This is a genomic window from Ensifer sp. ENS03, assembly GCF_014852035.1.
GTDB classification, from domain to species: Bacteria; Pseudomonadota; Alphaproteobacteria; order Rhizobiales; family Rhizobiaceae; genus Ensifer; species Ensifer adhaerens.
Map to the genome: position 1 here is coordinate 225,068 of NZ_JACVAV010000005.1, position 57,671 is coordinate 282,738.

The 57,671-nt window shown below is 63.3% G+C and carries 47 protein-coding genes, 1 tRNA gene and 1 pseudogene (2 of these 49 running past the window's edge); 33 read left to right on the plus strand and 16 right to left on the minus strand.

The features are described 5' to 3' along the window. The 3 genes in view from IB263_RS19545 to IB263_RS19555 are tightly spaced (at most 45 nt apart) and all read left to right on the plus strand, a layout consistent with a single transcriptional unit that may run on beyond the window. On the plus strand, positions 1 to 179 hold the 3' end of the coding sequence (locus tag IB263_RS19545) for a M3 family oligoendopeptidase (RefSeq protein WP_113504313.1). Its footprint begins 1,681 nt before the window's first position; only the last 179 of its 1,860 coding nucleotides appear in the window; its start codon lies off the left edge, out of view; the stop codon is at positions 177 to 179. A 45-nt stretch (positions 180 to 224) separates the two neighbouring features. Then, complete coding sequence (locus IB263_RS19550; RefSeq protein ID WP_113504256.1) at positions 225 to 1,424, plus strand: aminodeoxychorismate synthase component I; 1,200 nt, start codon at positions 225 to 227, stop codon at positions 1,422 to 1,424. Beyond that, positions 1,421 to 2,053 carry an aminotransferase class IV family protein gene (locus IB263_RS19555; RefSeq protein WP_113504255.1) on the plus strand — a complete coding sequence of 211 codons (633 nt, stop codon included), beginning with the start codon at positions 1,421 to 1,423 and terminating at the stop codon, positions 2,051 to 2,053. The genes IB263_RS19550 and IB263_RS19555 overlap by 4 nt, the downstream gene beginning before the upstream one ends. Here the strand turns inward: IB263_RS19555 and IB263_RS19560 are convergent. Continuing rightward, positions 2,018 to 2,968 carry a sensor domain-containing diguanylate cyclase gene (locus tag IB263_RS19560; protein ID WP_034806098.1) on the minus strand — a complete coding sequence of 317 codons (951 nt, stop codon included), beginning with the start codon at positions 2,966 to 2,968 and terminating at the stop codon, positions 2,018 to 2,020. The two genes, IB263_RS19555 and IB263_RS19560, sit on opposite strands and share 36 nt — an antisense overlap. Before the next feature lie 148 nt (positions 2,969 to 3,116). On the opposite strand from IB263_RS19560, the gene IB263_RS19565 reads away from it, so the two are divergent. The 8 genes from IB263_RS19565 to IB263_RS19600 all read left to right on the plus strand — a co-directional run bounded on the left by IB263_RS19565 (position 3,117) and on the right by IB263_RS19600 (position 12,673). After that, complete coding sequence (locus tag IB263_RS19565; protein ID WP_034806095.1) at positions 3,117 to 3,995, plus strand: DUF3445 domain-containing protein; 879 nt, start codon at positions 3,117 to 3,119, stop codon at positions 3,993 to 3,995. A gap of 191 nt (positions 3,996 to 4,186) precedes the next feature. Further along, positions 4,187 to 5,638 (plus strand): homospermidine synthase, encoded by a 1,452-nt coding sequence (locus IB263_RS19570; RefSeq protein ID WP_034806092.1) that lies wholly within the window; start codon positions 4,187 to 4,189, stop codon positions 5,636 to 5,638. 173 nt (positions 5,639 to 5,811) lie between these two features. Further along, positions 5,812 to 6,183, plus strand: coding sequence for an outer membrane lipoprotein Omp10 (gene omp10, locus IB263_RS19575; RefSeq protein WP_034806089.1), 372 nt, complete (start codon positions 5,812 to 5,814; stop codon positions 6,181 to 6,183). 230 nt (positions 6,184 to 6,413) lie between these two features. Further along, on the plus strand, positions 6,414 to 8,288 hold the full coding sequence (locus tag IB263_RS19580) for a bifunctional UDP-sugar hydrolase/5'-nucleotidase (protein ID WP_034806086.1): 1,875 nt from the start codon (positions 6,414 to 6,416) through the stop codon (positions 8,286 to 8,288). Between the two features lie 122 nt (positions 8,289 to 8,410). Next, positions 8,411 to 9,448: a ferrochelatase gene (gene hemH / locus IB263_RS19585; protein ID WP_192438887.1), complete on the plus strand. Its 1,038-nt coding sequence runs from the start codon at positions 8,411 to 8,413 to the stop codon at positions 9,446 to 9,448. A gap of 194 nt (positions 9,449 to 9,642) precedes the next feature. Beyond that, positions 9,643 to 10,641: an SPFH domain-containing protein gene (locus tag IB263_RS19590; protein WP_089044972.1), complete on the plus strand. Its 999-nt coding sequence runs from the start codon at positions 9,643 to 9,645 to the stop codon at positions 10,639 to 10,641. Between the two features lie 3 nt (positions 10,642 to 10,644). Beyond that, a complete protein-coding gene (locus IB263_RS19595) occupies positions 10,645 to 11,115 on the plus strand; it encodes an NfeD family protein (protein WP_060581306.1) in 471 nt (156 codons plus the stop codon). Between the two features lie 94 nt (positions 11,116 to 11,209). Beyond that, complete coding sequence (locus IB263_RS19600; protein WP_060581305.1) at positions 11,210 to 12,673, plus strand: outer membrane beta-barrel protein; 1,464 nt, start codon at positions 11,210 to 11,212, stop codon at positions 12,671 to 12,673. Between the two features lie 78 nt (positions 12,674 to 12,751). On the opposite strand, the gene galU is transcribed toward IB263_RS19600, so the two are convergent. Next, on the minus strand, positions 12,752 to 13,639 hold the full coding sequence (gene galU, locus IB263_RS19605) for a UTP--glucose-1-phosphate uridylyltransferase GalU (RefSeq protein WP_034786782.1): 888 nt from the start codon (positions 13,637 to 13,639) through the stop codon (positions 12,752 to 12,754). Between the two features lie 398 nt (positions 13,640 to 14,037). On the opposite strand from galU, the gene IB263_RS19610 reads away from it, so the two are divergent. Together IB263_RS19610 and IB263_RS19615 are read left to right on the plus strand one after the other, a co-directional pair. Further along, positions 14,038 to 15,258, plus strand: a complete 1,221-nt coding sequence (locus IB263_RS19610; protein ID WP_113553330.1) for a lytic murein transglycosylase — start codon at positions 14,038 to 14,040, stop codon at positions 15,256 to 15,258. Between the two features lie 137 nt (positions 15,259 to 15,395). Next, a complete protein-coding gene (locus tag IB263_RS19615) occupies positions 15,396 to 16,646 on the plus strand; it encodes a DUF459 domain-containing protein (RefSeq protein ID WP_089044969.1) in 1,251 nt (416 codons plus the stop codon). 88 nt (positions 16,647 to 16,734) lie between these two features. Here IB263_RS19615 and IB263_RS19620 read toward each other — a convergent pair whose 3' ends face one another. Together IB263_RS19620 and gltB are read right to left on the minus strand one after the other, a co-directional pair. Then, positions 16,735 to 18,192, minus strand: a complete 1,458-nt coding sequence (locus IB263_RS19620; protein ID WP_034786787.1) for a glutamate synthase subunit beta — start codon at positions 18,190 to 18,192, stop codon at positions 16,735 to 16,737. 108 nt (positions 18,193 to 18,300) lie between these two features. Beyond that, complete coding sequence (gene gltB, locus IB263_RS19625; protein WP_060581302.1) at positions 18,301 to 23,025, minus strand: glutamate synthase large subunit; 4,725 nt, start codon at positions 23,023 to 23,025, stop codon at positions 18,301 to 18,303. 554 nt (positions 23,026 to 23,579) lie between these two features. On the opposite strand from gltB, the gene IB263_RS19630 reads away from it, so the two are divergent. After that, entirely contained in the window at positions 23,580 to 24,626 is a 1,047-nt protein-coding gene (locus IB263_RS19630; protein ID WP_192438888.1) for a low specificity L-threonine aldolase, read from the plus strand. A gap of 24 nt (positions 24,627 to 24,650) precedes the next feature. Here IB263_RS19630 and IB263_RS19635 read toward each other — a convergent pair whose 3' ends face one another. Further along, complete coding sequence (locus IB263_RS19635) at positions 24,651 to 25,508, minus strand: LysR family transcriptional regulator (protein WP_034786796.1); 858 nt, start codon at positions 25,506 to 25,508, stop codon at positions 24,651 to 24,653. 95 nt (positions 25,509 to 25,603) lie between these two features. Between IB263_RS19635 and IB263_RS19640 the strand changes: the two genes are divergently transcribed. Beyond that, complete coding sequence (locus IB263_RS19640) at positions 25,604 to 26,596, plus strand: bile acid:sodium symporter family protein (protein ID WP_192438889.1); 993 nt, start codon at positions 25,604 to 25,606, stop codon at positions 26,594 to 26,596. Between the two features lie 84 nt (positions 26,597 to 26,680). On the opposite strand, the gene IB263_RS19645 is transcribed toward IB263_RS19640, so the two are convergent. Further along, positions 26,681 to 27,142 carry an Hsp20 family protein gene (locus IB263_RS19645; protein ID WP_034786801.1) on the minus strand — a complete coding sequence of 154 codons (462 nt, stop codon included), beginning with the start codon at positions 27,140 to 27,142 and terminating at the stop codon, positions 26,681 to 26,683. A gap of 389 nt (positions 27,143 to 27,531) precedes the next feature. Between IB263_RS19645 and IB263_RS19650 the strand changes: the two genes are divergently transcribed. Then, positions 27,532 to 28,497 (plus strand): alpha/beta fold hydrolase, encoded by a 966-nt coding sequence (locus IB263_RS19650; protein ID WP_060604764.1) that lies wholly within the window; start codon positions 27,532 to 27,534, stop codon positions 28,495 to 28,497. 113 nt (positions 28,498 to 28,610) lie between these two features. Here the strand turns inward: IB263_RS19650 and hisN are convergent, their stop codons facing one another. Together hisN and IB263_RS19660 are read right to left on the minus strand one after the other, a co-directional pair. Beyond that, entirely contained in the window at positions 28,611 to 29,384 is a 774-nt protein-coding gene (hisN, locus tag IB263_RS19655) for a histidinol-phosphatase (RefSeq protein ID WP_060604796.1), read from the minus strand. A gap of 439 nt (positions 29,385 to 29,823) precedes the next feature. After that, on the minus strand, positions 29,824 to 30,705 hold the full coding sequence (locus tag IB263_RS19660) for an N-formylglutamate amidohydrolase (protein WP_192438890.1): 882 nt from the start codon (positions 30,703 to 30,705) through the stop codon (positions 29,824 to 29,826). A 200-nt stretch (positions 30,706 to 30,905) separates the two neighbouring features. Here IB263_RS19660 and cpdR1 point away from each other — a divergent pair, with 200 nt between their 5' ends. The 3 genes from cpdR1 (at position 30,906) to IB263_RS19675 (ending at position 32,875) form a co-directional block, all read left to right on the plus strand. Beyond that, entirely contained in the window at positions 30,906 to 31,271 is a 366-nt protein-coding gene (gene cpdR1, locus IB263_RS19665; protein WP_034786813.1) for a response regulator CpdR1, read from the plus strand. Between the two features lie 260 nt (positions 31,272 to 31,531). Next, positions 31,532 to 31,606, plus strand: a tRNA-Val gene (locus IB263_RS19670). A 576-nt stretch (positions 31,607 to 32,182) separates the two neighbouring features. Then, the gene (locus tag IB263_RS19675; protein WP_060604758.1) at positions 32,183 to 32,875 is read left to right on the plus strand and encodes an alpha/beta fold hydrolase; all 693 of its coding nucleotides are present in this window, start codon (positions 32,183 to 32,185) and stop codon (positions 32,873 to 32,875) included. 90 nt (positions 32,876 to 32,965) lie between these two features. On the opposite strand, the gene IB263_RS19680 is transcribed toward IB263_RS19675, so the two are convergent. The 4 genes from IB263_RS19680 to IB263_RS19695 form a co-directional block, all read right to left on the minus strand. After that, complete coding sequence (locus IB263_RS19680; RefSeq protein WP_051659088.1) at positions 32,966 to 33,241, minus strand: hypothetical protein; 276 nt, start codon at positions 33,239 to 33,241, stop codon at positions 32,966 to 32,968. A 33-nt stretch (positions 33,242 to 33,274) separates the two neighbouring features. Continuing rightward, positions 33,275 to 33,466, minus strand: coding sequence for a hypothetical protein (locus IB263_RS19685; protein WP_060530585.1), 192 nt, complete (start codon positions 33,464 to 33,466; stop codon positions 33,275 to 33,277). Between the two features lie 85 nt (positions 33,467 to 33,551). Beyond that, entirely contained in the window at positions 33,552 to 34,490 is a 939-nt protein-coding gene (gene dapA, locus IB263_RS19690) for a 4-hydroxy-tetrahydrodipicolinate synthase (protein ID WP_089044965.1), read from the minus strand. An 11-nt stretch (positions 34,491 to 34,501) separates the two neighbouring features. Beyond that, a complete protein-coding gene (locus IB263_RS19695; protein WP_060604752.1) occupies positions 34,502 to 34,993 on the minus strand; it encodes a hypothetical protein in 492 nt (163 codons plus the stop codon). Positions 34,994 to 35,294: 301 nt separating this feature from the next. On the opposite strand from IB263_RS19695, the gene ilvD reads away from it, so the two are divergent. Together ilvD and IB263_RS19705 are read left to right on the plus strand one after the other, a co-directional pair. Further along, positions 35,295 to 37,133 (plus strand): dihydroxy-acid dehydratase, encoded by a 1,839-nt coding sequence (gene ilvD, locus IB263_RS19700; protein WP_034786822.1) that lies wholly within the window; start codon positions 35,295 to 35,297, stop codon positions 37,131 to 37,133. A 159-nt stretch (positions 37,134 to 37,292) separates the two neighbouring features. Next, on the plus strand, positions 37,293 to 37,721 hold the full coding sequence (locus tag IB263_RS19705) for a lipocalin-like domain-containing protein (RefSeq protein WP_034786824.1): 429 nt from the start codon (positions 37,293 to 37,295) through the stop codon (positions 37,719 to 37,721). Positions 37,722 to 37,739: 18 nt separating this feature from the next. Here the strand turns inward: IB263_RS19705 and IB263_RS19710 are convergent. Beyond that, positions 37,740 to 38,145 (minus strand): annotated as a pseudogene (locus IB263_RS19710) (GFA family protein). 141 nt (positions 38,146 to 38,286) lie between these two features. Continuing rightward, positions 38,287 to 38,694, minus strand: coding sequence for a GFA family protein (locus IB263_RS19715; RefSeq protein WP_113187331.1), 408 nt, complete (start codon positions 38,692 to 38,694; stop codon positions 38,287 to 38,289). Positions 38,695 to 38,789: 95 nt separating this feature from the next. Between IB263_RS19715 and IB263_RS19720 the strand changes: the two genes are divergently transcribed. Further along, the gene (locus tag IB263_RS19720; protein ID WP_112771929.1) at positions 38,790 to 39,263 is read left to right on the plus strand and encodes a MarR family winged helix-turn-helix transcriptional regulator; all 474 of its coding nucleotides are present in this window, start codon (positions 38,790 to 38,792) and stop codon (positions 39,261 to 39,263) included. A gap of 11 nt (positions 39,264 to 39,274) precedes the next feature. Here the strand turns inward: IB263_RS19720 and IB263_RS19725 are convergent, their stop codons facing one another. Next, positions 39,275 to 39,721, minus strand: coding sequence for a MarR family winged helix-turn-helix transcriptional regulator (locus IB263_RS19725; RefSeq protein WP_060517600.1), 447 nt, complete (start codon positions 39,719 to 39,721; stop codon positions 39,275 to 39,277). Positions 39,722 to 39,782: 61 nt separating this feature from the next. Between IB263_RS19725 and IB263_RS19730 the strand changes: the two genes are divergently transcribed. From IB263_RS19730 to IB263_RS19745, 4 genes are all read left to right on the plus strand, one after another. Beyond that, complete coding sequence (locus IB263_RS19730; RefSeq protein WP_034786831.1) at positions 39,783 to 40,511, plus strand: thioredoxin family protein; 729 nt, start codon at positions 39,783 to 39,785, stop codon at positions 40,509 to 40,511. A 100-nt stretch (positions 40,512 to 40,611) separates the two neighbouring features. Then, positions 40,612 to 41,088, plus strand: coding sequence for a DUF1579 domain-containing protein (locus IB263_RS19735; protein ID WP_192438891.1), 477 nt, complete (start codon positions 40,612 to 40,614; stop codon positions 41,086 to 41,088). A gap of 128 nt (positions 41,089 to 41,216) precedes the next feature. Then, on the plus strand, positions 41,217 to 41,984 hold the full coding sequence (locus tag IB263_RS19740; RefSeq protein ID WP_034786835.1) for a VOC family protein: 768 nt from the start codon (positions 41,217 to 41,219) through the stop codon (positions 41,982 to 41,984). Positions 41,985 to 42,437: 453 nt separating this feature from the next. Next, entirely contained in the window at positions 42,438 to 44,255 is a 1,818-nt protein-coding gene (locus tag IB263_RS19745) for a GGDEF domain-containing protein (RefSeq protein ID WP_192438892.1), read from the plus strand. Here the strand turns inward: IB263_RS19745 and IB263_RS19750 are convergent. Beyond that, positions 44,227 to 45,138, minus strand: a complete 912-nt coding sequence (locus IB263_RS19750; protein ID WP_192438893.1) for a LysR family transcriptional regulator — start codon at positions 45,136 to 45,138, stop codon at positions 44,227 to 44,229. The two genes, IB263_RS19745 and IB263_RS19750, sit on opposite strands and share 29 nt — an antisense overlap. Positions 45,139 to 45,267: 129 nt before the next feature. Here IB263_RS19750 and IB263_RS19755 point away from each other — a divergent pair, with 129 nt between their 5' ends. From IB263_RS19755 to glgB, 7 genes are all read left to right on the plus strand, one after another. Then, the gene (locus IB263_RS19755; RefSeq protein WP_034786838.1) at positions 45,268 to 46,302 is read left to right on the plus strand and encodes an aldo/keto reductase; all 1,035 of its coding nucleotides are present in this window, start codon (positions 45,268 to 45,270) and stop codon (positions 46,300 to 46,302) included. 162 nt (positions 46,303 to 46,464) lie between these two features. Next, a complete protein-coding gene (locus tag IB263_RS19760) occupies positions 46,465 to 49,791 on the plus strand; it encodes a DUF2126 domain-containing protein (protein WP_192438894.1) in 3,327 nt (1,108 codons plus the stop codon). Then, entirely contained in the window at positions 49,792 to 52,200 is a 2,409-nt protein-coding gene (locus IB263_RS19765) for a circularly permuted type 2 ATP-grasp protein (RefSeq protein ID WP_060517588.1), read from the plus strand. 2 nt (positions 52,201 to 52,202) lie between these two features. Continuing rightward, positions 52,203 to 53,081 carry a transglutaminase family protein gene (locus IB263_RS19770; protein WP_113135917.1) on the plus strand — a complete coding sequence of 293 codons (879 nt, stop codon included), beginning with the start codon at positions 52,203 to 52,205 and terminating at the stop codon, positions 53,079 to 53,081. Positions 53,082 to 53,259: 178 nt separating this feature from the next. Next, the gene (locus IB263_RS19775; RefSeq protein ID WP_060581285.1) at positions 53,260 to 54,582 is read left to right on the plus strand and encodes a pilus assembly protein TadG-related protein; all 1,323 of its coding nucleotides are present in this window, start codon (positions 53,260 to 53,262) and stop codon (positions 54,580 to 54,582) included. Positions 54,583 to 54,789: 207 nt separating this feature from the next. Further along, positions 54,790 to 57,252 (plus strand): glycogen/starch/alpha-glucan phosphorylase, encoded by a 2,463-nt coding sequence (locus IB263_RS19780; RefSeq protein WP_034787265.1) that lies wholly within the window; start codon positions 54,790 to 54,792, stop codon positions 57,250 to 57,252. Next, a protein-coding gene (glgB, locus tag IB263_RS19785) for a 1,4-alpha-glucan branching protein GlgB (RefSeq protein WP_192438895.1) crosses the window boundary here: on the plus strand, positions 57,249 to 57,671 show its 5' end (the start). Its footprint extends 1,788 nt past the window's final position; only the first 423 of its 2,211 coding nucleotides appear in the window; its start codon is at positions 57,249 to 57,251; its stop codon lies off the right edge, out of view. The genes IB263_RS19780 and glgB overlap by 4 nt, the downstream gene beginning before the upstream one ends.

Here is a 57,671-nt window from a genome sequence, read left to right on the forward strand (position 1 = left end):
ACGCCGAACAGGGCTTCCAGGACAAGTACTTCGAGCTTCTGAAGGCCGGCGGCACCAAGCACCATTCCGAACTGCTCGCCCCCTTCGGCCTCGATGCCACCGATCCGTCGTTCTGGGCACAGGGACTGTCGATGATCGAAGGGCTCATCGACGAACTCGAAGCGCTTGATAAGGCCTGATCCGGACAAGGGTCCGGATCGCGGCGCGATCGACAAGACGACTTTATGAGCGACACTGCACCCTATGTGCTGTTCCGGGACGACAGCGAAAGCCGCACCACGGTTTTCGCATCGCCTTCGCGCGTCATTACGGCCCGCACGAAGGCCGAATTTGTCCGCGGCCTTGCCGCGCTTGAACGCGCGCACAAATCAGGCAAATGGATTGCCGGCTTCATGTCCTATGAGGCCGGCCATCTCTTCGAGGAGAAGCTCGAAGGCTTTGCCGAGGAAAATCGCAAGACGCCGCTGATGTCATTCGGCATCTTCGATGCGCCGAGCGAGGATCATCCCCTCGCCGAGCCGCAGCGGCGAACCGAGAACGAACCCTTCTTGAGCGAACCGCGCGCCGGCTGGGATTTCGATACCTACCGCGAACGTTTCGACCGCCTGCACCTGCATCTGCGAAAGGGCGATTGTTACCAGGCAAACCTGACGATGCCGATCCATGCCCGCTGGTCCGGCGACCCGCGCGCAGCCTTCTGGTCGCTGATCGACCGACAGCCGGTCAAATACGGCGCGCTCGTCGCGCTCGACGGGCCAGTGCTCCTGTCGCGCTCGCCGGAGCTTTTCTTCCGTGTCGATGCGGACGGCTGGATCGAGACCCACCCGATGAAGGGCACGGCCAAGCGCGGCGCGTCGGCCGCGGAAGACGCCGTGATCATCGCCGCCATGCGCACCGACGAAAAGACCCAGGCCGAAAACCGAATGATCGTCGATCTCCTGCGCAATGACATCTCGCGCATCACCGAGGTCGGCACGCTTGATGTCCCCAAGCTCTTCGACATCGAGACCTACCCGACCGTGCACCAGATGGTGAGCCACGTCCGAGCAAAGCTCCTGCCCGAGATCAGCCTCAAGGATATTTTCACGGCGCTCTTCCCCTGCGGCTCGATCACCGGGGCGCCGAAGATGCGCGCCATGGAAATCCTGCACGACCTGGAAGACGGTCCCCGCGACGCCTATTGCGGCGCCATCGGTTTCATCGCCCCGAACGGCGTGATGCGGTTCAGCGTCGCGATCCGGACGATATCGCTCTTCGAAAATGGCGATGCCGTCTTTAATGTCGGCGGCGGTATCGTCTTCGACAGCACCGCCCAGTCCGAATACGAAGAGTGCCTCCTGAAGGCCCGCTTTGCCGTTGGCGACGACAGGATCGCGCTCGGCGAAGGCGATGTCGCGCCCGCCGATGACGCGGTCGTCCGATGACGGATTTCTCGTTGATCGAAACCCTGCGCTACGAGCCCGAAGCCGGTTTCATCCGCCTGCGTCTGCACCTCGCCCGGCTGGTCCGATCCGCCCGCCGTCTCGGCATTTCGGGCGCCGATGGCGCGCAGGCCGCGCTGCTTGCAGCGGTCAAGGCCGGCGATGGCGGCGCCGCGCTTCGCGTTCGCCTCGAGCTCTTCCCGGACGGCCATATCGAGGTGAAGACCGCCCCCTTCGCGCCGCTCCCCCAAGATACGGTCTGGCGGGTACGGGTTGCCAGCACCCGGCTCAAGTCGGGCGATCCGCTGCTGCGCTACAAGACCAGTCGCCGCGCCGCCTATGAGGCAGCCCGCGGCGAGTTCGGCCCGAGCGAGGCCGACGAAGTTCTGCTTCTGAACGAGAAGGATGAGGTCTGCGAAGGCACGATCACCTCCGTCTTCCTCGACGACGGCAGCCGCATCCTCAAGACGCCGCCGATCGCCTGCGGCCTGCTTGCCGGCGTGCTGCGTACCGAGCTCATCTGCCAGCGCCGCGCGCGAGTTGCGCGGCTTTCGCTTAACGACCTCGCCCGCGGCGACCTTTATCTCGGCAACTCGCTACGGGGCCTGATCCGGGTGAACCTCCTGGTCTGAGCCGGGAAGCGTGTGGCGCCTGACCTGGTCCCGTCCATCGCGCTTGGCGAGATAGAGCGCCTGATCGGCGCGTGCATAGAGGTCGCTGACCGTGTCCCCGTCGCGATACTCCGCAACCCCGACCGAACAGGTGTAGAAGAACTCCGGGATGTTCTCGAGCGGGCGGGAATTGCGCACCCGTTCGAGCAGACGATCGAGAATGCGGTGGCCCTCGCTGATGGTGGTATCAGGCAGGATGAGCATGAATTCCTCGCCGCCAATCCGGCCGAAGCAGTCCGAACGGCGCACGAACTCCTGCATCTGGCGCGCAAAGTCGAGTAAAACCTCGTCGCCGCGCTGGTGGCCGTGGCGGTCATTGATCGCCTTGAAGTAATCGATATCGATGATCGCGACACAGCCCCACATATGCGGGTTCTCGGCGCAGTTGGCGATGAACTCGGTGAGACGCCCCATCGTGTAGCGGCGGTTGGGCACGCTCGTCAGCTCGTCGACCTGGGCGGCCCGAAGCGCAAAGTCGCGGTCCTGGCGCAGTTCCCGTTCTTCGGCATGGATCGTCGTGACGTCGACGGCGATGCACAGCATGCAGCCATCCGCATCCACCGTCTCCGTCATCCACAGCCAGCGACCGTCGTGCAGGTCTGTTTCCATGGCGCGGAACGGCACCTTGCCGCGCCGGTGCAATGTCGAGGCGATCCAGGCATCGATGTCTTCCGACTTCAGGATGGTGCCCTGTCCGGCGGCATGGTTCCGACGCATGATCTCTTCCCAGGTCGGGCTCTCGTCCGGACCGACATGGTAGGCCGCGCGAAACGCCGGATTGGCGAAGCGCAGTCGATCGTGCTGATCATAAAGTGCGATCAGCACGGGTGTTTTACTCTGTAGGGCCGCAAGAGCCTTGAGATGACTACCGGTCACGGTCTGTCACGCCTCCGGGAACTAATCAATTATGGCGCGAAGCGGATGCTTCTACCGTAGCTATAGCACGAACCGCTTGTGACAAGCGTTTCACCGTGCGAAACGATAGGGAATATGGTTAAATCGCAACCTAGACCGGTCGCTCCGCATGAAGCATACGCCTTACGACGGTTCTTCAAAACCTTTCACCATCGGCCTTGCCCAGCTCGACCCCGATCGCTGGATTGAGCCGGACGACCAGCTGCAGCACTATCTCTCCGAAAAGAAGCTGCTGCTTGCGCAAGCGCGCGGTACCGTGTTTGCCGCAGCCGACGGTACGCAGGACGCCCAGCGCGAACTGCTCGGCATTCTGGTCGACTACCTGCCGGCCGCCTACCCAGAGATCTACCGCCGCGACGGCGACAGCATGATCGTCGGCGGCGAGCCCGTGCCACTCGACGGCGATGATCCACTGGCCGTTTCGGGATCGCTTGTCCAGGACGATCTCGCCATCATGCAAAAGACCGACGACGGCTGGCGTCTCAACGCTGCCTATGTCGCCTTTCCCTCGTCCTGGTCGCTCGCCGAAAAATACGGCCGCACCATGAACGAGATCCATGGCCCCGTCCCGGGTTTCGAGCATGGCACCCGCAATGCCGAACTGATTGCCCGCATGTTCGACAACCTGCCGCCGGGTCGCTTCGTCGAGCGCTTCAACTGGGCGGTCAATGTCGACGGCGCGCTGCACCTGCCGAAATCGAAATCCGAAGGCATCGCCGCCGGTGCGATCGAGATGACCGAGGAGCGGACCTTCATCCGCATCGAACGGCAGACGCTGCGCAAGCTGCCTGAGACCGGTGCGCTCGTCTTCACTATCCGCATCTATTCGGACCCGCTGACGATGCTGCGCAAGCGGCCGGATGCCGCAGCCCTGGCCGCGTCCTTCGTCGAGCAGCTGCGCGCCCTGACCTTGCCGCAGGCCGCCTACAAGGGGCTTGTCAGCAAGCGGGACGGGCTGATTGAAGCACTTCTCACGATCGCCGGTTAAGCACAGACGCAAATAGCGGTTGACCCGCCGGCTCTTTATTGTGACAGCAATCTATGCTCTACAGCGCCGCGTGCCCCACGGGCATCGCGGCCGTCGGCACATTCATACGAGCCAGAACAGCGGCCACAGCCGCTTCCTCATGCTTAGTCACCCACCGCCACAGGGAAAGTTTTCTCAGGAGTAAGACAAAAATGGCAGATACCACCTATCCGGTTTATGGCGAGATCACCGGTCCGATCGTGATGATCGGTTTCGGTTCGATCGGTCGCGGCACCTTGCCGCTGATCGAGCGCCACTTCAAATACGACAAGAACCGGTTGATCGTGGTCGAGCCCCGTGAGGATGCTGCCGACAACGAGATCTTCGAACGCCATGGCGTTCGTCACGTTCGCGCGCATGTGACCAAGGACAACTACAAGGAACTGCTGAAGCCGCTTCTGACCGAAGGCGAAGGCCAGGGCTTCTGCGTCAACCTGTCGGTCGACACCGGCTCGCTCGACCTGATGAAGATGTGCCGCAAGCTCGACGTGCTCTACGTCGACACGGTCGTCGAGCCGTGGCTCGGCTTCTACTTCGACGCCGAAATGGACAATTCCGAGCGCACCAACTATGCGCTGCGTGAAACCGTGCGCAAGGAAAAGGAAAAGAACCCGGGCGGCACGACCGCGGTTTCCACCTGCGGCGCCAACCCCGGCATGGTCTCCTGGTTCGTCAAGCAGGGCCTCCTCAACCTCGCCAACGACCTTGGCGTGAAGTTCGAAGAGCCGCATCAGGACGACCGCGAAGGCTGGGCCAAGCTGATGAAGAAGGTCGGCGTCAAGGGCGTGCACATCGCCGAGCGCGACACCCAGCGCACCAAGAACCCGAAGCCCTTCAACACCTTCTGGAACACCTGGTCGGTCGAAGGCTTCATCTCGGAAGGCCTGCAGCCGGCCGAACTCGGCTGGGGCACCCATGAAAACTGGATGCCGAAGAACGCCAAGAAGCACAAGAAGGGTTGCAAGGCAGCGATCTATCTGGAGCAGCCGGGCGCCAACACCCGCGTGCGCAGCTGGTGCCCGACCCCCGGCCCGCAGTATGGCTTCCTCGTGACCCACAACGAGGCGATCTCGATCGCCGACTTCTTCACGGTTCGCGACAAGGAAGGCGAAGTCACCTATCGCCCGACCTGCCACTACGCCTACCATCCGGCCAACGACGCCGTTCTGTCGCTGCACGAAATGTTCGGCAACGGCGGCAACGCCCAGCCGGTGCACCACGTCCTTGACGAAAAGGAACTGGTCGACGGCGTCGACGAACTCGGCGTGCTGCTCTACGGCCACGACAAGAACGCCTACTGGTTCGGCTCGCGCCTGTCGCTCGAAGAAACCCGCCGCATCGCGCCTTACCAGAACGCGACCGGTCTGCAGGTCACTTCGGCCGTTCTCGCCGGCATGGTCTGGGCTCTCGAGAACCCGAAGGCCGGCATCGTCGAAGCCGACGAGATGGACTACAAGCGTTGCCTCGAAGTCCAGCTGCCCTACCTCGGCCCGGTCGAAGGTCACTACACCGACTGGACCCCCCTCGACGGTCGCCCGGGCCTGTTCCCGGAAGACATCGACACCAAGGATCCGTGGCAGTTCAAGAACATCCTCGTTCGCTAAGCTGCTGAGACGTAAGCGCATCCGGCCCGGGACACGAACGTGCCCCGGGCCTTTTCATCTCTGGCGGAAAAGCCCGAGGCCGCGACCTGCCGCTCTTGCTTTCAACTCATGATCGCGGCATGGTCTGCCGGAATGAAACAATCCGCTCGACCCAAACGCGGGGGAAATCGCCTATGAAGCCATTCGCCGTTCTGACCCTAATCGCAACCGCGGCCGCGCTTGCCTCCTGCCAGTCGTCGCCACGGATCATCGATGAGGGTGGGCAGCCGGCACGCCAGGCTTCGGGCGTCGAGGGCTCCTGGGTAGACCCGAACGGTATCGTCTCGACATTTGCCGGCGGTACCTTCTCCACGCGCACGACCGACACCAACCAGTTGCTCGCCTCGGGCAACTACGTCAAGACGAGCCCGACGCTTGTCGAGATCAATATGACCTCGCTGGTGCGCAACACCCAGTCGAAGGTCGCTTGCGCTCTGGTCACGCAGAACCAGCTCAACTGCACCACCGACGCCGGGGCACAGTTCTCGCTCGCGCGTCGCGGCTAAAACAGAAAACACGAAATTGCAAAAGCCTCCGTCCGGAGGCTTTTTTCGTTTGCGGGCCACGACTTAACCTTAACGGTAAACCCGACAACCGGGGCATGGTTTTAGCGCTTGAAGTCGCCTTCAAGTGATGAAAACATCCGGCCCGGCAAAGCCACCCCGACCGTGGGGACCGGATCCGTTTCGGCGGACCGGATGCGGTCGGGCGACAACCGGCAAAACAGGAGAACATCATGATCAGACACGTGCGGACCGGCCTGATGACCGCGTCCATTCTTGCCCTCTCCTCGGGCGCAGCCTTCGCCGATTATGAATTGAACATCCTGCATATCAACGACCTCCATTCCCGCATCGAATCGATCAACAAGTTCGATTCCACCTGCTCGGCGGAAGAGGAGGGCAAGAACGAGTGCTTCGGCGGCGTCGCGCGCCTCAAGGCCTTGATCGACCAGAAGCGCCAGGACCTCTCCGGCAAGAACGTGCTGCTGCTCAACGCCGGCGACAACTTCCAGGGTTCGCTGTTCTTCACCACCTACAAGGGTCTCGCGGAAGCCGAATTCCTCAACCTGATGAAGTTCGACGCGATGACCGTCGGCAACCATGAGTTCGACGAGAGCGAGGACGGCCTTGCCGGCTTCCTCGACAAGATCGCCTTCCCGGTCGTCACCGCCAACGTGCTGCCGAGCCAGAAGTCGAAGATCGGCGACCGCATCAAGCCGTCGATCGTGCTCGACGTCGGTGGCCAGAAGGTCGGCATCGTCGGCGCGGTTGCCAACGACACGCCGGAACTCTCTTCCCCCGGCCCGGACATCCTGATCGGCGACGACGTCGCCACCACCACGGCAGCCGTCGAGGAGCTGAAGAAGCAGGGCGTCGACAAGATCATAGCGCTCACCCATGTCGGCTATCCGCGCGACCTCGCGGCCATCGCCAAGATCCCGGATGTCGACGTCGTCGTCGGCGGCCACTCGCACAGCCTGCTCTCCAACACCGATGCAAAAGCCGAGGGTCCTTACCCGACGATGGTCGACAACCCAGGCGGCTACAAGGTTCCGGTCGTCCAGGCCGGCTCCTACACCAAATATCTCGGCGATCTCGTCGTTACCTTCGACGACAAGGGCGTGGTCAAGGCCGCCAAGGGCGACCCGATCCTCGTCGACAGCTCGGTCAAGCCGGATGAGGCCGTGCTCGCCCGCGTCGCCGAACTCGGCAAGCCGATCGAAGAGCTGCGCTCGAAGATCATCGCCAAGACCGAGGCGCCGATCGACGGCTCGCGCGAGAATTGCCGCACCAAAGAGTGCGAAATGGGCAGCCTGCTCACCGACGCCATGCTCGACCGCGTCAAGGGCCAGGGTGTGACCATCGCCATCACCAACGGCGGCGGTCTGCGCGCCTCCATCGATGCCGGCGACGTTTCGATGGGCGAAGCCATTACGGTCCTTCCGTTCCAGAACACGGTTGCGACCTTCCAGATGAAGGGCGACGGCATTCGTGAAGCCCTGGAAAACGGTCTCAGCAAGCTTGAGGAAGGCGGCGGCCGTTTCCCGCAGGTGGCCGGCATGAAGTTCTCCTTCGACAAGTCGAAGCCGGTCGGCAGCCGCGTCGTCTCGGTCGAGGTGAAGGAAGGCGAGGCCTACGTCCCGCTCGATCCGGCCAAGACCTATTCGCTCGTCACCAACAACTACATGCGCAATGGCGGCGACGGCTACGACGTCTTCAAGGAGAAGGGTGAAAACGCCTACGACTACGGTCCGGGCCTCGAAACCGTGCTTGCCGACTACCTTGCCGCCCACCAGCCGTTCAAGCCCTATACCGACGGCCGCATCACCGAGGTCGCTTCGGCGGCCGGTGCGGCAACGGCCGAGCCGGCGGCGGACGCAAAGCCTGCTGCCGACGCCACGGCAGCCCAGCCGGCGGCAACGGCCGGCGGCACGGCGGCAGCGAGCGGCCCGCAGAAGCACGTGATCACCAAGGGCGACACGCTCTGGGATCTCGCCAAGGCCTTCTACGGCGAAGGCGCGCTCTGGAAGAAGATCTCCGACGCCAACGGCAAGCCGGCGCCGCGCCACCTGCATGTCGGCAAGGAACTGGAGATTCCCGCAAAGTAAGACAATTTGCCTCTACTTTCAGAGCCGGCGCGGCTTCCCCGCGCCGGCTTTTCTTTTTAGAAGGACTGGAAACCGAAGGAACGAAAGCGGCGTCCCGATACGGGGACCCGACGAGGATGAAGATGACCGATCAGCTTGCCGTGACCACCCCTGCCAGCCACCCGTCCGTCAAATCCGGAAAGGTCGGTATCCTGCTGGTCAATCTCGGCACGCCTGATGGCACCGACTACACCTCGATGCGCCGCTACCTGAAGGAGTTTCTGACCGACCGCCGGGTGATCGAGTGGTCGCGACTGTTCTGGTACCCGATCCTGTTCGGCATCGTGCTCAACACCCGCCCCGGCAAGGTCGGCAAGGCCTATGAGACGATCTGGAACAAGGACTTGAACGAAAGCTACCTCCGGACCTACACCCGCAACCAGTCCGAACTGATGGCGAAGTCCTTCGCCGACCAGCCTAACGTCATCGTCGACTGGGGCATGCGCTACGGCCAGCCGTCGATCGCCTCGCGCATGGACGCACTGCAGAAGGCCGGCTGTGAACGCATTCTCGTCTTCCCGCTCTATCCGCAATATGCCGCCGCCACCACCGCCACCGTTAATGACAAGGCCTTCGAGGCGCTTCTGAAGATGCGCTGGCAGCCGGCACTGCGCACCGTTCCGCCCTACCACGACGATCCCGTCTACATCGACGCTCTGGCAACCTCGATCGAGCGTCACCTGGCGACGCTCGACTGGGAGCCGGAGGTGGTTCTGACCTCCTTCCACGGCATTCCGAAGAGCTATTTCGACAAGGGCGATCCCTACTACTGCCAGTGCCAGAAGACCGCGCGGCTTTTGCGCGAAAAGCTCGGCTGGTCGAAGGAGAAGCTGCAGGTCACCTTTCAGTCGCGCTTCGGGCCTGAGGAATGGCTGCAGCCCTATACCGACAAGACGGTCGAAAAACTTGCGCAGGACGGTGTCAAGCGCATTGCCGTCCTCAACCCGGGCTTCGTCTCCGACTGTCTGGAAACGTTGGAAGAGATCGCAGAGCAGGCGGCCGAAAGCTTCCATCACAATGGCGGCGAGAAGTTCACCCACATCCCCTGTCTAAACGACAGCGCCGAAGGCATGGCCGTGCTCGAACACGTCGTGCGCCGGGAGCTTGCCGGCTGGCTTTAAGCGTCCCATCACCCCACTTGAACGGCGCGCTGGCCGCCAACTCAGGATGAAGGAGCCGCGCTCTTGCCCACCGGCGAGCGCGGCAATCTAACATTTTGAATTTACGCGCAATCCGCGGAAAACCGATTCCGAAGGGAAACGGAATACGCTAGACTGCAGCCACAGGTCGAGATTGCAATTTAAGGGGGTAAGTCTTGGGCGGAATGGATATCGTCGTCATTGGCTTCGTGGTGCTCATCATCCTGGTCCTCTTCATGGGGATCAAGACGGTGCCGCAGGGCTACCGCTATACGATCGAGCGCTTCGGTCGCTACACCAAAACGCTGGAGCCGGGCCTCAATCTGATCGTGCCGTTCATCGACCGCATCGGCGCCAAGATGAACGTGATGGAACAGGTGCTCGACGTTCCGACCCAGGAAGTCATCACCAAGGACAATGCCAGCGTTTCGGCCGATGCCGTCGCCTTCTATCAGATCCTGAATGCGGCGCAGGCCGCCTACCAGGTCGCGCATCTGGAAAACGCCATCCTCAACCTGACGATGACCAACATCCGCTCGGTCATGGGTTCGATGGACCTCGACGAACTGCTCTCCAACCGTGATACGATCAACGACAGGCTGCTGCACGTCGTCGACGAAGCTGCCAGCCCCTGGGGCATCAAGATCACCCGCATCGAGATCAAGGATATCGCCCCGCCGAAGGATCTCGTCGATGCCATGGCGCGCCAGATGAAGGCCGAGCGCGAGAAACGCGCGCAGGTGCTCGAAGCCGAAGGCGCCAGAAACGCCCAGATCCTGCGCGCCGAAGGCGCCAAGCAGTCGGCGATCCTGCAGGCCGAGGGCCAGCGCGAAGCGGCGTTTCGTGACGCCGAAGCGCGCGAGCGCCTGGCCGAGGCAGAGGCGAAGGCAACCAAGATGGTCTCCGAGGCCATTGCGGCCGGCGACGTGCAGGCGATCAACTACTTCGTCGCCCAGAAGTACACCGAAGCACTCGCCTCGATCGGCACCGCCAACAACCAGAAGATCGTGCTGATGCCGATGGAAGCTTCCGCGCTGATCGGTTCGCTCGGTGGCATCGGCGCCATCGCCAAGGAAGTCTTTGGCGACAGCCAGACGGCGCCAGCGACCCGCCCGCGCCAGTCGACGCCGCGGACCACGCCGGCTTTCCCGACCGATCCCGCGCAAGGGAAGTAGACGATGATCGAACGCGCCATTCAAGAACTCGGGCCCTGGAGCTGGTGGGTTCTGGGCTTCGTGCTTCTCGCCGCCGAGCTCGTCGCCCCCGGCGTGTTCCTGATCTGGATCGGTGTCGCCGCCTTGGCAGTCGGCATCCTCTCCCTCATGCTTTGGGAGGTCGGCTTCTGGACGTGGCAGGTCCAGCTCGTGCTGTTCGCGCTGCTCTCGGTGGCGGCCGTTCTCCTTGGCCGCCGCTTCGTTCTCTCCACATCCGAGACCACCGACGAGCCGCTTTTGAACCAGCGCGCCGAAAGCCTCGTCGGCCGCACCGCGGTGCTGGAAAAACCGATCGCCGAAGGCCGAGGGCGCATCCGGCTCGACGACACGTTCTGGGTCGTTGAGGGACCGGACCTGCCGGCCGGTACAAGGGTGCGCGTCGTTTCCACCCACGGCCGCAACCTGACCGTCGAAAGTGTAACCGCAAGCGGCTGATGCCACGACGTTTTTTCCGTTTGGAAACGATTGATTAACCACGTCGCTTTACGGTTGCGAAAGGATTGCAATCAGGCTCGTGGACAAACGGCATATGGTGCCAGGCTCATCTCGCTCGATCAAAGGAGGCGCGCGGCGTTCGACGTCGCTGGCGTTGCTGCTGGCCGGCACGGCGATGCTTGCCCCCGCATCCTTGAACGCCCAGACCGCCACGACCGCACCCGCCACCGCTCCGACGACGACCACCTATGGCGCGGGCACAGCGCCTTCAGCCGTTCCGGCCGCGACGCCCGCAATCACCGATCCGCAGACCACCGGCGCCGTCAGCGCTGACGACCTGACCCCGGCCTCTAACGAGGATTACCTTCGCCTGAACCAGCGCGAGCCGACGATCGACGGTCTGCGGTTGCGGACCGATAACCCCGAATACGATCGCGCCCCGGGCATCCGAATCGGCACCTTCACGCTGCGCCCCAGCGTCAGCGAGACCATCAACCACGAATGGCGCAAGGACGGCGACACCAAGACCAACCGCGGCTATCTCGAAACCGGAATCCGCGGCACCTTGACCTCGGACTGGTCGCGGCATCAGCTGACCGTCACCGGCGAAGGCGTGTTGCAGAACAACATCTCCGGCGAGGGCGAGGAAGAGCCCCGCGCCAATGTCGATGCGGAACTGCGGCTCGATCTCTGGGACGAAACGATCGCCCGTCTGCGCGCCGGCTACAGTTTCGAGCGCGAGGACGCCGACGACCCGAACGCGATCTCCAACGCCAAAAACCAGTCCGCGGTCAACACCTACCGCCTCGGCGCGGCCGTTGAGCGTGATTTCGGTCTGATCCGCGGCTCGGTCGGCATCGATTTCGACCGGCGCACCTATGGTGATGTCGAACTCGAAAACGGCACGAACCTTTCGGTCAAGTATCGAAACCGCAACACCGGTGTGCTCACGGCCCGCGTCGGCTACGAACTGTCGCCGGCATTGATCCCGTTCCTCGAAGCCTCCGTCGGCAAGTCGCTCTACGATCTGCGCGAAGATCCGCTCGGCTTCGAACGCTCCTATCAGACCTATGCCGCACGCGGCGGTATCGAGCTCGACCTCGGCGAGAAGCTCTATGGCGAGCTCGGCCTCGGCTACGAAACCTACAATTTCGAGGATGACCGGCTTGGCGAACTCCGCGGCCTGTCGGTCGATGGCCGCCTCAACTGGTCGCCGCAACGCGGCACCGACGTGCTCTTCGCCGTGTCGACCGACCTCAACCCGTCGACGACGCCCGGCGACGCTGGTTCGATCGATTACAACCTCACCAACATCATCACCCACCAGATGCGCTCGGATCTGGTCGCGCGGCTGACGAACAGCCTGACGCTGCGCAACTACCCCTCGAACGCCCGCTCGTCGGACGAGACCACCTGGCGCACCGGCGCCGGCCTCACCTACGACATCAACCGCTACCTGGCGCTGACGGGCGACGTCAGCTACGAGCGCACCACCCGCGATCAGGGCGACACCACCGACATCACCCGCGTCGGCGTCGGGTTGACGCTGCGCCGCTGAGGCAATCCCATCATCCAGATTAAAAAAGGCCGCGCCCGATGGACGCGGCCTTTCTTGCCTTCGAGAAGAGAAGGCCGATTACTTCAGGCTGCCGAGCAGGCTCTTCAGCGGGCCTTCGACGGTCGGACGGATATCGCCACGCTCGAGCGCGAAGGCGACGTTGGCCAGGATGAAGCCGTCCTTGGCGCCACAGTCGTAGGTATCGCCACGGAAGTGGTAAGCGGCGAACTGCTGGTTGTCGGAAAGCTTGAGCATGCCGTCGGTCAGCTGGATCTCGTTGCCGGCGCCGCGCTCCTGCTTTTCGAGAATCGGGAAGATCTCCGGCTGCAGGATGTAGCGGCCGTTGATGAAGAAGTTGGAGGGGGCAGTGCCCGGTGCTGGCTTCTCGACCATCTTGGTGATCTTGAAACCTTCGCCGACCTTGTCGCCGACGCCGACGATGCCGTATTTGTGCGCCTGGTCCGGCGCGCATTCCTCAACCGCGATGACGTTGCCGCCGCTCTGCTCATAGAGCTCCACCATGCCCTTCAGGCAGCCCTTCTCACCCTTCATGATCATGTCGGGCAGGAGCAGCGCGAAGGGCTCGTTGCCGACGAGTTCACGGGCGCACCAGACCGCGTGGCCAAGGCCGAGCGGCGCCTGCTGGCGGGTGAAGCTGGTGGTGCCAGCCTTCGGCAGGATGCCGTCGAGCAGCGCGATCTCGGCCTTCTTGTTGCGCTCGCGCAGCGTCTGGTCGAGCTCGACCTGAATGTCGAAATAGTCCTCGATGACAGCCTTGCTGCGGCCGGTCACGAAGATCAGATGCTCGATACCGGCTTCCAGCGCTTCGTCGACCACATATTGAATGACCGGCTTGTCCACCACCGTCAGCATTTCCTTCGGCACGGCCTTGGTCGCCGGCAGGAAACGGGTGCCCAGTCCTGCGACCGGGAACACGGCTTTGCGGACTTTACGCTTGTCGGTCATCGATACCTCCTTGAAAGGATTTCACTCATAACTCTTGCCGAATGGTCCTGGACGTCAATCCGTCCCGAACCATACAGCGCTCCGTAATGGAGCCGCAATCTCTATGCCGTCAGCTGAACACAGCATGAACCGACGAAACAAATGCATATGCGAACTCCACGACCAACGCTTGACATTTTCTGTGGCCGAAGACGCCACCACATTTTCATGGTAAAGGGTTTGTTGACCACGTTTCTGTAGATTCGTTGCAATCCGGCAATGCAACAAGCGCGGCCGGATCCGAAACAGGAGCCGCCGACGACTGCCCCCACCGTCCAGGCTGGCCCCAGACTGCCACCTTGCGGAGTGATTCGGGCCATGACGGCCGAAGCTCCGCAGAGAAACGGAACCGACAGCTGATGATCAGAAACCGCAGGACGTTTTTCCGTCATATCGCAGCCGCCCTCGTCCTATCCGCCGCCACGCTCGGCACCTCCCCCGCGCGCGCCGATACCGGGTTCCAGAACTGGATCAACGAGTTTTACGCGACCGCCGCCCAGGCCGGCATTACCAAGTCAACCTATCGGCAGGCCTTTGCCGGCGTGAAGTCGCCCGACCAGACGGTGATCGACAAGGCCAACTACCAGCCGGAGTTCAAGCACAAGATCTGGGAATATATCGATTCCCGCGTGAACCCCTACACCAAGCGCGTCGGCCAGGAGATGGCCACCAAGCACGCCCGCACGCTGAACGCGCTGGAGAAACACTTCGGCGTCGACAAGACCATCCTGCTGGCCATCTGGTCGATGGAGTCCAACTACGGCGCCGTGCTGGAGAAGGACGACCGCCTGCACTACGTGCCGCGCGCGCTCGCAACCCTTGCCTACGCGGATCCGAAGCGGTCGAACTATGCCAAGAAGCAACTGATCGCCGCGCTGAAAATCCTGCAGAAGGGCGATATCACCCCACGTGAGCTGACCGGCTCCTGGGCGGGCGCCATGGGCCACACCCAGTTCATCCCCACGAGCTACCTGCTCTATGCGGTCGACGCAGACGGAAACGGTCACCGCGACATCTGGAACTCGGTGCCAGACGCGCTGGCGACCGCCGCCAACCTTCTGAAGAAAAATGGCTGGCAGCCGGGCGAGACCTGGGGCTACGAAGTCGCCCCGCCGGCCAACGCCGCGAAGTATTCGGGCCAGACGAAGACGCTCAAGGAATGGGCGTCGCTCGGTTTTGCCCGGCCGAACGGCAAGGGCTTCCGCAACGGCAGCACGCGCGCCGAGCTCAAGCTGCCGAGCGGTGGCAACGGCCCCGGCTTCCTGATGACCAAGAACTTCTTCGTCATCAAGCGCTACAACGCTTCGGACAGCTACGCGCTCGGCGTCGGCCTGCTTGCCGACCAGATCGCCGGCTACCAGGGCATGCAGCAGCGCTGGCCGCGTCCGGACGGTTCACTTGACATCAGCGAGAAGTTCGAGCTGCAGAACCGGCTGAAGGAGCTTGGCTACTACAGTGGCGAAGTCGACGGCAACTTCGGCTCCGGCTCCAAGGCCGCGATCCAGGCGTTCCAGTCGAAGAACGGACTGGCGCCGGATGGTGAGCCCACGCAGATGCTGCTGCGGGCGCTCCGCAACTAAGCAGGTTCGAAACGGTTTCACGATCTGAGTATCCGTGAGATACAATAGGGCAAGCGCGCTGCACCCCCCCGTGCGGCGCGCTGAAACTTTGGCGCGGCAAGGCCGCCCGAATACGCGATGAACGGGGCAGAAAGCAGATGATCAGCAGGCGCCGCAGGCACGATAGCCGTACGCCGTTCGGGATTGCGACGATCTGTATTGCCCTTGTGGCGATGCTCACCGTCAGCCTTTTTGCAAGCTTTGCCGAGGCGCAGGAGCGCGTTCAACGCCGCACCTTGTTTCAGATGCTCTTCGGCGGCTTGACCCGCGAACGGCCGACCTACCAGGATCGCGACTATTATCCCGAACAGCCGCGCCCGAAGCGCCAGCGCCAGCCGCAGCAGCGGCAGAAGGGCCAGGGGCAGCAGAAGCAGAAGCCAAAGGTTGCCGACACCCCTGCCCCGGCGCCGGTAGTGGTGGAGAAGGCGCCGGATGCCAAGAAGGTGCTCGTCGTCGGCGACTTCATGGCCGGCAGCCTCGGCGACGGCCTGAAGACCGCCTTCGAGATGACGCCCGGCATCACCATCGAGACGCGGGCGAACGGTTCGTCCGGTCTCGTGCGCGAAGACTATTTCAATTGGCCGGGCACGCTGCCGGGCTATGTCGGCGACGTGAAGCCGTCGGTCATCATCATCAGCCTCGGCGCCAACGATCGCCAGCAGATGCAGATCGGCAGCACCAAGGAGAAGTTCCGCTCCGACCTCTGGACGGAAGAATATCGCAAGCGTGTCAACGCGCTGGCAGCCCTTGCGCGCAAGGAAAAGCTGCCGGTTCTCTGGGTCGGCATGCCGCCGTTCCAGTCGGCCGCGATGACCGCCGACATGGTCACCTTCAACGGCATCTATCGCGAGGAGATCGAGAAGGTCGGCGGACAGTTCGTCGACATCTGGGACGGCTTCGTCGATGAGGGCGGCAAGTTCGTTCTGACCGGCTCCGATATCAACGGCCAGCAGGTGCGCCTGCGCGGCGCCGACGGCGTCAACCTCACCAAGGCCGGCAAGCGCAAGCTTGCCTTCTACGTCGAAAAGGACATCCGGCGGCTGCTCGGCGATGCCGCCGCCACCGACAAGAACGTGCCGGGCGCCGACGAGCTCAAGGACCTGGTGGTGACCGCACCGCTCGGCAACGAGGATATCGTCAAGACCCAGCCGATCGGGCTGACCGATCCGGCGCTGGATGGCGCCGCGTCCCTGCTCGGCAGCGCCGCACCGGACAAGGGCAACGGCAAGAGCCCACGCGACCTGCTGGTTGGCAAGGGTGACGTCGCCGCCGCTCCGGCCGGCCGCGTCGATGACTTCCGCCTCTCGAAGCCAAACACGGTCATCAGCAACCCGGTGATCCGCAACTAGGCCGACGATCCCCATTCAGCCTTCTGGCCCTGCCACAAAAAAAGCCCCGCATCGCTGCGGGGCTTTTTTCATGCTTGGGAGTAATGCCTTAGCGCGGCAGCGTGGTCGAACCCATCAGCGCTTCGTCGATCGCACGTGCCGCCTGGCGGCCTTCGCGGATCGCCCAGACGACGAGCGACTGGCCGCGGCGCACGTCGCCGGCCGTCCAGAGCTTGTCGACCGAGGTCTTGTAGTCGCGCTCGTTGGCGACGACGTTGGTCGAGCCGCGGCGGTCGGTGTTGAGCGTCAGCTTGTCGCCGAGGTCCTTGATCACGCTGTTGGTGAAGGGACCGCTGAAACCGATGGCGATGAAGGCAAGATCCGCCTTGATGATGAACTCCGTGCCGGCGACCGGCTTGCGGCGATCATCCACCTGGCAGCACTTCACGCCGGTCAGGTTGCCGTCCTCGTCGCCGATGAACTCAAGGGTCGCCACCTGGAACTCGCGGATGGCGCCTTCGGCCTGGCTGGAAGAGGTGCGCATCTTCGTCGCCCAGAACGGCCAGACGGCGAGCTTGTCTTCCTTTTCCGGCGGCTGCGGGCGGATGTCGAGTTGGGTCACCTTGACGGCGCCTTGGCGGAAAGCGGTGCCGACACAGTCGGACGCGGTATCACCACCACCGACGACGACGATATGCTTGCCGCCGGCAAGGATCGGCTGCGACGGCCAGCCGACGCTGTCGATGTTCTCGCGGCCGACGCGGCGGTTCTGCTGGACGAGATAGGGCATCGCGTCATGCACGCCGGCGAACTGGACGCCGGGGATGCCCGCGTCGCGCGGGGTCTCGGAGCCACCGCAGTAGAGCACGGCGTCATGCTCGTCGAGCAGGCGCTGCATCGGAACGTCGACGCCGACATTGATGCCGCAGTGGAAAGTGACGCCTTCGCCGCGCATCTGGTCGACGCGGCGATCGATGAAGTTCTTCTCCATCTTGAAGTCCGGAATGCCGTAGCGCAGCAGGCCGCCGGGCTTGGTTTCGCGCTCGTAGACGTGCACCTCGTGGCCGGCGCGGGCAAGCTGCTGGGCCGCGGCCATGCCGGCAGGTCCCGAGCCGATGATCGCGACCTTCTTGCCGGTCTTGGTGACGGCCGGCTGCGGCACGATATAGCCCATTTCATAGGCCTTGTCGGCGATCGCCTGTTCGACGGTCTTGATCGCGACCGGGGTGTCTTCGAGGTTCAGCGTGCAGGCTTCCTCGCACGGCGCCGGGCAGACGCGGCCGGTGAATTCCGGGAAGTTGTTGGTCGAATGCAGGTTGCGGATCGCCTCGTCCCAGTTGCCGTTGTAGACGAGATCGTTCCAGTCCGGGATCTGGTTGTGCACCGGGCAGCCGGTCGGGCCGTGGCAATAGGGGATGCCACAGTCCATGCAGCGAGCAGCCTGCTTCTGCACTTCCGGTTCTGACATCGGAATGGTGAATTCGCGAAAATGGCGGATGCGGTCGGACGCCGGCTGGTACTTTGCCACTTGCCGGTCGATCTCGAGAAATCCAGTTACCTTACCCATCGTTTCATCCTGAAAGCTGTGCGTCTGAACAGGCGCTTTTTGCGAGCGCGCGTGAGGGGCCCCCGAACCGATCTGTGATGAACCGGGAGCCTTGGTCACCGGGGCCTCCTATTCGGCCGCCTCTGCCATTTTCATGCGTTCCATATCCTCGAGCGCACGGCGGTACTCGACCGGCATGACCTTGCGGAATTTCGGCCGATAATCCGTCCAGTGATCGAGGATCTCCTTCGCCCGGGGCGAACCCGTGTGGTGAAGGTGGTTGGAGATGAGCTGATAAAGCCGCTCCTCGTCGTGGCGCGTCATGTCGCCCGACACGTCGACCATGCCCTTGTGCATGATGTCGCCGCCGTGGTGGTGCAGCTTCTCCAGCATGTCGTCCTCTTCCGGAACCGGTTGCAGCTCGACCATCGCCATGTTGCAGCGACGGGCGAAATCGCCTTCCTCGTCGAGCACATAGGCGACACCGCCCGACATGCCGGCCGCAAAGTTGCGGCCCGTTCCGCCGAGCACGACGACGACGCCGCCGGTCATGTATTCGCAGCCGTGGTCACCCACGCCCTCGACGACCGCGACCGCGCCGGAGTTGCGCACGGCGAAACGTTCGCCGGCAACGCCGTTGAAGTAGCACTCGCCCGAGATCGCGCCGTAAAGCACGGTGTTGCCGACGATGATCGATTCTTGCGGAACGATCGTCGCATTTTCCGGCGGCCGGACGATGATGCGACCGCCCGAAAGACCCTTGCCGACATAGTCGTTACCGTCACCCACGAGATCGAAGGTGATGCCGCGTGCGAGGAACGCGCCGAAGGACTGGCCAGCCGTGCCCTTGAGGGTCACGTGGATGGTGTCGTCCTTCAGGCCCTTGTGGCCCCAGCGCTTGGCAAGAGCACCGGCAAGCATCGCGCCGGCCGAACGGTCGACGTTCTTGATCTCGGCTTCGATCTTGACCGGAGCCTTGGTTTCGAGCGCGACCGCCGCTTCCTTGATCAGCTTGCGATCGAGAACATCGTCGATCGGGTGCTGCTGGCGCGTGGTCCAGTAGGTCTCTTCCTTCTTGGCTTCCACCTTGTGGAAGATCTTCGAGAAGTCGAGGCCGTTGGCCTTCCAGTGCGCGAGCGCACCGTCCTTTTCGAGCAGTTCCGAAGCGCCGACGATGTCGTTGAGCTTCCTGACGCCGAGCGACGCCAGGATCTCGCGCACTTCTTCGGCCACGAAGAAGAAGTAGTTGATGACGTGCTCGGCCGTGCCCTTGAAGCGCTTGCGCAGCACCGGATCCTGGGTCGCAACGCCGACGGGACAGGTGTTGAGGTGGCACTTGCGCATCATGATGCAGCCGGCGGCGATCAGCGGTGCGGTGGCGAAGCCGAATTCGTCGGCACCGAGCAGCGCGCCGATGATGACGTCGCGGCCGGTCTTCAGACCACCATCGACCTGAAGGGCGACGCGCGAACGCAGGCCGTTCAGCACCAGCGTCTGCTGGGTCTCGGCCAGACCGATTTCCCAGGGGCTGCCGGCGTGCTTCAGCGAGGTGAGTGGCGAAGCGCCGGTACCGCCGTCGAAGCCGGCGACAGTGATATGGTCGGCACGCGCCTTGGCAACGCCGGCGGCAACCGTGCCGACGCCGACTTCCGAGACGAGTTTGACCGAAACGTCGGCTTCCGGATTGACGTTCTTCAGATCGTAGATCAGCTGCGCCAGGTCTTCGATCGAGTAGATGTCATGGTGCGGCGGCGGCGAAATCAGGCCGACGCCCGGGGTCGAATGCCTGGTCTTGGCAACCGTCGCATCGACCTTGTGGCCGGGCAGCTGCCCGCCTTCACCAGGCTTGGCCCCTTGCGCCACCTTGATCTGCAGCATGTCGGCATTGACCAGATACTCGGTGGTCACGCCGAAGCGGCCGGACGCGATCTGCTTGATCGCCGAACGTTCCGGGTTCATCGAACCATCGGGCAGCGGCAGGTAGCGGTCGCTTTCCTCGCCCCCTTCGCCGGTGTTCGACTTGCCGCCGATCCGGTTCATGGCAATCGCCAGCGTCGTATGTGCCTCGCGGCTGATCGAGCCGAAGGACATGGCCCCGGTCGAGAAGCGCTTGACGATATCGACGGCCGGTTCGACCTCGTCGACCGAGATCGGCTTGCGGCCAAGGGCCTCGGCGCTCTTGATCGTGAACAGGCCACGGATGGTGTTCATGCGCAGCGCCGAGTTGTTCACCATCTCGGCGAACTCGCGGTAGCGGTCCTCTGCGTTGCCACGAACTGCGTGCTGCAGCGAGGCGATTGCGTCGGGCGTCCAGGCATGGCTTTCGCCGCGCATGCGGAAGGCATATTCGCCACCGATATCGAGCGAGTTGGCGAGAACCGGGTCGGCGCCGAAGGCCGCCTTGTGGCGGGCGACGGTTTCGGCGGCGATCTCTTCGAGGCCGATGCCTTCGATCGTCGTCGCCGTGCCGAAGAAGAACTGGTCGACAAGCTTCGACGACAGGCCGACGGCGTCGAAGATCTGCGCGCCACAATAGGACTGGTAGGTCGAGATGCCCATCTTGGACATGACCTTGAGGATGCCCTTACCGACGGCCTTGATGTAGCGGTAGACCACTTCGCTGCCGTCGACTTCCTTGGGGAACTCGCCACGCTTGTGCATGTCGGTGAGCGTATCGAAGGCGAGATAGGGGTTGATCGCCTCGGCGCCGTAGCCGGCGAGCAGGCAGAACTGATGCACTTCGCGCGGTTCGCCGGATTCAAGCACGATGCCGACCGACGTGCGCAGACCTTTGCGGATCAGGTGGTGGTGCACGGCGGCGGTCGCGAGCAGCGCCGGGATCGCCACGCGGTCCGGTCCGACCTGGCGGTCGGAGAGCACGATGATGTTGTAGCCGCCCTTCACCGCCGCCTCGGCACGCTCGCAGAGCCGGTCGAGCATTTCCGGCATGCCTTCGGCGCCGCGCGAAATGTCATAGGTAAAGTCGAGCGTCTTGGTGTCGAAACGATCCTCGGTGTGACCGATCGAGCGGATCTTTTCGAGATCGCCGTTGGTCAGGATCGGCTGGCGCACCTCGAGCCGCTTGGCATGCGCCATGCCCTCGTGGTCGAGGATGTTCGGACGCGGACCGATGAAAGAGACGAGGCTCATCACCAGCTCCTCGCGGATCGGGTCGATCGGCGGGTTGGTGACCTGCGCAAAGTTCTGCTTGAAATAGGTGTAAAGCAGCTTGCGCTTGTCCGACATCGCCGAGATCGGCGTGTCGGTGCCCATCGAGCCGATCGCTTCCTGGCCGGTCGTCGCCATCGGCGACATCAGGATCTTGGTGTCTTCGAGCGTGTAGCCAAAGGCCTGCTGGCGATCGATCAGGGAAACGTCACGGCGGAGCGCACGCGGCTCCACCGGCTTCAGCTCCTCGAGGATCAGCTGGGTGTCTTCGAGCCACTTGCTGTAGGGGTGCTTTTGCGCGAGCGAGGACTTCACCTCCTCGTCGGAGATGATGCGGCCCTGTTCCATATCGATGAGCAGCATCTTGCCCGGCTGCAGGCGCCACTTCTTGACGATCTTGTCTTCGTCGACCGGCAGCACGCCGGCTTCCGACGCGAGGATGACGCGGTCGTCCGAGGTGACGATGTAGCGGGCCGGACGCAAACCGTTGCGGTCGAGCGTCGCACCGACCTGGCGACCGTCGGTAAAGGCGACAGCTGCCGGACCGTCCCACGGCTCCATCAGCGCTGCGTGGTATTCGTAGAACGCCTTTCGCTCAGGCGACATCAACTGGTTGCCGGCCCACGCCTCGGGGATCAGCATCATGACGGCGTGCGACAGCGAATAGCCCCCCTGCACCAGGAACTCGAGTGCGTTGTCGAAGCAGGCGGTGTCCGACTGGCCTTCATAGGAGATCGGCCAGAGCTTGGAGATGTCGTCGCCGAAGAGCGGCGAGGAAACCGACGCCTGGCGCGCCGCCATCCAGTTGACGTTGCCGCGTAGCGTGTTGATTTCGCCGTTGTGGGCGACCATGCGGTAGGGATGCGCGAGCTTCCACGACGGGAAGGTGTTGGTCGAGAAGCGCTGGTGAACGAGCGCCACCGCACTTTCGAACCGCGGGTCGGACAGATCCTTGTAATAGGCGCCGACCTGGTAAGCGAGGAACATGCCCTTGTAGACGATCGTCGAGGACGACAGCGACACGGGGTAGAAGTTGCTCTCCTCGCCCTTGTATTCGTCATAGATGCGGTTGGAGATCACCTTGCGCAGCGTGAAGAGACGGCGCTCGAACTCCGGGTTCGTAGCGGCGTCACGGCCGGCACCGATGAAGATCTGGACATGGCGCGGCTCGGTCGCGGCGATTTCCGGCGCCTTCGACAGCGACGCGTTGTCGACGGGCACGTCGCGGTAGCCGATGAGCACCTGGCCCTCTTCGGTGACGACGTCCTTGATCACCTGCTTGAAGTGTTCGACGAGCGCATCGTCCTGCGGCATGAAGATGTGACCGACGGCATATTCGCCCGCCTTCGGCAGGGTGATGCCCTGCTTGGCCATCTCCTCGCGGAAGAAACGGTCGGGAATTTGCACGAGGATGCCCGCGCCATCTCCCATCAGCGGGTCGGCGCCGACGGCACCACGGTGCGTCAGGTTTTCAAGCATGAAGAGACCGTCGCGCACGATCTGGTGCGACTTCTGACCCTTCATATGGGCGACGAAGCCGACACCGCAGGCGTCATGTTCGTTGCGCGGATCGTAGAGCCCCTGTTTTCGCGGCAGGCCAGTCGGGAATGCGGGCGTTTTTTCAGCCGTCGCAACGCTGTGTGCGAGGTTGAGCCCAGATTGCTGTGATGGCGAATGATCCGTCATCGTTTTCCCTCCTGTTGAACCCGGCACCGCCGGGCATGGCACCGCCCGCGCATGACTCTTCGTTGCGTGCAAAGACACGCCGAAAAGCCGGGGCACTCATCGTCTCATGATCCTGATCAGGTCGCAAATAAGCACGGCATCATCAGGCACTGATGTCTGCGACCATCCTGACGGCAGGCGATAACAACCGGATGAAATCCGGCCAATCCTCCCGCTTCCCACGCCGGATGCCACTTTTTTAGGCACTCACGGCGATTGTTCCGGTCCCTAGACCGAAATAGGACAGCAAACCTGTCCTATTTCATGTGCTCTATGCCAGAAACGACCCCCCTCTGCAAGAGGCATATCAGCAAATAATGGAGAAGATTTTGCCGAACATTGCCGGAAATTTCCGGCTTTTATAATTTAATTACGGCATATCGTCGTTTTCTTCATTTTGGTTTCAAACTGGTCTCCTGTTGGCCTTTCGGCCGCTGACCGTGATTGATCCGGCTTTAAACTCGGCTAAGGTCGGCAAAAGCCGTCGAATTGACGGTGAAACAGGGTGAGAAGTGATGATTTTTTCGTCTGATAACTGGGCTGGCGCCCATCCCGCGATTGCCGAAAGCCTGATGGCCCATGCCGGCGGCTACGCGTCGGCCTATGGCACCAGCGAGCTTGACCGGAAGGTGGAGAAGAAGTTCGCGGACATCTTCGAAAGGGACGTCGCCGTCTTCTTCGTCGGCACCGGAACAGCCGCCAATTCGCTGGCACTGGCAACAGCCAACCGCGCCGGCGGCGTCGCCTTCTGCCATCGCGAGGCCCATGTCATCGCCGACGAATGCGGCGCGCCCGAATTCTTTTCGCATGGCGCCCGACTGAAACCCGTCGACGGACCGCGGGGCAAGATGGAGGCCTCCCGCCTTGAAGCCGAGATCCGGCGCTTCCCGCTCGATAACGTCCATGGCGGCCAGCCGAGTGCGGTATCGCTGACGCAGGCGACGGAAAGCGGCACGGTCTATTCGCTCGCCGAAATCGAAGCGATCTCGGCCGTCGCCAAGGGACACAAGCTGCCGCTGCACATGGATGGTGCGCGCTTCGCCAACGCGCTGGTCAGCCTCGACGTAACGCCCGCCGAAATGACCTGGAAGCGCGGCGTCGACCTCGTCTCCTTCGGCGGCACCAAGAACGGCTGCTGGTGCGCCGAGGCGCTGGTGCTGTTCGACCTCTCCAGGGCCCACGAGATGCACTTCCTGCGCAAGCGCTCCGCCCAGCTTTTCTCCAAGTCGCGTTTCGTCTCGGCGCAGTTCGACGCCTATTTCGCCGGCGATCTCTGGCTGAATCTCGCCCGTCACGCCAACGCCATGGCCACACGCCTGGCCGAGGGCATTGCCGCCGCAAAGACGAGCCGGCTTGCCTGGCAGGCCGGTGCCAACGAGGTCTTCGCCATCATCAGCAAGGATGTGGCGGCGAAGCTCAGGCAGGATGGCGCCGTCTTCTACGACTGGCCAGTGCCGCACGACCTCGAGGGCAAGCTTGCTAAGAACGAGGGCCTCTATCGCCTCGTCACCAGCTTTGCGACCAAGGCCGAGGACGTCGACCGCTTCGTCGCCGGCTGCTGAGCGGTATCGGTATCAGCCCTGCCTTCAAGACTGCCCTTGCAGGGTCCTCAGATTGGCGAGGATTTCGACCGAGAGCGCCGCACTCAGCTTTCGGTCGACGCCCTTGCTCGGCACCAGCACGAATTCCACGTCTTCGAGCGGCGGCAGGAGCCCGGCCGGGATTTCCTTCAGCCCCGAGGGCACCATGCTGCGCGGCTGCACGAGCACGCCCATGCCGGCACGGGCCGCCGCCGTCAGGCCGCTGAGGCTGCCACAGGTGCATACGATCCGCCACGGCAGGCGGTGGCGGTCGAGCACTTCGAGCGCAACGCTGCGGGTGATGCTCGGCGGCGGAAAGGCGATCAGCGGCAGCACCTTGTCGCGCTTGATCCTCTCGGGATCGCGCGCGAGCCAAACCAGTGGTTCGCGATAGACGAGCTCGCCTCTGAGGTCGCCGAGCCTGCGCTTGGCAAGCACCAGATCGATCTCGCCATTGTCCTGCATCTGGTAGAGCACGCCGCTCAAGGCCACCGTGAGTTCCAGATCGACCGACGGATGGGCGCGGACGAAGTCTTCCAGCACCGCCGGCAGCCGGCTCATGACGAAGTCCTCGGAGACCCCGAGGCGGAGACGGCCGCGCAAACTGCTTTCGGCAAACAGCGCCCGGACCTCGCCGTCGATCGCCAGCATCGAGCGCGCGTGGGCAAGCAGCGCCTGCCCGTCTGCCGTCAGCGAAACGCGGTGCGTATCGCGGTCGACGAGCGTGCGTCCGAGCGAGGCTTCGAGCCGCTGGATATGCTGGCTGACCGTCGATTGCCCGAGCGATAGTTTTTCCGCTGCAAGCGTGAAGCTGCCCATCTGTTCGAGGGCGACGAAACTGCGCAACTGCACGAGATCCAACATAGCTCATCTCATTTCGTGATAACTGTTATTCCTTGCATCCTGCTTCACAATGAGCGATCCCCGCAAGACGTTCGATAACGAGCAAGTGAGCTGATATGCGCCGCTACCTTCCCGATACCTTCACGATCCTGCTTCTGGCGACGGTGCTGCTTGCATCCGTCCTGCCGATCCATGGCGAGGCAACCGAATGGTTCGGATTGGCGACGAAGGTGGCTGTCGGAATGGTCTTCTTCCTGCACGGGGCGCGCCTGTCGCGCGACGTGGTGATCGCCGGCATCCTGCATTGGCGCCTGCACCTGACCATCCTTGCCTCGACCTTCGTGCTCTTCCCGCTCATCGGCCTTGCGGTCGGCTTCGTGCCGGATTCGATCCTGCCGCAATCGCTCTATACCGGCATCCTCTTCCTCTGCGTGCTGCCCTCGACGGTGCAGTCGTCGATCGCATTCACCTCCATGGCCGGTGGCAATGTGCCGGCCGCGATCTGCTCCGCGTCGGCCTCCAACATTTTCGGCATGTTCCTGACGCCGCTGCTCGTCGGGTTGCTGTTTTCCGCCGGCGGCCATGGCACCGTCACGCTCGATGCGGTCAAGCAGATCCTGCTGCAGCTGCTTGCCCCCTTCGTCGTCGGCCAGATGCTGCAGCCCGTGATCGGCAACTGGATCCGCTCCCGCAAGGGACTGTTGGCGCCGGTCGATCGCGGCTCGATCCTGATGGTCGTCTACCTCGCCTTCAGCCAGGCGGTCACCTCCGGCCTGTGGCAGACGTTTTCTCTGACCGATCTCGGCGTGCTCGTCGTCATCGAGATCGTCATGCTGGCGCTCGTGCTTGCCGTCACCATGTACGGCAGCCGCCTGCTCGGTTTCGACAAGGCCGACGAGATCGCCATCACCTTCTGCGGCTCGAAGAAGAGCCTTGCGAGCGGCGTCCCCATGGCAAGCGCCATCTTCGCCGGCCAGAACATCGGCGCAATCGTACTGCCCGTCATGCTGTTTCACCAGATCCAGCTGATGGCCTGCGCGGTGATTGCACAGCGCTATGCAGCAAGGAAAGCGGCGGCTTCCGCCATGCCGGTACCGGCCCAGCCCTGATTGATCCGACAACAAAAAACGGCGCCCGTAGAGGACGCCGTTCTTTGTGGGAGGTCTGTTTCATGCCCTGTTCGGGCGTGATGTTTAGAGGGTCTGAGCCTCGATCTGCTTCGGCTGCGATGCGACCGACGCGATTTCGATCCGGCGGGGCTTGGCGGCTTCCGGGATCTCGCGGGTAAGATCGATGTGCAGCAAGCCATTCTTCAGCGAAGCGGACTTGATCTCCACGTGATCGGCGAGCTGGAAGCGGCGTTCGAAGGCGCGCTTGGCAATGCCGCGATGGAGAAACTGGCTTTCTTCGCCCTTGTCCTCGGCCTTTTCGCCCTTGACCGTCAGCGTGTGTTCACGCGCCTCGATCGAAAGCTCGCTCTCGTCGAAACCGGCAACGGCCATGGTGATGCGGTAGGCGTTTTCGCCGGTGCGCTCGATGTTGTAGGGCGGATAGGTCTGGGCTTCACCCGGCTGGCCGAGGCTGTCGAGCATGGTGAACAGGCGGTCGAATCCGACGGTGGAGCGGTAAAGGGGAGAGAAATCGAAGTGACGCATGGTGTCCTCCTTGGAGCAACTTTTTGCGATGTCTGGTCGGCCACCCCATTCTGGCAGTGGCAGGACCGGTGAACGGACCCGTCTTCGGCGCCCGTGACCCTGATTTGGGGAGGCGATTTGACGACTTCAAGACGCCCCCGCCGACGATTTTTCCGTGAACCCGACATGAACGCCGGCTTCGGCTTCCGTTCAGCCCGACGGGACTAAAACAAAATCCTGGGCCGCAACGCCCAGGCTGAAGTGACATGTCCCTTCCCCTTCAGCGGCCGGAAACGGTGATCGTCCGGATTTCACCCACCGTTTCCGGCTTTTTTCTTTGACGGCGAAGACCCTGCCGCCTATCCCTTGATGCTACCGATCAACACGCTTTCACCTCCGGCCACGACCCCATGACCTCGATCCTCCACGCGACACCGGACAATCCGATCCCGGACAATCATGTCGCTGGCTTTTTCGATGGCATCGGCGGCCGCAAGATCCGCTATGCGATCTTCAAGACGAAGCAGCCGGTGGCGCGCGGCACGGTCGTTCTGCTGCAGGGCCGCAACGAATCGATCGAGAAGTACTTCGAGACGATTGCCGATCTGACTGCGGCCGGCCTCTGGGTCGCCACCTTCGACTGGCGCGGCCAGGCCGGCTCCGAGCGGCTGCTGGCGCACCCCGGACGCGGTTATGTCGACCACTTTTCCGACTATGAGCGCGACCTCAGCACCTTCCTCGAACAGATCGTGCTGCCCGATACCCGCCTGCCCTTCTCGATCGTCGCCCATTCCATGGGCGCTCTCGTTGCCCTCTCCCTCGCCCCGATGCTGGCAAGCCGCATCGATCGGCTGGTGGTGCTCGCACCCTTCGTCGGCCTTGGCGGCCAGGCGCTCGGCGAAAAGAGCATCGCGACGGTTGCGACCTTCATGCGGCTGGTCGGCCTCGGCGCCCTGCCGGCACACCCCGACAAGGGCAACCGCCCCTTCGAAAACAACGTGCTGACGGCCGATCGCCGCCGCTACGCCCGCAACATCGCGCTAACCGATGCGCATCCGGAACTGCGGCTCGGCCCCCCGACGGCGCGCTGGCTGAGCGAGGCTTTCCACGCCATGCGCCGGGTCATCCGCCGCGAGCATCTGACCCGCATCACCCTGCCGACGATCATCCTGGCACCGACGGCCGATCGGCTGGTACCCCATATCGCGGTCGAATGGCTGGCGCGCAATTTCCGCGCCGCCCAGATGATCCCGATCGACGGCGCCCGACACGAGCTGCTGCACGAGGCGGACCGCTACCGCGCCCAGGCGATGGCGGCGATCCTCGCCTTCGTCATCCCCGAAGAAGGCGACGCGCGCGAAACCACCGCCGCCTGAAGCAAGCGGTCGCTCGCGCTACACAGCGCCGCACGTCCTATCAGACGCGCAAAGGTCACTGTAACACGTTGATTTTACGGATGTCTGGACCGCCGCGCGAGGCGCACGGCGCATCAGCCCTTCAGGATTTCCAGCGCCTGCGCGTGCAGTTCGGCATTGCCGGCAGCAATAACTTCGCCGCCCATTTCCGCCGGACCGCCCTGCCAGTTGGTGACGATGCCGCCGGCCTGCTCGATCAGAGGGATGAGCCCGCCGACATCATAGGGCTTCAGCCCGCATTCGATTACCAGATCGACATGGCCGGCGGCCAGAAGTGCGAATGCGTAGCAATCGCAGCCGTAGCGGAACAGACGCACCTTGCTTTGCACCGTCTCATAGCGGGTCTTGAGATCGCCGGAATAGAGATGCGGCGAGGTGGTGAAAAGCACCGCGTCGTCAAGCGATCTGCAGGCGCGGGTCGAAAGCACCTGCTCGCCACCCGGCCCGCGGTAGACCGATTTCGTGCCGTCGGCGAAATAGCGCTCGCCGGTGAAAGGCTGGTCCATCAGGCCCATGACCGCATCGCCATTGCGATAGAGGCCGACCAGCGTGCCCCAGACCGGCAAGCCGGAAATGAAGGCGCGCGTGCCGTCGATCGGGTCGATGACCCAGACATACTCGCGGTCGAGGCCAATATTGCCGTGCTCTTCGCCAAGAATGCCATGGTCCGGGAAATGCGCCTCGATCAGCGCGCGGATCGCCGCTTCCGCCGATTGGTCCGCTTCCGTTACCGGATCGAAGCCGCTCTCCAGCTTGTTGACCACGCTGGTCCCGATCCGAAAGCGCGGCAGGGTTTCCGCCTTGGCGGCATCTGCAAGGCGATCGAAGAAGGCGCGGTCAGGCAACATGGCGATCTCTCTGAAAAACATGGAGGAAGGTACGTCCTGCATAGACGAAATTTGTCGAAAGGCAAACGACCGAGCACGCCCACCTGCGGGCGTCGTCGGCGTCAGGGCCGGAGCATTTCGCACTGCACCACGACCGCTTCGCACTTCAAACGCGACTTTGGCGAATTCAATCGGTTGATTCGCCATTTCCGGCTGAAAAACTTTTGACGCGACGCAAAAGTTTTCACCAGCAAACTTGACATTTGTGCAGTGCAATATTATGGTTTTCCTACAGTCACCTGTGACTGTAAATACCCTCCTTGGGTGTTTCCTCCCTAGACTTGACCGCGCCGTTGGCGCGGTTTTTTTTGAACCTCCCCGACAGCAAAATACCAAGCGTCGCCAGTACCTTGCTGGACGCCATCCCGCTTTGCCGGTTGTTCCTGATTTTTGGGAAAGGCTACTCGGCCGCCAGCGGCAGGTAAGCGCCGTAGTCCTCGACGTGGCGGGCAAGCGAGCCGATGAAGGTCGTGAGATCGGCAACCAGCGCACCGAAGCCAGGTTTGCGCACCAGCGTCGCCTCGTCGACATAGAGCGCCCGGTTGATCTCGATCTGCAGCGCATGCAGCCCGCGCGTCGGCCGGCCGTAGTGCTCGGTGATGAAGCCGCCGGCATAGGGCTTGTTGCGCACGACGCTGTAGCCGAGCTGCTGCAGCAGATCGACCGCAGCGCGCGAAAGCTCACCGGCAGCACTGGTACCGTAACGATCGCCGATGATGAAGTCGGGCCGCTGGGCGCTGCCCGGCAAATGCACGTTGCCCGGCATCGAATGGCAGTCGATCAGCACCGAGAGGCCGAACTGCACATGGGTGCGGGCGATCAGCTTGCGCAAGGTGGCGTGATAGGGCTTGTAGATCGTCTCGATCCGCGTCAGCGCGTCCTCGACCGGGAACCGTCCGCGATAGATTTCCATGTTCTCGGCCACCAGCCGCGGGATCGTTCCGAGCCCGCCTGCGACGCGCATCGAGCTGATGTTGGCATGCGGCGGTAGCGGCCCGTCGAACATGCGCGGATCGAGTTCGTATGGCTCGCGGTTGACGTCGAGGAAGGCGCGCGGGAAATGCGCAAGCAGCATCGGCGCGGCGAGGAACGTCGCGTTCTGGAACAGCTCATCGACATAGTGGTCTTCCGACCGGCGAATCGAAAGCGCGTCGAGCCTGGACTGGTCGAGAAAACTCTGGGGATAGGAGCGGCCGCTGTGCGGCGAATTGAACACAAAGGGAATGCGCTGGATTGGAGGTTCAAGGACCTCGAACAGTTCCCTCTCCGCAATTTCCCCCATCTGAACCCTTTTTTACCATATGCGGTACTTGCAATTGTCATCATGTTGCCAGTTGGCCCGCTCTGTGTCCATAGTGGCCAATCACAGCATCCCGGGGAATTGACGTCCCGCGTTCACGAGATATTTACCGCGTTGCGGTTTGGATAAAACGCCGCAATCTACGCGCAATGAACTGAATAAAGAGAAGCACGGCCCAATTCATGACTGCGAAAATCCTTCTTGCCGAAGACGACAACGACATGCGCCGGTTCCTGGTGAAGGCGCTGGAAAAGGCCGGCTACAAGGTCATGTCCTATGACAACGGCGCCAGCGCTTACGACCGGCTTCGCGAAGAACCGTTCTCGCTCCTTTTGACCGACATCGTCATGCCTGAGATGGACGGCATCGAACTGGCGCGGCGCGCGACGGAACTCGACCCGGACCTCAAGGTCATGTTCATCACCGGCTTTGCCGCCGTTGCGCTCAACCCCGACAGCAAGGCGCCGAAGGATGCCAAGGTGCTGTCCAAGCCCTTCCACCTGCGTGACCTCGTCGACGAGGTCAACAAGATGCTGGCTGCTGCCTGATCAAGGCAGTTTTCCACAGGCGCGACGTCCCGCGACTGTAAAGAATGCGACTTAGAACCGACCGCCGCGATCCACAGGGATCTCCGGCGGTCTTTTCGTTTCAATACCTTAGCAGAAACCCAGCAAATCCGGCGTCTTGCCGGTGTCTCATCGACGCCGCCCCCATGGGGAAAATCACCGCCTCTAAATTTCTGTCAAAAAACCTTCGAAAACCCTATTGACGCGACAACGGCTTTTGTGGTCTATGCGCCACATCGGATGGGCGTGTAGCTCAGCGGGAGAGCACTACGTTGACATCGTAGGGGTCACAAGTTCGATCCTTGTCACGCCCACCATTCGAATTCAAAGGCCTTTCGAGAAATCGAAAGGCCTTTTTCGTTTCCCTCGATTTCTTTCTGGCAGCAACAGACGAACGGCCCGCTCGCCGCGGCCTTGATCAAAACGCTGTGCGCCAAGTTGCCCACAGCCAACGCTCAGACTTTGGTCCGACGAGGGCCGGCAAAGGTCCGGGGCGCATTGTCGAATCGGCTTCGCAGTGACTTGATGCCGATGCGCCCGGAAGCACAGCCCGCCTCCTGGGCGCAACCGGTCCCAGAGCGATGCCCCGTAGCCCCAATACGCCGCTCTGGGACCCCGTCTTCTCCTCATCCTGTCGCCATCGGCCTGCCATCGCGGCCACCGCCTGCGGGGACGCGCAGGGTTGGTCTTCCGTCACGAAAATTTGTGGTTTGCGTCATGGAACGCACGCCTTCCCGCCCTAATTTACGTCTGCAATCTCAACGCCTTGCCACGCGCCAGGCGCAAAGCAAGGGAACCCACCAAAACCGACGACGGGCAGTATGCCTCGCCTCACCACGAGCGGGTGTGATGCCGAACCGAGCACCTCTCCATTCGAGCGAAAGGAACTGATCATGCCGGCAGTCAAGAACATCGTGCTTGTGCACGGCGCCTGGGGCGATGCCTCCCATTGGCGCCACGTCATTCCGCCGCTCCACGCCAAGGGCTACAGAATTGCCGCGGTTCAGAACCCGCTGACCTCGCTTGCCGACGACGTCGAGCGCACCCGCAAGCTGGTCGAATCGCTCGAGGGTCCGACCCTGCTCGTCGGCCACTCCTATGGTGGTGCTGTTATCAGCGGCGCCGGTCATGCGGCCAACGTCGTCGGGCTCGTCTATGTCGCGGCCTTCGCGCCGGATGAAGGCGACAGCCTCGGCAGCATCTTTGCAAGGCGCGAGCCGCCATCCGGCGCCGCCAGCATCCGTCCCGACAAGGACGGCTTCCTCTGGCTGGCGCAGGATACGTTCCGTGAGAGTTTCGGCCAGGACCTGAGCGAGACCGAAGCACTGGTCATGGCGGTCGCACAGAAACCGATCGCCGGGCGTTGCTTCGAGGACAAGGCCGGGGCTCCCGCCTGGAAGACGAAGCCCAGTTGGTACCAGGTCTCGCGCCACGACCACATGATCCCGCCGGAAACCGAACAATGGATGGCCGAGCGTATCAAGGCGAAGAAGATCATCACGCTCGATGCCAGCCACGCCTCCCTTGCCTCGCACGCCAAGGAGATCGTGGCGCTGATCGACGAGGCGATCGCTTCGCTCGGCTGAGCGTCCGCCAGCGCAGCACCCCGACAAGAGAAAACCCGCCAGCGCCGAGCTGGTGGGGTTTCTTCCTTACGCCTGCATCAGGATGCGGCGTCAGGCATAGGCGCCGCGCCGGCGCTGTCGCATGGCCCTCGGCCGGCGCGAAAACGTATCAAGATCGATGGCCGCCCCTTCCGGCGCGCGGCACACCTCCTCCGGATGCCGGTCGCTCGCTTCGACGGCGAAATGGATTGCGGCGCTCTCATTGGTAAAGAGGCCGCCGACGAGACCCTTGCGGTCGGATACGACCCACCAGCCGTGCCGGTCGCGGCCGACGACGAAACGCGCGCGCGCCAGGAAACCACGACGGATCTGCTGCATACTGCCCATGATCGAACAATCCTTGTTGACGAAAGCGAAGCCTTAGCCGGCAATCCACGGAAGTGCGGCCTGGATGCCGTAGGCAAGGCCGAGGACGACGGCGAGCCTGATGCCGATGCCGAGAAAGGCATCGCGAACGGCGCTGTCCCTGGGCGGAAGGCGCTCAGCGCGCTCGCTGCTTTCGACGCGCCGGCGCTCAGCGGCGCGCGCGGCAAGATGGGGGAAACGGGACATGGTCTTTCCTTTCGGGTGAGATGGATGCGGACGGCGGGAGCCGCCGCGGCAATCGGGCACGACAGATCCGTGCGAGGACGAACCGTCAGCCAGCAAGCGCGATGCGCACCCCGCGGCCGATCTGGGTGGACGCTGGAAGCTCGGTCAGCGGTTCGAGCGCCGCGCGGATCTCGGCCGCCGTCTCCGGCGCCACCTGCGTCAACGGCAGACGCACCTCCGGGCTGAGCGCCCGCACCAGGTGCAATGCGTATTTCACCGGCCCCGGATTGGTCTCGCGCTCGAGCGCCGTGAGCAGCGGGCGGAGCCGCTCATGAAGGGCGAGCGCCGCTGCGACATTTCCGGTCGTGACAGCCTGGTGCATGGCGACCACCAGCCGCGGCACGACATTGGACGCCACCGAGATAGTGCCGTGACCGCCGCAGAGATTGAACGGCAGCGCCGTCTGGTCGTGACCCGAGAGCTGCATGAGTCTGGCCTTGAGGGCTGGCGACGAAGACTGGAAGCGACCGACGTCGCCGGTGGCATCCTTGATGCCGACGACATTTTGAAGCTCCGCCAGCCGCTCGATCGTCCGCGCGGCGAGATCGACCCCGGTGCGCGAGGGCACATTGTAGATGATGATGGGAAGATCCACCGCCCGGGCGACCGCCTCGAAGTGGCGATAGAGCCCCTCCTGCGAAGGCTTGCTGTAATAGGGCGCAACGACGAGCGCCGCGTCGGCGCCGAGCGTCCTGGCTTCCGCCGTCAGTTCGATCGTCGTCGCAGTACTGTTGGTGCCGGTTCCGGCGATAACCGGGATCTTGCGTTCCGCCACCTCGACGCAGCGTTCGATCACCATGGCCCGTTCCGCCCGCGAGAGCGTCGGCGCCTCGCCGGTGGTGCCGCAGGCGACGATGCCGGAAATGCCGTGTCGGATCTGCCATTCCACGAGCGACATCAGGCCGACGACATCAACCTTGCCGTCCCGGAACGGTGTGACGAGCGCCGTGATCGCGCCTTCGAGGCGCAGCGAATGTATGTTCATGGAAATATCCTTCAGGTGGGAAGTTGGCCACGGCCGGCAGCAGCCGCAAGCTGATGGCCGCGGCAGGAGCGCAGGAAGGCGCCAAGGATCGCCGCGGCAAGGTCGGCATGCCGTGCCTTGAAGGTGATGCGGCCGGCTCCGGGTGGCTGATAGCGCAGCGCGCAGGTCCACAGCCCGAACTCGTGACTGAGCGTTCGAAGGCACAGTTTCGCTTCGGTCGCCGACGTCAGGTGAATGACGGCATCGACCAGTGCATCGGCGGCCATCAGTTCACGGTACCGACGCGACGGCCATTCTCCAGCCGCCAGATCCGGCAGGTCCGCGATCACCCGCACCGCCTCCCAGACATGGTGCTCGCGCAGGCGGCGAACGGCGGTGAGCCGCAGCATGAGCGCATCGAGCGCCTCCGGAGCCCTTTCGCCACCGGTGAGCTCAGGGCCCGCATCGACCTCGCGTAGAGCCCCGGGCAAATGACGGTGGATGTTGAAATCCTGGAGAGACATGGCACGCATCCCTATTCGATGCGGCAAGGCTAGACCCGTCAGGCGTCCAGTTTCGATTGCGACTTCAGGCGCTCGACATAAGATTTCCGTAAAGCGCTTCGGCGGGTGTTGTCCAAGGCGCCGGCCGCGGTCTAGATTTGATTTCCGAAGCGGCGAAAGCCTGGCGCGACAGCGCGCGCAGCGTCGAAATAATCTGACGCAAAAGATGACGCGCGCGCAATTTTGCGCTAGGTAGCCCCTTCGGTGGCGATCAGGGATCGCCATTCCCGAGCAATACCCCTTGTCCGTGAAGGAACATGCCATGCCTGCCTATCGCTCACGTACCACCACCCACGGCCGCAACATGGCCGGTGCCCGCGGCCTCTGGCGCGCGACGGGCATGAAGGACAGCGATTTTGGCAAGCCGATTATTGCGGTGGTGAACTCGTTCACCCAGTTCGTGCCCGGCCACGTGCACCTTAAGGATCTTGGCCAGCTCGTCGCCCGCGAGATCGAGGCTGCCGGCGGCGTCGCCAAGGAATTCAACACCATCGCCGTCGACGACGGCATCGCCATGGGTCACGACGGCATGCTCTATTCGTTGCCGTCGCGCGAAATCATCGCCGATAGCGTCGAGTACATGGTCAACGCCCACTGCGCCGACGCCATGGTCTGCATCTCCAACTGCGACAAGATCACGCCCGGCATGCTGATGGCGGCGCTGCGCCTCAACATCCCCGCCGTCTTCGTTTCCGGCGGCCCGATGGAAGCCGGCAAGGTCGTGCTGCACGGCAAGACGCATGCACTCGACCTGGTCGACGCCATGGTCGCCGCAGCCGACGACAACGTCTCGGACGAGGACGTCAAGGTCATCGAACGCTCGGCCTGCCCGACCTGCGGCTCTTGCTCCGGCATGTTCACCGCCAACTCGATGAACTGTCTGACCGAAGCGCTCGGCCTGTCGCTGCCCGGCAACGGCTCGACGCTCGCCACCCACGCCGACCGCAAGCGCCTCTTCGTCGAGGCCGGCCACCTGGTCGTCGATCTCGCCCGCCGCTATTACGAGCAGGAAGACGAGAACGTGCTGCCGCGCAAGGTCGCCTCGAAGAAGGCGTTTGAAAACGCCATGGCGCTCGATATCGCCATGGGCGGTTCGACCAACACCGTGCTGCACATTCTCGCCGCCGCCCATGAGGGCGAGGTCGATTTCACCATGGCGGATATCGACCGCCTGTCGCGCAAGGTTCCCTGCCTGTCGAAGGTCGCTCCGGCGAAAAGCGACGTGCACATGGAAGACGTGCACCGTGCCGGCGGCATCATGTCGATCCTCGGCGAACTCGAGAAGGGCGGCCTCATCAACCGCGATTGCCCGACGGTCCACAGCGCCACGCTCGGCGACGCCATCGACCGCTGGGACATCACCCGCACGACCAGCGAAACCGTTCGCAACTTCTTCCGCGCGGCACCGGGCGGCATCCCGACCCAGGTGGCCTTCAGCCAGGAAGCGCGCTGGGACGAGCTCGACACCGACCGCGAAAAGGGCGTCATCCGCTCGGTCGAACATCCCTTCTCCAAGGATGGCGGCCTCGCCGTCTTGAAGGGCAACATCGCGATCGACGGCTGCATCGTGAAGACCGCGGGCGTCGACGAGAGCATCCTGAAGTTCTCCGGCCCGGCCCGCGTCTTCGAAAGCCAGGATGCGTCGGTCAAGGCGATCCTCGGCAACGAGATCAAGGCCGGCGACGTCGTCGTCATCCGCTATGAAGGCCCCAAGGGCGGCCCGGGCATGCAGGAAATGCTCTATCCGACGAGCTACCTGAAATCGAAGGGCCTCGGCAAAGCCTGCGCGCTGATCACCGACGGCCGCTTCTCCGGTGGCACCTCGGGCCTGTCGATCGGCCACGTTTCGCCGGAAGCGGCCAATGGCGGCACGATCGGCCTGGTGCGCGAAGGCGACATGATCGACATCGACATCCCGAACCGCACGATCAGCCTGCGCGTCGACGAGGCGGAACTTAGCCGTCGCCGCACTGAGCAGGACGCCCAGGGCTGGAAGCCGACCGAACAGCGCAAGCGCAAGGTGACGACGGCGCTCAAGGCCTATGCCGCCTTTGCCACCTCCGCCGACCGCGGTGCTGTGCGCGACCTCGGCGAACACTGACAGCTACGTTCTGGCAGCGCCCGAGCGGCGCAAGGAACGACGAAGGGCTCCTGCGCGTCGGGGGCCCTTTTCTTTGATCTCATCCTAGGGATCGGCCCGACTTTGCCGGACAGGAAGCATCTGCTATTTTAGTTTACCCTAAAATCAAACAGGTGGGTCATGGCGGACGAGTCTGGATTGCTCGGCACCTGGAAGATGCTTTCCTGGACGCGCGAGGTCGTCGCCACTGGCGAAGTCACCGATGCCATGGGCCCCGATCCTATCGGCTATCTCTCGTACTTTCCCGATGGCCGGATGACCGCCGTTGTGGTGAAACGCGATCGACCGCAGCTCAAAGGACTCGTGCCGTCTCACGACGAAAAAGCGGCACTGTTTGACTCCATGCTCGCCTATTCCGGCTCCTATTCGCTCAAGGACGGCCGGATCATCCATCATGTCGAGGCAAGCTGGAACCCGGCCTGGGGCGTCTCCGACCTGATCCGCCCCTTTGTCCTGCAAGGGGATAAGCTGGTGATCTACGGCGCGCCGGGCGTGGACCCGGCAACCGGCGAGGAGGTCATCTACCACCTCGAATTTCGCAAGATGTAACCAGCTTCGCTGTGGGCTTTAGAGGTGACGGGTCTCGGCTGGCGCGTGGAACCAGTTGTTGTTGCGCCCGTCCATGTACTGCACCGGTGCTTCGGCCAGCACCGCCGGATCGAGGTCGTCGAGGCAGGCGAGGTTGACGGAGTAATAGGCGCCGCCAATCTCCTCGATATAGCCGTGGCCGAAGGCGGCAACGCTGCAGGTCCTGCAGAAGCGGTGATGCACGCTGTCGCTGCCGAACTGGTAGTCGGCGATATTGGCTTCGTCGCACTGCAGCCGGAAGGCGTCGGGCTTCACGACCGCCCCCCCAGTAGCGCCGCTTCCAGCAAATCGAGCAGTTGCATTTGCCGGTGCCGGCATCGAGGTCGATGTCGGCCTCATAGCGGATGTTTCCGCAATGGCAGCTTCCCTTATAGGTCAGTTTCATACCCGTCGCTCCTGCGTGGCGGGCCAGGCAGGCCCCCTATTGCCGCCCACCCGGCAGGCGATATGCTGCCAGGTGAAACTCATGCAGTCCATATGCCATATTGACAACATATTGTCAAATAGGAGCGAGATCTCGCACGCGTCAGAGATGACGGAATTCGGCAGGCGTTTCATCCCAGCGGTCATTCCGGCCATCCAGATATTGCACCGACACCTTAGCCAGGACCGTCGGATCAACATCGTCCAGCGTTGCGACATTGATGCTGCAATAGGCGCCGCCGAGTTCCTCGACATAACCATGGCTATAGGAGGCGATGCCGCAGGCAGGGCAGAAGCGGTGGTTGCCAACCTTGGCGCCAAACTGATAGAGCCCAACCTGATCTTCCGGTGACAGGAGGCGAAAATCCTCCGGCTGGACCTGTGCACCCCAGTAGCGGGCCTTGCCACAGAACGAGCAATTGCATCGCGTCGTCCCCGCATCGAGATCGAGAGTCGCTTCGTATCTGACCTTGCCGCAATGGCAACCGCCGCTGTAAGTCCTTCTCGCCATGCTCTCATCTCCCTTGCTAAATTGACTTGCTGAAACGACCGCATCATGACAACATGATGTCATACAAACATTCACACGACGGTGGTGCTGTCAACATGAAAGATCCCGATCGGACACCCGCCGGAGACGCCTTTGCGGAGTTCGCCATATCGGTACTGCGGCTAGCCGGCCCGTTGACGCAGGCCGGCGACGCACTCGCCAAACCTTCCGGACAGACGAGCGCCCGCTGGCAGGTGCTGGCCGCGGCAAACCATGCGCCGATGTCGGTTGCCGATGCGGCACGCGCGCTCGGCCTTGCGCGTCAGGGGGTGCAGCGCATCGCCGATCTCTTGGAGGCCGAAGGGCTGATCGCCTACAGGGACAACCCGACCCACCAGAGGGCAAAGCTCATGGTTCTGACTGCGGCGGGAGAAACGGCACTGGACGACATCAAGGAGCGGCAGGCGGCCTGGGCGGACGGCCTGGGCGGCGCACTCGGCGAACGACGGCTGCGGCAGGCCTCTGCCTTGATCGCCGAGGTGATCGAGGTGCTCAAGGAGCGCCCCGCGCCAGAGCCGTCCGAGGACTGACCGGCCGTCCGTCAAGCCAGCCTTAAGAGATCGGCACGCAGGCGGTCCGAACCGCCGTCATCGAGCACCGGATCGAGCGCCTCATGCAGGTTCCGCCAGATCGGCACGGCGCGCGCCAGCAGCGCCTGCCCTTCGGTCGTCAGCCGCAATCGCCGCGACCGCCGGTCGTCGGCATCCGGGAAGCTTTCGACCAGGCCGCGCCGTTCCAGCGGCTTCAACGCCGCGGTCAAGGTCGTCCGGTCCATGGCGAGAAGCGATGCCACCGAGCCCATATTGGGCGGCGCCGGGCGGTTGAGCGACATCAGGAGAGAGAACTGTCCGTTGGTGATATCGAGCGGGCGCAGCGCCTCGTCGAACCGACGGGCAATGGCGCGCGCGGCGCGTTGCACATGCAGGCAGAGGCAGGTGTCCTTCACATGCAGGGTAGTGTCGAACGAAACAAGTGGCATTTTTGACATGCCCGATTAATGTTGATATCAACGTAAATAGTCAAGTGCAACGTTGGAAGGAGGAACGGGCATGAGACAGGATCACGCAGTGGTATCGCCTGGAGAGTGGCTGAAAGCGCGCAAAGATCTGCTTGCGCTGGAAAAGGAACACACCCACGCACGCGACAAGGTCAATGCCGCCCGGCTGGCCTTGCCCTGGGTGAAGATGGAAAAGACCTACGTCTTCGATACGCGGGCGGGCCGCAAATCCCTGTCCGAGCTTTTCGACGGCCGCAGCCAGCTCATGGTCTACCATTTCATGTTCGGCCCCACCTGGGAGGCCGGTTGCCCCGGCTGCTCCTTCCTGGTCGATCATTTCGCCGGCATGCTGCCGCACCTCAACCATCACGACGTGACGCTGGTCGCCGCATCGAACGCGCCGCTCGCAAAGATCGAAACCTACAAGAAACGCATGGAGTGGGATTTCCCCTGGGTCTCGGCGGAAGGCAACGGCTTCAACCATGACTTCCACGTGGCCTTTTCGCCAGACGAGCTCGCAAGCGGCAAAGTCGGGTACAACTTCACCGACATAGAAAGCGCCAATGCGCATGAGGAACTGCCCGGTCTCAGCGCCTTCCAGAAGGGCGAGGACGGCACGATCTACCACACCTATTCGTCCTATGCCCGCGGGCTCGAGGAACTCGTGGGCACACTGATGCTGCTCGACCGCGCACCCAAGGGGCGCAACGAGGACGGGACCATGAGCTTCGTTCGCCGCCACGACGAATATGATCGGGAGCCCGGACGCAAGGCGGGCTGAATTCCGCACCCCAGCGGACGGAACTTTTCGCCCGCAAAATCGTTTTGAGAACGCTCGCGTGCCGGGCCGAACGTCTGCGCCCGGTCAAGAAGGAAATCCCGTGAGAGCAGAACCGGAAGAAGCGCACCGCTGGCTCGAGCAATTGCTGGGCGACTGGCACGTTCGCACGGCCGGCTCCGATGGCAAGCCCGATGGCAGCGGGCCCTGGACCGAGCATGTCCGGTCACTCGAAGGCCTCTGGATCGTCTGCGAGGGTCAGGGAACGATGCCGGGCGGCAGTTTCGGCCAGACGCTGATGGCGCTCGGCTTCAATCCGCAGACAAAACGTTACGTCGGCACCTGGGTCGGCTCGATGATGAGCCACATGTGGATCTATGACGGAGAACTGGACGCGGACGGCACGTCCCTCTCCCTCCACTGCAAGGGACCGGATTTCGAGAACCCCGGCAGGACCATGCGCTACCGCGACGTCATCACGCTTGCCGGGCCATCCCGTCGGCTGCTGACGGCGCAGGCGCAGACAGCGGACGGAAACTGGAAAGACTTGATGACGGCGGAATACCTACGTCGGGATTGAAAGCCGCGCTGACGACGGCCTTGGCTGTTCGGCCACGCATCATGTCAGGCTGACCCGACGACAGTTCATTCGAACAGGCAAACAAGTGGCGCCAGATGCGCCGCGCCAGAGCAAACCGGAGGAAGGCAATGGCAGATCACGGCAAATTCGTTTGGTACGAACTGATGACCACCGACATGGCGGCCGCCGAGACGTTCTACAAGGACGTGGTCGGCTGGGCCGCCAGCGATGCCGGCATGGCCGGTATCAGCTACACGCTGTTCAACGTCGGCGAGATTCCGGTGGCGGGATTGATGACCATGCCGGAAGGCGCGCTCGAAATGAACGTGCCGCCCGCCTGGCTCGGCTATGTCGGCGTCGACGATGTCGATGTGAGCGCCGCCAGCATCGCCGCCAAGGGCGGCAAGGTGCACCGGGCGCCGGACGATATCCCGGGTATAGGGCGCTTCGCCGTCGTCACCGATCCGCACGGCGCGGTCTTCTCGATCTTCAAGGGTACGGGCGATCCGCCGCCGGTCACCGACCCGATGGCCCCCGGACTGATCGGCTGGCACGAGCTTGCCTCGGGCGACCTCGACACCGCCTTTCCCTTCTATTCCGAACTCTTCGGCTGGACGAAGGACCAGGGCATGGACATGGGCGAAATGGGCATCTACCAGATCTTCGCCCATGGCGGCGCCCCGATCGGCGGGATGATGACCAAGCCGAAGGAAGTGCCCGCGCCTTACTGGCTCTACTACATCAACGTACCGGCCATCGATGCCGCCATCGAACGCATCAAGGCTGGCGGCGGCAAGATCGTGCTGGAGCCGATGGAGGTCCCCGGAGGCGCCTGGATCGTTCAGGCGCTCGACCCGCAGGGCGCCCTCTTCGCACTGGTCGGGCCGAAGCGCTGAGACGACTGCATGTCTCCTTAAATCGTCCTCGACGTAAGGGAACAGACTTGCAGAAAATCAAAGTGTTACAGCGACCTTAGCCCGTCTGATAAGACGCGCGACGCTTTAGGCCGCAGCACAGATCACGTTGCCGTGAAGAGTTTGCTGAAGTAAAATGACGACCAACCAAGTCCAGGCCCGCTTTCGGCAAGAAGGCGGGCCGGATTTATTGCGATCATGGACCGGAAAGCGAATACGGGGGCCGCAAAGCTGGGGTCTGCCGTGCGCCGGGCGCATCCCTCGGTTGCGGATTAGCCCCTAGTATTTCAGGGTATTTCAAGCTTATTTAACATCTTATACGATAGCAGGGGCGGCAAGCACACTGATTTCGGATGGGTTTCTTGTCGGGTGGCAAGAATTTGTCGCGATTGTCGAGCAGACGGGCGGCGACATGAGTGGAGCAACTTCGCGCATATGAGCAATAAGGGCAGCACCTATGCGTCCCCTCAGATGGGCGTGGGGGAAGCGCGTACGGCCAGGGCCCTGCGACGCAAGCTCCAATGGCTGGTGGCGATCGTCGTTGCCTGCACGGGCATTCTTGCGACCGAAATCATCGCCGCATCCTATAGCGACTTTGTCGTCGCGCGCCGCAACCTGACGGAAGTCATGGCCTTTTGCCGCGTCCTCGACGCCGCAAACTACCTCTCGGCCGAACGTGGCCCGTCCAACGGTGTGCTCGGCCTTGGCGTAGCGCCCGGCTCGACTGTCCAGGCGCGGCTGGCGGAGTTTCGTGCCCGCAGCGACGCGGCATTGGCTCAGATCATCGCCGACATCGACAATGCCAGCCGCTCCGAACCGGCCGGCGCGCTTTCGCCCATCCTGGTCGAGGTCCATCGTCGGCTGATGCTTGCGCGTGCGGAAGTCGATCGCATTGCGGCCCTTCCGCCGGAACGGCGGAACCTTGCCGAAATCGAAGCGACGATCGAGGCCATGTTCGGCGTGATCGATGCGCTTCGCCCCGCGATCGACTGGAACATTCAGCGCCTGACCAACACCGACCCGAACCTTGCGGGCATTGCCCTTGCAGCCCAGATGCTTGCCAATCTGCGTGAGGACGGAGGGCGCCTCGGCTCGCACGTCATGGCGCCCGTTGCCGTCGGCAAGCCGCTCGCGATCAAGAATCTCGCCGACAGCGAGCGCACGCGCGGCAGGCTGCAGGAGGTCTGGGCGATCGTCGGCAAGCCGGGCGCGCTTCCAGGCTTGGATCCGTCGAAGATCGGCGATCTCGCCAAGATCGACCGCGAGTTCTTTGCCGAAGGTTTTGCAATCATCGACAACATCGTCGCCGTCGGTAAACGCTCGGGCGACTACCCGATGACCGCCGAACAGCTCACCGACCTTTTCGTCCCGAAGATGAAACCGCTCGAAGATCTGCGTCGCGCCTTCATGGATTCGACCGTCGAGCGCCTGTCCGCCAACAAGACCCGCGCGTCGATCAAGCTCGCCGTGGCGAGCCTTGCGACCTTCTCGCTCTTCCTGATGTTGCTGATCTTGATGCGGCGCGCCCGATCGCTGGTGTTCGAACCGCTGCTTCTTGCGCGCCACAGCATCATCGAGCTTGCCAATGATCGCCCGATCGCGCGCCTTCAGGGCAAGGGCGGAGAAGGCGAAATGGGACGCCTGTTCGATGCGATCGATATTCTGCGCCAGCGCCTCGACGAGCGCACGCTGCTGATGCAGCATCTCGAACGCCAGGCGGAAACCGACGAACTGACCGGCCTGCTCAACCGCCGCGCGCTGGAGCTGATCGGCGGCGCGGAAGACACGGACGGCAAGGATCAGGACGCCTGTCTGATCCTGATGGACATCGACCATTTCAAGCAGATCAACGATACCCACGGCCATCTGATCGGCGACATCGTGCTTCAGGAAACCGCCCGCATCATCCGCAATTCCGTGCGCAATTCCGATCTCGTCGCCCGCTTCGGCGGTGAGGAGTTTGCCGTGATCACGCCCGGCGACAGCATCGAGTCCGCCCTAGCCCTTGCCGAAAGGATCAGGGTCAACCTCGCGCACGAACCGATCGTCCTTGCCGACGGACGGAAGCTGAACGTCACCGCCAGCTTTGGCGTGGCCGAAGGCCGCAGCGCGAACGGTGGCTGGAAGCACCTGATCGAACTTGCCGATAACGAGCTCTATCGCGCCAAGTCCGAGGGCCGCAATCGCGTCTGCGGCCAGCCGGCCGAAGCGACGCACCAGCCGTTCAAGGCGATGAAATCCGCGCGCGCTTAGCCAGGAAATCAAGTACCACCCGCACGCGCGCCGGCAGGGCTCCACCCTGCCCGTGGAACACCGCATGGAATGCCTCGATGTCGCCCGGGTTCAAGTGCTCGGCGACCGCCGTCAGCCGGCCGCAACGGATATCCTCCTTGACCGTAAACGTGGGCAGTCGCGCCAGGCCGACACCGGCGAGCGTAAGCTGGCGCAAACCCTCGCCGTCGCTCACGCGGACCTGCTCCGTCGGCGCCAGCGTGAAAGGCTCCCCGTTCGACAGGAGCGGCCAGCCATCGATCGAACGCGCATAGCTATGGCTCAGCCTGTTCATCGCTTCGAGGTCGCCGACACCCTCGGGCATGCCGAACCGTTGAAGATAGGACGGCGCGCCCACGATCGTCATCGACGTGCTGCCGAGCTTGCGGGCGATCAGGCTCGAAGACTTCAGAGGACCGGCACGCACGGCGATGTCGGCCCGCTCCGCCATCAGATCGACCACGGCATCGGTCTGCAGGATGTCGAGCGAGACCGACGGAAAGGCCGAGAGAAACTCCGGCAGCACCGGCATCAGCACATGCACCGCATAGGAAGCGCTGACGTTTAGCCGCACGCGGCCCTCGGGCGTTTCGCCTGAACCCGCCTCGCGCTCCGCCTCGTCGATATCGGCAAGGATGCGCACCGCCCGCTCATAGAAGGCACAGCCTTCCGCCGTCAGCTGCAGCCGCCGCGTCGAGCGGTTGACGAGCCGGACGCCGAGCCTTTCCTCCAGCCTCTGCACGAGCTTGCTGACGGCCGAGGGTGTCATGCAGCAGACCTTTGCCGCGGCCGAAAAGCCGCCGAGCTGCACCGCCTTGGCGAAAACCGCCATCTCCCCCGAACGGTTGATAGACAAGCGCGACATGTGACTTCAACTCACAAATGATGTTCTTTCATCCGGTCTACATCGCAAATGGCCGCGACACCACCTTCTCCTGGTGGGCGAGCGGACTTCCGCTCTCGCAAAGACAAAACCAACGAGGAGTTTGGCGACATGGAATACAGACGGCTTGGATCATCGGGACTGAAAGTGCCTGCCTTGAGCTTCGGCGCCGGCACCTTCGGCGGCAAGGGGCCGCTCTTCAGCGCGTGGGGCAACAGCGACGCCGCGGAAGCCCGGCGGCTGATCGACATCTCGCTCGAAGCCGGCGTCAATCTCTTCGATACCGCAGACGTTTACTCCGACGGTGCGTCCGAGAGCGTGCTCGGCGCGGCCATCAAGGGCCGGCGTGATGCCGTGCTTCTCTCCACCAAGATGGCATTGCCGATGGGCGACGGACCGAACGACGCCGGCACGTCGCGCACGCGTCTCGTCAAGGGCGTCGACGATGCCTTGAAGCGGCTCGGCACCGACTACATCGACCTTTTGCAACTGCACGCCTTCGACGCGGGAACGCCGGTCGAGGAGGTGCTTTCGACACTCGACAGTCTGGTTGCCGCCGGCAAGCTGCGCTACGTCGGTGCCTCAAACTTTGCCGGCTGGCAATTGATGAAATCGCTGGCTGTCTCGGAGAAGCACGGCCTCGTGCGCCACGTCGCCCACCAGGTCTACTATTCGCTGGTTGGACGCGACTACGAATGGGAACTGATGCCGCTGGGCGCCGACCAAGGCGTCGGCGCTCTTGTCTGGAGCCCGCTCGGCTGGGGACGTCTCACCGGCAAGATCCGCCGCGGCAAGCCGTGGCCCGAAGGCAGCCGCCTGCACGACACCGCGGCCTTCGGCCCACCGGTCGATGATGAGAAGCTCTACGATGTCGTCGACGTGCTCGACCAGCTCGCGGAGGAAACCGGCAAGACGATCCCTCAGATCGCCATCAACTGGCTGCTGCAGCGCCCGACGGTCTCGAGCGTCATCATCGGCGCCCGCAACGAGGAGCAGCTTCGCCAGAACCTCGGCGCCGTCGGCTGGTCGTTGTCAGCGGACCAGATCGCCCGACTCGACGCGGCGAGCCGAACGACGCCGGCCTACCCCTACTTCCCCTACTACCGCCAGGAGGGTTTTGCCCGCATCAATCCGCCGATCGTCTGACCGAGGATGGCCAATGTTTCGCACGCCCGTCCGGGCGTGCGAATGCGTTGCGCCGCCCTGATTTTCTGCGGGCGCTTTCGCGCTTGCATTCTCGATTTGCATTGCACAAACTTCGTGGCGATGGGGGGCGTCAGACCCGCCACGAAGGGGATCAAATCCGGCATGTCGATCAAGGCCAGTATCTATCACCTGACCCACTATATCTATGACCGTCCCGTAAGCCTCTCGCCGCAGATCATCCGGCTGAAGCCCGCTGCCCATTCCAAGACCAAGGTCATCAGCCACTCGCTGAAGGTTTCGCCCGGCAACCATTTCGTCAACCTGCAGCAGGACCCCTACGGCAACTACCTCGCCCGTTTCGTCTTTCCCGATCCGGTGAGCGAGCTGAAAATCGAAGTCGATCTCGTCGCCGACATGACCGTCTACAACCCCTTTGACTTTTTCGTCGAGGAAGAGGCCGAACATTGGCCCTTCCCCTACCCCGAGGATCTCAGCGACGATCTCCGGATCTATATGACGCCGGAGCCGCTCGGCCCGGCGCTCTCCGCCTTCATGGCAACGGTCGACCGTTCCCGCCAGCGCACCATAGACATGGTCGTCGGGCTCAACGCACGCCTGCAGAAGGAAGTCGGCTATGTGATCCGCATGGAGCCGGGCGTGCAGGACCCGGAGCAGACGCTGACATCGGCAAGAGGATCCTGCCGCGATTCCAGCTGGCTGCTCGTACAGATCCTGCGCAATCTCGGCTTCGCCGCCCGCTTCGTCTCCGGCTATCTCATTCAGCTGACGCCGGATCTGAAAGCCCTCGACGGCCCCTCCGGCACCGACCACGACTTCACCGACCTGCATGCCTGGGCCGAAGTCTACCTGCCCGGCGCCGGCTGGGTCGGGCTCGACCCGACCTCGGGCCTGCTGACCGGCGAGAGCCACATTCCGCTTGCCGCAACGCCCCATTACCGCAACGCCGCGCCGATCTCCGGAGAATTTTTCGGCGATCCCGAGACCCGCACCGACTTCGCTTTCGACATGAAGGTGAGGCGCGTCGCCGAGCACCCGCGCATCACCAAACCCTTCTCCGACGAAAGCTGGGATGCGCTGAATGCACTCGGCGGGAAGGTTGACCGGGAGCTTGAGGAAAACGACATCCGCCTGACGATGGGCGGCGAGCCCACCTTCGTTTCGATCGACGACTTCGAGTCCGAGGAATGGAACACGGAGGCCGTCGGACCAACCAAGCGCGAGAAGGCCGACACACTGATCCGCCGGCTGCGTGAACGCTTCGCCCCCGGTGGCTTCCTGCATTATGGCCAGGGCAAATGGTATCCGGGCGAAACCCTGCCGCGCTGGACCTTCTCCCTCTACTGGCGCAAGGACGGCGTGCCGATCTGGCGCCGGCCGGACCTGATCGCCGAGGAGACCGGCCGCCACGACGTGACGGTAGCGGATGCCGAACGCCTGCTGCATCTGGTCGCAGGCGAATTGAGCCTGCCGACCGAAATGGTCGTGCCGGCCTTCGAAGACCCGGCCGACTGGCTGCTGAAGGAGGCAAACCTCCCCGACAACGTCGATCCTGCCAACTCCAAGCTGAAGGATCCCGAGGAGCGCAGCCGCATGGCCCGCGTGTTCGAGCGCGGCCTGACGGCGCCGACCGGCTATGTTCTGCCGGTGCAAGCCTGGAACACGCGCGCCACCGGCGTGAAGTGGATGAGCGAGAAATGGCAGACGCGCCGTGGCCGCATCTTCCTCGTTCCCGGCGACAGCGCCGTCGGCTATCGCCTTCCGCTCGGCGCCCTGCCCTATGTCGCGCCCTCCGCTTACCCCTATATCCATCCGGTCGATCCGACGGTCCCGCGCGACGATTTGCCGGACTTCAGCGAAAGCAGCGCCCGCACGCAGCATGCACGCTTCCAGGCCTCGGAAGTTCCGGAAACGCCGCTCCCGGCGCCTCGCGACGAGATCGCCGGATTGGTGCGCACCGCCATCAGCGTCGAGCCGCGCGACGGCCGGCTCTGCGTCTTCATGCCGCCGACGACAAGCGTCGAGGAGTATCTCGATCTGATCGCGTCTGCGGAGCGCGCTGCCGCTGCGATCGGCCTGCCCGTGCACATCGAAGGCTATGCACCGCCGCAGGACGAGCGCATCAACGTCATCCGCGTCGCGCCCGATCCCGGCGTGATCGAGGTCAACATTCATCCGGCCGCCCATTGGCAGGACTGCGTCGATATCACCACGGCGATCTACGAGGAGGCGCGCCAGAGCCGGCTCGGTGCCGACAAGTTCATGATCGACGGCCGTCACACCGGCACCGGCGGCGGCAATCACGTGGTCGTCGGCGGCGCCAATCCGAATGACAGCCCGTTCCTGCGCCGCCCGGATCTGCTAAAAAGCATGGTGCTGCACTGGCAGCGGCATCCCTCGCTCTCCTACCTGTTCTCCGGCCTCTTCATCGGCCCGACCTCGCAGGCGCCGCGTATCGACGAAGCCCGGCACGACCAGCTCTATGAACTCGAAATCGCCCTGGCGCAGGTGCCGATGCCGGGCTCTGCAACGCCGCCGCCCCCGCCCTGGCTCGTCGACCGGCTGTTCCGCAACCTGCTCGTCGATGTCACCGGCAACACCCATCGGGCGGAGATCTGCATCGACAAGCTGTTTTCGCCTGACGGGCCCACCGGCCGCCTCGGCCTCGTCGAGTTCCGCGGTTTCGAGATGCCGCCGAACGCCCGCATGTCGCTCGCCCAGCAATTGCTGGTGCGCGCCCTCATCGCCCGCTTCTGGAAACACCCGGTCGACGGTCGCTTCGTGCGCTGGGGCACAGCTTTGCACGATCGTTTCATGCTGCCGCACCACGTCTGGCAGGACTTTCTCGACGTGCTCGCCGATCTCCGGGCGCATGGCTTCGATCTGAAACCGGAATGGTTCGAGGCCCAGCTCGAGTTCCGCTTCCCCTTCTGCGGCGAGGTCGAGTACGAGGGTGCAAAGCTCGAAATCCGCCAGGCGCTCGAACCCTGGCACGTGATGGGCGAACAGGGCGCGATCGGCGGCACCGTGCGCTATGTCGACAGCTCGATCGAACGGCTGCAGGTCAAGCTCGATACCGCCAATCCCGAGCGATATACGGTCGCCTGCAACGGTCGGCCCGTGCCGCTCACACGCACTGGTTCGAATGGCACGGCGGTGGCCGGCGTCCGCTACAAGGCGTGGCAGCCGGCCTCTGGGCTACATCCGGTGCTACCGGTCAACACTCCCCTCACATTCGATATCTATGATACATGGTCGAATCGGGCGATCGGCGGTTGCATCTACCATGTCGCCCACCCGGGTGGGCGCCACTACGACACGTTTCCGGTCAACGGCAACGAGGCGGAGGCGCGGCGCCTGGCGCGGTTCGAGCCTTGGGGCCATACGCCGGGAGGCTATCCGCTGCGCCCCGAAAGCCCGTCGACGGAATTCCCGATGACGCTTGATCTCAGGCGTCCACCAGGAGCGTAAATGCCGAAGAAGCAGACAGCGGCCGCAAACCATCCGGGCACCGACGACGATCCGGTCTTCGGCTACCGTGCCCTACCGGGCATTGCCGACGAAATGCTCGATCAGGAGGGCAATGTCCGCCCGGTCTGGCAGCGGTTGCTCGCGACGCTTGGGCGGCTCGACGAGACCGAACTTGCCAACCGCTTCGCGCGCGCCGACCGCTATCTGCGCGACGCCGGCGTGTTCTATCGCGTCTATGGCGCCAAGGAGAGTTCCGAGCGAAGCTGGCCGCTGTCGCACATTCCGGTTCTGATCGACGAAAAGGAATGGGCGCACGTCTCGCAAGGCCTCGTGCAGCGCGCCGAACTTCTGGAAAAGGTGGTCGCCGACATCTATGGCGAGAACCGGCTGGTGCGCGAAGGGCTGCTGCCGCCGGCGCTGGTCGCCTCCAATCCGGAGTTCCTGCGCCCTCTCGTCGGCGTGAAACCGGCCGACGGCCACTTCCTGCATTTCGTCTCCTTCGAGATCGGCCGTGGCCCCGACGGTAACTGGTGGGTCCTGTCCGATCGCACCGAGGCACCTTCGGGCGCCGGCTTCGCCCTGGAGAACCGGGTCGCGACCACGCGTGCCTTCTCCAATCTTTATGCCGAAAGCCACGTCCACCGGCTGGCCGGCTTCTTTGGCGAGTTCCGCGACACGCTCCAGAGCCGCCGGCTGCACCCGGACGACCGCATCGCCGTTCTTTCGCCGGGGATCGCCAACGAGACCTATTTCGAACATGCCTATATCGCCCGCTATCTGGGCTTCATGCTGCTTGAAGGCGAGGATCTGACCGTGATCGGCGGCCGGGTGATGGTGCGCACCGTCGCCGGCCTCAAGCCCATCGGCGTGCTCTGGCGTCGTCTCGACGCGGCCTTTGCCGATCCGCTCGAGCTCAATCAGTCCTCGCATATCGGCACACCCGGCATTGTCGAGGCGCTCAGGGCCGGCTCGGTCTCAATCGTGAACGCGCTCGGCACCGGCATCGTTGAAACCCGCGCCTTCCTCGCCTTCATGCCGGCGATCTGCCGCCATCTGCTGGGCGAGGAACAGAAGCTGCCCTCGATCGCCACCTGGTGGTGCGGCCAGGGCGCCGAACGCGAACAGGTCGCCGCCAACCTCGACCGCATGGTCATCGGCCCCGCCTACCAGACCCGCCCCTTCTTCGACGACAATGGCCAGTCGGTACTCGGCCGTACGCTCGATGAGAAGGCCCGGGCCTCGATCGCAGATTGGCTTAGCGCCGAGGGCGGCAAGCTCGTGGGCCAGGAGGTGGTCACGCTCTCGACCACCCCTGCCTGGGTGCGCGGGCGGCTGACGCCGCGGCCGATGAGCCTGCGGGTGTTTGCGGCACGCACCCGCGACGGCTGGCAGATTATGCCAGGGGGCTTTGCCCGCATCGGCTCCGGCGACGATGTCGCCGCGATCGCGATGCAGGCGGGCGGCACCGCCGCCGATGTCTGGATCGTCAGCGATCGACCGGTCGAGCGCACGACGCTGCTTCCGGCCGAGGAAAGTTTCACCCGCAACATGCCGGGAAGCCTGCCGAGCCGGGCGGCCGACAATCTCTTCTGGCTCGGCCGCTATATCGAGCGTGCGGAAGGGGCGCTGCGCATCCTGCGCGCCTGGCACGGCCGCTTCGCCGAAACCGCCGATCCGGACCTGCCGCTCCTTAAGGATGTCGGCGACTATCTCGCAGCCCTCGACATCGATGCGCGCCAGCCGGTGCCCGACAGCCTGCTCGCCAATATCGCAAGCGCCCTCTTCAGCGCCGGCAACATCCGCGACCGGTTCTCGCCAGACGGCTGGCTGGCACTGAACGACCTGTCGCAGACGGCGCGCAAGTTCCACGCGACGGTGCAGGCCGGCGACGACGCGACCCGCGCGATCACCGTGCTCCTGCGCAAGCTCGCCGGCTTTGCCGGTCTCGTGCATGAAAACATGTACCGCTTCACCGGCTGGCGCTTTCTTTCGATCGGCCGCTATATCGAGCGCGGCCTGCACATGACCCGGCTGCTCGGCCACATGTCGGGGCCGGATGCGCCCGATGGCGCCTATGACATGCTGCTCGAAATCGGCGACAGCGTCATGACCCATCGCCGGCGCTACAATGTCAGCACCGCCGCCTTGACGGTCACCGACCTCCTGGCGCTCGATCCGCTCAATCCGCGCTCGGTGCTTTACCAGTTGAATGAGATCAAGACCGAGGTCGAGCTCTTGCCGAACGCCTTCGTCAACGGCCAGATGTCCTCCTTCTACCGCGAGGCGATGCGGCTGCATTCGGGCCTGGCGGTGATGACACCGGAAGCCATGAACCTCGGCGTCTACAATCGGTTGGAGCGGGATCTCGAAAGCCTGTCCGATCTGCTCGCGCGCACCTATCTCGGCTAGCCATGCTTTACGACATCAGCCTGAAGATCATCTATGACTACGAAGTGCCGGTGTCCGGCGGCCGCCACCTCGTGCGCGTGCTGCCGGCGACGCTGCCCGGTCGCCAGCGTCTCGTCGTCGGCTCGCTCAGCTGCCATCCCATGCCGGCCGAACGTACCGAGAGCATCGACTTCTTCGCCAACCCGTTTACGTCGATCCTCTTTCGCACCTCGCATGCCGACCTGACAATCCGCATGCAGGCGCGCGTGCAGGTGGAAGCACAGGCCCTGACCGCGGACTTCTCCCCTGACCTCACCGGCCTGCCGGCAGAGCTTGCGGCCTGCTGGTCCGTCGATGCCGACGCGCCGCATCACTTCGCCGGCCCGAGCCCACTCTTGCCCGAGGTCGCCAACATTGCCGCCTACGCGCGTGACACCATTACCGACACGATGACGGTGCGCCAGATCGCCGTCGCATTGTGCGACCGCATCCATCGCGACTTCGCCTATGACGGCGAGGCGACAACCGTGAACACGACGCCGGCAGAAGCGTTCAAGCTCAAGCGCGGCGTCTGCCAGGATTTCGCCCATGTCATGATCGTGGCGCTCAGAAGCCTCGGCATCCCTGCCGGCTATGTTAGCGGTTTCCTAAGGACGATCCCCCCGCCCGGCAAGGAGCGCCTGGAGGGGGCCGATGCCATGCACGCTTGGGTGCGCGTCTGGTGCGGCACAACCGGTGGGTGGCTCGAACTCGATCCGACCAACAATATTCCGGCTGGAACCGACCATATAGTCGTCGGTCATGGCCGCGACTACGGCGATGTCGCGCCCGTCATCGGGGTCCTGAAAAGCTACGGCAGCCAAACGACGAAACAGGCGGTCGACGTCATTCCGGTACCGTGACCCGATTTGGCACAGGCCGATTCCCGCTTCGGAACAGACAGGGTGCCGCAGAACCCCTTACAACAACCGGTTTTCCGGCAATCCATTAAAATTGCAAGGATTGCCGGAACGATATCGTAAGCCATCGCCGCTATTGATGCCCCCAAGCTTGCAACGTGTTCCTTTGGGGTGTGCAAAGATGGGAAGACGATACACGGTAGGCCGGTCCTTCGTAGCCATGCTCAAGGACCGGGGTGGCAATTTTGGCATCATGGCAGCACTCGCGGCGCCATTGGTGTTGGCAGCCGGCGGCGTCGCCGTCGATCTGGCCACCATGATGACGACGAAAAACCAGATGCAGGATGCAGCCGACGCGGCAGCACTTGCGGCTGCGTCCGCACTGGTTGCAAACAAGGATACGCTGGCGACCGAGAAGGCCAAGGAAATCGCCTTGAACTTCCTGAAGGCGCAGTCGGGCGCAAGCTCGACCGATCTGCCCGGTGGAGCCGGCGGCAGCGACCCGGGCACCAGCAGCGCTTCCGCGGGCGGCGTGACCGACCCGACGGAGACCCAGGTTCAGCCGACGGTCGACATCGTCATGACGACTGTCGGCAAGAGCGACAAGGCCTTCAAGGTCACGATCGTCAACAAGCAGACAATTCAGCTCAACCCCATGACGCGGTTGCTCGGACAGAAGTCCGTCAATCTGGAAACGGTAGCCGTTGCCGAGAGCGCGACGGAAACCAAGAACGCCATGTCGATGTATCTCGTGCTCGACCGCTCGGGCTCGATGGCCTTCGTGACGAATGTGAAGGACGAGAAGCGCACCAAGTGCAAGAACTGGACGGCGGAGAACTGGGGCAAGAGCATCTCTGAGACCAGCCCTTGCATGATCGACAAGATCACGACCTTGAAATCCGCGGTTGAGACGCTGCTGAAGCCACTCACCGAGATGGACCCCGACAACAAGTATGTCCGTGTCGGCGCTGTTTCCTATAGCAGCTCCATCTTCCCGGAAGAGAAACTGGCCTGGGGCACGACGAAGGCCAGTACCTACGTCAAGAACCTGGAGGCGAACGGCGGCACGGATTCGAGCGGCGCCTTCGCCAAGGCCGTCACGGATCTGAAGCTCAAGGGCGAAAACGACGCGCACACGGCATCCAACGGCCTGACGCCGAAAAAGTACATCGTCTTCATGACCGATGGGGCGAACACACATTTCGAAGGAAAGGCGTTGACCATCCCGGCGGCGCCAAAGCCGGAACCGGAACTCGACAAATACAAAGCCCAGGATTCCAAATCCGACACGGCAACGCTCCAGGCGTGCCAGGATGCCAAGGACGCCGGCATTCGCGTCTTCACCATCGCCTTCATGGCGCCGATCCAGGGAAAATCGGTGCTCAGCCGATGCGCCAGCAGCACAGCCGACTACAAGTCGCCGGAAGATGCCGCAGCTCTGGTCAAGGTTTTCGGTGAAATCGGCGCCACCACCTCGGGCAAGATGGCACGCCTGACAAGGTAAGACAGACCACATCGCTGACGATGCCGCCCGGCCCCGCCGGGCGGCATTTTGCGTTTCGGCGGGATACGTTCTCCACCGTCTGAGACAAGTCTAATCCATTTAAAAACATCTGTTGCAAGCGCTTCGGATCGATGCATAAATTGGCTTTATCCCCGGTCGGGTCCGGCCTGCGATCTCCCAACGCAAAAGGGTAAAGACAGTTTCATGATGAACAGGCTCTCCACCAACGACGTGCCGCAGCCCGCCCCAAGGTCGTCTGAACCTAGCCAGCTCGCCGTCGAAATCCTCGAACGTCTGAAGTACCGCATCGGCAAGGACCCGAAGGTCGCCAAGCCCCATGACTGGCTGACGGCGGCGATCCTGGTTGCGCGTGACCGCATCACCGACAAGTGGATGGACTCCACCCGCAAGACCTACGCAACCGGCGCCAAGCGCGTTTATTATCTCTCGCTCGAATTCCTCATCGGCCGGCTGATGCGCGATGCGATGACCAATATCGGCCTGATGGACGAGATGCGCGACGCACTCGCCTCCCTCGGCGTCGATATCGATGTCGTCGCCCAGCTCGAGCCGGATGCGGCCCTCGGCAATGGCGGTCTCGGACGGCTGGCTGCCTGTTTCATGGAATCGATGGCGACCGTCGACGTACCCGCCTATGGCTACGGCATCCGCTACATGCATGGCCTCTTCCGCCAGCAGATGGCCGATGGCTGGCAGGTGGAACTACCCGAAACCTGGCTTGCCCACGGCAACCCCTGGGAATTCGAACGCCGCGAAAGCTCTTACGAAATCGGCTTCGGCGGCGTGGTCGAAACCGCCAATGTCGACGAGGAAATCCAGCGTTTCGTGTGGAAACCGGCCGAGCGCGTCATCGCCACCGCCTTCGACACGCCCGCCGTCGGCTGGCGGGCAAAACGCGTCAACACGCTGCGCCTGTGGACCGCGCAGCCGATTGACCCGATCCTGCTGGCCGCCTTCAACGCCGGCGACCACATCGGCGCCCTTCGCGAAAGCAACAAGGCGGAAAGCCTGACGCGTGTTCTCTATCCGGCCGACGCGACGCCAGCGGGCCAGGAGCTGCGCCTACGCCAGGAATACTTCTTTTCCTCGGCCTCGCTGCAGGACATCCTGCGCCGTCACCTGCAGCAATACCCGGACTTCAACTCGCTGCCGGACGCCGTCGCCATCCAGCTCAATGACACCCATCCAGCCATTTCCATTGCCGAACTGGTGCGGCTCTTGACCGACCTGCACGGCCTCGATTTCGAGCAGGCCTGGGACATCACCCGCCGCACGATCTCCTACACCAACCACACGCTTCTGCCCGAAGCGCTCGAAAGCTGGCCGGTACCGCTGATCGAGCGCCTGCTGCCGCGCCACATGCAGATCGTCTATGCGATCAACGCCAAGATCCTGATCGAGGCCCGCCGCCAGAAGGGCGCCACGGACGACGAAATCCGCAACATCTCGCTGATCGACGAAAGCGGCGAACGACGCGTGCGCATGGGCAATCTCGCCTTTGTCGGCTCGCACTCGATCAACGGCGTTTCGGCACTGCACACCGAGCTGATGAAGGAAACGGTATTTGCCGACCTGCACAAGCTCTACCCGGACCGCATCAACAACAAGACCAACGGCATTACGCCGCGCCGCTGGCTGATGCAGTGCAATCCCGGTCTCTTCGGACTGATCCGCGACGCGATCGGCGACGAGTTCATGGACAATACCGAGGCGCTGCAGGCGCTCGACGTCTTCGCCGACAAGGCGGACTTCCAGGAGCATTTCGCCGCGGTCAAACGCGCCAACAAGGTGCGCCTCGCGCAGCTCGTGCAGAGCCGCCTCGGCATCCGGCTCGATCCGTCGGCGATGTTCGACATCCAGATCAAGCGCATCCACGAGTACAAGCGCCAGCTCCTCAACATCATCGAGGCGGTGGCGCTCTACGACCAGATCCGCTCCCATCCGGAGCTCGACTGGGTGCCGCGCGTCAAGCTCTTTGCCGGCAAGGCGGCGCCGAGCTATCACAATGCCAAGCTGATCATCAAACTGGCCAACGACGTCGCCCGTGTCGTCAACAATGATCCGGCGGTGCGCGGCCTCCTGAAGATCGTCTTCGTGCCGAACTACAACGTCTCGCTCGCCGAGATCATGGTTCCGGCTGCCGACCTTTCCGAGCAGATCTCGACGGCCGGCATGGAAGCATCGGGCACCGGCAACATGAAGTTCGCGCTGAACGGCGCCTTGACGATCGGTACGCTCGACGGCGCCAATGTCGAGATGCGCGACTGGATCGGCGAGGAAAACATCAAGATCTTCGGCATGACCGCCGAAGAGGTGACCAGGGCACGCGCCGAAGGTCACAATCCGCGCGCCATCATCGAAGGCTCGCGCGAGCTGTCGCAGGCGCTGCAGGCGATTGCGTCCGGCGTGTTCTCGCCCGATGACCGCAATCGCTTCGCAAGCCTCGTCGAAGGGCTCTACAATCACGACTGGTTCATGGTCGCTGCCGATTTCGAAGCCTACGCCAAGGCGCAGCGCGAGCTCGACCAGCTCTGGACGACGCCGTCCGACTGGCACGCGCAGGCAATCCGCAACACCGCACGGATGGGCTGGTTCTCGTCCGATCGCACCATCCGGCAATATGCCGGGGAAATCTGGAGAGCTGGATGACGCCCTCGGCCGGCAAGGACCCGGAACCCGCAGCTTCAGGTCTGCTGTCAGCCCCGGATATCGCGGCCATCCTCAAGGGCACGCATGACGACCCCTTTGCGGTTCTTGGCGTGCACCCCGTCGGCAAGACCGTCCTTGCCCGCTGCTTCGTCCCCGATGCCGAGACGGTGACAGTCGAAACGCTCTCGGGCAAGGACCTGGGGGCGATCGAACGGCGCGACGATGCCGGCTTCTTCGAAGGCCCGGTGGCGCTGAAGAAGCCACAACCCGTCCGCTACCGCGCCCGCAATCAGGGCGGCGAATGGGTGGTCGTCGATCCCTACAGCTTCGGTCCGGTTCTCGGACCGATGGACGATTATTACATTCGCGAAGGCTCGCATCTCAGGCTCTTCGACAAGATGGGGGCGCACCCGATCGAG

Bases quoted from the DNA above. Each gene is read 5' to 3' on its own strand.
- omp10 (WP_034806089.1), top strand. From the start codon at position 5,812: ATGAAGCCATTCGCCGTTCTGACCCTAATCGCAACCGCGGCCGCGCTT.
- ilvD (WP_034786822.1), top strand. From the start codon at position 35,295: ATGCCTGCCTATCGCTCACGTACCACCACCCACGGCCGCAACATGGCC.
- gltB (WP_060581302.1), bottom strand. From the start codon at position 23,025: ATGACGGATCATTCGCCATCACAGCAATCTGGGCTCAACCTCGCACAC.
- IB263_RS19595 (WP_060581306.1), top strand. From the start codon at position 10,645: ATGATCGAACGCGCCATTCAAGAACTCGGGCCCTGGAGCTGGTGGGTT.
- IB263_RS19770 (WP_113135917.1), top strand. From the start codon at position 52,203: ATGCTTTACGACATCAGCCTGAAGATCATCTATGACTACGAAGTGCCG.
- IB263_RS19675 (WP_060604758.1), top strand. From the start codon at position 32,183: ATGCCGGCAGTCAAGAACATCGTGCTTGTGCACGGCGCCTGGGGCGAT.
- IB263_RS19745 (WP_192438892.1), top strand. From the start codon at position 42,438: ATGAGCAATAAGGGCAGCACCTATGCGTCCCCTCAGATGGGCGTGGGG.
- IB263_RS19765 (WP_060517588.1), top strand. From the start codon at position 49,792: ATGCCGAAGAAGCAGACAGCGGCCGCAAACCATCCGGGCACCGACGAC.
- IB263_RS19780 (WP_034787265.1), top strand. From the start codon at position 54,790: ATGAACAGGCTCTCCACCAACGACGTGCCGCAGCCCGCCCCAAGGTCG.
- IB263_RS19705 (WP_034786824.1), top strand. From the start codon at position 37,293: ATGGCGGACGAGTCTGGATTGCTCGGCACCTGGAAGATGCTTTCCTGG.
- IB263_RS19630 (WP_192438888.1), top strand. From the start codon at position 23,580: ATGATTTTTTCGTCTGATAACTGGGCTGGCGCCCATCCCGCGATTGCC.
- IB263_RS19645 (WP_034786801.1), bottom strand. From the start codon at position 27,142: ATGCGTCACTTCGATTTCTCTCCCCTTTACCGCTCCACCGTCGGATTC.
- IB263_RS19680 (WP_051659088.1), bottom strand. From the start codon at position 33,241: ATGGGCAGTATGCAGCAGATCCGTCGTGGTTTCCTGGCGCGCGCGCGT.
- IB263_RS19610 (WP_113553330.1), top strand. From the start codon at position 14,038: ATGATCAGAAACCGCAGGACGTTTTTCCGTCATATCGCAGCCGCCCTC.
- IB263_RS19760 (WP_192438894.1), top strand. From the start codon at position 46,465: ATGTCGATCAAGGCCAGTATCTATCACCTGACCCACTATATCTATGAC.
- hisN (WP_060604796.1), bottom strand. From the start codon at position 29,384: ATGTTGCCTGACCGCGCCTTCTTCGATCGCCTTGCAGATGCCGCCAAG.
- IB263_RS19755 (WP_034786838.1), top strand. From the start codon at position 45,268: ATGGAATACAGACGGCTTGGATCATCGGGACTGAAAGTGCCTGCCTTG.
- IB263_RS19740 (WP_034786835.1), top strand. From the start codon at position 41,217: ATGGCAGATCACGGCAAATTCGTTTGGTACGAACTGATGACCACCGAC.
- IB263_RS19720 (WP_112771929.1), top strand. From the start codon at position 38,790: ATGAAAGATCCCGATCGGACACCCGCCGGAGACGCCTTTGCGGAGTTC.
- IB263_RS19725 (WP_060517600.1), bottom strand. From the start codon at position 39,721: ATGTCAAAAATGCCACTTGTTTCGTTCGACACTACCCTGCATGTGAAG.
- galU (WP_034786782.1), bottom strand. From the start codon at position 13,639: ATGACCGACAAGCGTAAAGTCCGCAAAGCCGTGTTCCCGGTCGCAGGA.
- IB263_RS19550 (WP_113504256.1), top strand. From the start codon at position 225: ATGAGCGACACTGCACCCTATGTGCTGTTCCGGGACGACAGCGAAAGC.
- IB263_RS19640 (WP_192438889.1), top strand. From the start codon at position 25,604: ATGCGCCGCTACCTTCCCGATACCTTCACGATCCTGCTTCTGGCGACG.
- IB263_RS19660 (WP_192438890.1), bottom strand. From the start codon at position 30,705: ATGGGGGAAATTGCGGAGAGGGAACTGTTCGAGGTCCTTGAACCTCCA.
- hemH (WP_192438887.1), top strand. From the start codon at position 8,411: ATGACCGATCAGCTTGCCGTGACCACCCCTGCCAGCCACCCGTCCGTC.
- cpdR1 (WP_034786813.1), top strand. From the start codon at position 30,906: ATGACTGCGAAAATCCTTCTTGCCGAAGACGACAACGACATGCGCCGG.
- IB263_RS19750 (WP_192438893.1), bottom strand. From the start codon at position 45,138: ATGTCGCGCTTGTCTATCAACCGTTCGGGGGAGATGGCGGTTTTCGCC.
- IB263_RS19695 (WP_060604752.1), bottom strand. From the start codon at position 34,993: ATGTCTCTCCAGGATTTCAACATCCACCGTCATTTGCCCGGGGCTCTA.
- IB263_RS19650 (WP_060604764.1), top strand. From the start codon at position 27,532: ATGACCTCGATCCTCCACGCGACACCGGACAATCCGATCCCGGACAAT.
- IB263_RS19565 (WP_034806095.1), top strand. From the start codon at position 3,117: ATGAAGCATACGCCTTACGACGGTTCTTCAAAACCTTTCACCATCGGC.
- IB263_RS19775 (WP_060581285.1), top strand. From the start codon at position 53,260: ATGGGAAGACGATACACGGTAGGCCGGTCCTTCGTAGCCATGCTCAAG.
- IB263_RS19615 (WP_089044969.1), top strand. From the start codon at position 15,396: ATGATCAGCAGGCGCCGCAGGCACGATAGCCGTACGCCGTTCGGGATT.
- dapA (WP_089044965.1), bottom strand. From the start codon at position 34,490: ATGAACATACATTCGCTGCGCCTCGAAGGCGCGATCACGGCGCTCGTC.
- IB263_RS19555 (WP_113504255.1), top strand. From the start codon at position 1,421: ATGACGGATTTCTCGTTGATCGAAACCCTGCGCTACGAGCCCGAAGCC.
- IB263_RS19570 (WP_034806092.1), top strand. From the start codon at position 4,187: ATGGCAGATACCACCTATCCGGTTTATGGCGAGATCACCGGTCCGATC.
- IB263_RS19620 (WP_034786787.1), bottom strand. From the start codon at position 18,192: ATGGGTAAGGTAACTGGATTTCTCGAGATCGACCGGCAAGTGGCAAAG.
- IB263_RS19580 (WP_034806086.1), top strand. From the start codon at position 6,414: ATGATCAGACACGTGCGGACCGGCCTGATGACCGCGTCCATTCTTGCC.
- IB263_RS19635 (WP_034786796.1), bottom strand. From the start codon at position 25,508: ATGTTGGATCTCGTGCAGTTGCGCAGTTTCGTCGCCCTCGAACAGATG.
- IB263_RS19600 (WP_060581305.1), top strand. From the start codon at position 11,210: ATGGTGCCAGGCTCATCTCGCTCGATCAAAGGAGGCGCGCGGCGTTCG.
- IB263_RS19730 (WP_034786831.1), top strand. From the start codon at position 39,783: ATGAGACAGGATCACGCAGTGGTATCGCCTGGAGAGTGGCTGAAAGCG.
- IB263_RS19715 (WP_113187331.1), bottom strand. From the start codon at position 38,694: ATGGCGAGAAGGACTTACAGCGGCGGTTGCCATTGCGGCAAGGTCAGA.
- IB263_RS19685 (WP_060530585.1), bottom strand. From the start codon at position 33,466: ATGTCCCGTTTCCCCCATCTTGCCGCGCGCGCCGCTGAGCGCCGGCGC.